We start from the raw sequence: 56,950 nt of genomic DNA, 5'->3' as shown, positions 1-56,950 counted from the left end.
ATTACTATTCCTCGTCAATGGTTCATTTTGCCGTTTTTAATTAGTTGCTTATAACTATACGAAATGAAAGCACGCTCGTCAATAGCTAATTTCTCATCAGAGCTTTCTTCATAAAAATAATTTCATTTGGGGTTACGCCACATTCTAACCTAGCATAAGCAGTATTGGCTTCATGCTGTTGGATTTGATCCATTGAGTCCTGAATGGCTTTTCGCACTTCTTGCTTTCCATGGACACGCATTGACAACCGCTCCTAATCATGACTTCTCTATAGGATAGCCATTGCCTGACGTTTTAAAACCCCTAATTCGAAAAAAAGAACTATTTTTTACTCGCCTCATAAATTTGTTCAATAATTGATGTTACTTGCTGTGCCTCGTTCGGCTTAACAAGTGACTCTTCACGACCAAGACAAGCATTGACAAAGTTACGAGCTTGAGCGATTCCCTCATTGCTCTCTCCAGCAATCCAGTCAGCGTTCATCGTCGACATCATGCCTGAAGACGCTTTATTCATTGCTAACGGAAACACATTCAAACCGCCTGTAGTGCCAGAAATACTGATGGTTTCCTTATCACTAGGAACATTGGCTGCCCATGAGGTTTCGAAAAGCATGGTAGCACCATTTTTAAATGTAATGTATGCTGTAGCATGATCTTCTACATCAATTTTTGTTGCATCATAAGCGCCCCACTCATTTACCTGATCTTCATGACGGCTAACAAGTTCATACGTTTGCCCGTGTACACTTTCAATTTCCGGGTAGTCTACGAGCCATAGCGCCAAGTCTAAAAGGTGACAACCATAGTCCATTAAACAACCGCCGCCTTGAAGGTCTTTATTAATAAACACACCCCAGCCAGGTACTTTTCTACGCCTCATCCCCTCTACTCGAATAACAAGTGGATCACCGATTTCTCCGGTTTGAATGAGTTTCTTTGCAGCAAGTGCTTCTTTTTTAAAACGATAGTGGTACCCAATTTGTAAAACGTTCTTACCTTCACTTGCTGCTTTCTCCATTTCAACGGCTTCGGCATTTGTAATAGCCATTGGTTTCTCACAAAATACGTGCTTACCGGCTTGAAGCGCTTGAAGAACAGATTGATGATGAAATTTATTTGGTGTACAAATGACTACCGCATCGACTTGGGCAAAAAGCTCTCTTTCAGAATTAGCAATGAATGGAATAGCAAATGATGCAGCTACTTCTGTTGCTCTCACTTGATTAACATCATAAACACCATATACTTCAACGTCTTCTATTGTCTGTAAAGCTGGAATGTGACGATTTGTCGCAATCCCACCTACACCTATAATTCCAACTTTCATCTGATCACTCCGACTGCCCTGGTACAGGTTCTAATGGCTGGGCATTTCCATAAGTAGGATAGGCTCTTTTTGTTGGTGTCGCCCATTTAACTGCGTTTTTAATCACTGTTTGCACGTTTTGATCTTTGTAAGTTGGAAACGTTTCGTGTCCCGGTCGGAAATAGAAAATTTTCCCATTACCCCGATGGAATGTGCATCCACTTCTAAAAACTTCTCCTCCTTGAAACCAGCTCATAAAGACAATTTCATCAGGATTAGGAATATCAAAGTGTTCGCCGTACATTTCTTCTTTTTCCAATTCAAAGTACTCATCAATGCCATCAGCAATCGGGTGGCTTGGGCTCACAACCCACAGCCGCTCTTTCTCATCTGCTTCACGCCATTTTAGATCGCAGCTCGTTCCCATTAATGTTTTAAAAATCTTTGAAAAGTGACCAGAATGGAGAATAATTAACCCCATACCTTCTAAAACTCGTTTTTGAACCCGGGCCACAATCTCATCTTTTACTTCATGGTGCGCAATATGTCCCCACCAAATTAAGACATCTGTCTTATTCAGAACCGCTTCTGTTAGTCCATGCTCTTCTTCATCTAAGGTAGCTGTCTTAACAGTATGTTCTTCATTTAAAAACGATGCAATCGCTCCATGGATGCCTTCAGGATATACGCTTGCTACCTTCTCGCTTCGTTGTTCATGACGATATTCATTCCAAATTGTGACGTTTGTCATCGATTTAACCCCTTTTCGTTATGTTGAATGTCGAATTTGTATTGGTGCTTCTAAAAAAGTCACAGACTCGTATTGTTCATTTTGGTTTGCTAGTAAGGTTAACAGCATCTCCATTGCTTGCTTGCCCATCTCAAAAGTAGGCTGATGAATGGTTGTGAGTTGCGGTTCTAACAATGTCGCAGTGGGCTGGTTATCAAAGCCTACAACCGCTAAATCTTCTGGAATACGCACCTTTTTAACTTTAGCTTCCGCAATAATGCCAGCTGCAATTTCATCACTGCCGGTAATAATGGCATTTGGTCGATTCGATAAACCCAATATTGTGCGAAGAATGTCTCGACCGTCATCAACAGAGTGACCGGAAAAACGCCAGCTCGATTGAATGACTTTTCCTTCGCTCTTCATTGTTTGAACAAATCCCTCATACCGATCCTCTGCTAGTGGAGAGCGCACTCCTTCTGGTAAGTGATTCACGTCATAGACATTGCAGTATGCAATTGAATCGTAGCCTTTGTGTAGCAAATGTTTCGTAATAGTGGTCATCGCCTTTTTCTGATCAATGGTTATAACCGGCGCCCCATGTAAATCTCTTGGGTATTCATTACACAAAACAATGGGACCATATTGTAAATACGGATAAATTGTCTCCCAATCATTTACAATCGAAGCTAAAATAACACCGTCCACTTGCTTTGTCCGAAGGAGCTCAAGGAAATGAAGCTCTTGGTCTGCTCTTCCTCGCGTGTTACAAAGAATCATCCGATACGAGTGCATGGTGGCTACTTCATCCATCGCATCTACTACTGCACTAAAAAACGGGTTGACAATTCGGGAAACAAGAACGGCAATTGTTTTGGTCTCCGTACCTCTTAATCGTTGAGCAGAAGAGTTAGGTGTATAACCTAATTCTTTAATCGCTTCTTGAACTGCTTTACGTTTTTTTTCGTCAACGTAAGGGTGATGATTCAATACTCTTGATACGGTTGACCTGGATACACCTGCTTTTGTCGCCACGTCTTTAATAGTTGACATAATAAAAACGCCCTTTTTATGAAATCGATTTCATATTGTACACTTTCATTTTACCGAAAATCACTTGAAAGTCAACCAAAAAATAAACCGGTTTCATTTAAGGGAATACACAAGTAAAAACCTCATCACTAGAATGAGGTTTTGTACACTTATGACGTCTCTTTGCTGTCCAAAATAATCGTTACCGGTCCATCATTGAGTAAGCTAACGTCCATGTGCTCACCAAAACGGCCTGTTTCTACTCGTAATCCTATATCACGTAATTGATCATTAAATGCCTCATACATCGCTAGAGCATGCTCCGGCTTTGCAGCTGCCATAAAATTAGGGCGCCGGCCTTTTTTTGTTTCCCCGTATAAGGTAAATTGGGATATTGACAAAATTGAACCCTCTATATCACGAACAGACAAATTCATTTTCCCTTCGCTATCACTAAAAATCCTTAAATTAGCGATTTTATCAACAAGATAACGACTATCCTTTTGTTCATCTTCATGAGTCACACCTACAAGCAAAAGAAGACCATGGTCAATGGAGCCCACCACGTCTTCTTCTACCTTTACGGAGGCATGTTTGACGCGCTGTAAAACAATTCGCATGTCTCATTCACCTCTGATTTTATTAATGCGTTACTCTTCGTACCGAATAAATATCCTTTAATTGTTTTATTCGATCAACAATTTTCTGTAAATGTTGCTTATCTGTAATAGAAATACTCATTTCAACTGTGGCAATCTTATGCTTGTGATCAGACCTTCCAGAAACTGAATTAATTTGTGTACGCGTTTCTGTCATCGTGTGTAAAACTTCATTTAAGAAACCATTTCGGTCAAAAGCCGTGATCTCAATATCAACATTGTACGATTTAGAAGAATGACGATTCCCTTCCCATTCAACATCTAGTAATCGCGAACTTGATTGTTCTTCACTCACTACGTTTGGACAATCTGTTCGATGAATGGACACACCACGACCTTTTGTAATATAGCCGACTATATCATCACCAGGTACGGGCGTACAGCATCTAGCAAGGCGAATCAGCAAATTATCGACACCTTTTACATAAACGCCAATTGAATTTGATTTTTTCTTAGTCGTAAATGATTGAATATCATTTAAAGCTTCATCTAATGATTGGTTGTCTTGTTCTTGTTCTTTTGCTTTACGCTGCTTTTCCGTCATCCGGTTCACAATTTGCTTTGGACTAATGCCCCCATAGCCAATTGCTGCATACATATCTTCATCGCCTGCAAAACTGAACTTTGTCGTGGCTTCAAGTAAATTTTCTTGAGTAAGAATTTCTTTCGGATCAAAATCAAGAGCCTTAATTTCTTTCTCGATTAATTCTTTTCCTTTTGCCACATTTTCTTCTCGTTTTTCTTTCTTAAACCACTGCTTAATTTTATTTTTCGCATGAGACGATTTTGTGAGCTTTAACCAATCTTGACTAGGTCCATATGAGTGTTTAGACGTCATCACTTCAACGATATCGCCTGTTTTTAACTCATGATCAAGGGGTACCATTTTGCTATTTACTTTTGCCCCAATACACCGGTTGCCGATTTCACTATGAATGCGGTACGCAAAATCAAGTGGCACTGAACCTCTTGGAAGCTCAATAACATCCCCTTTTGGTGTAAAGACAAACACCATGTCTGAAAAAAGGTCCATTTTCATGGATTCCATGAATTCCTGTGCATCGTTTGTATCCGTTTGTGATTCAATGACATCTCTCAGCCAGCTAAGCTTGTCTTCGAACGAATAGCGCTTGCTTGATAACGTTTTTCCTTCCTTATAAGCCCAATGCGCGGCAACACCATATTCTGCAACACGATGCATATCTTCTGTCCGAATTTGGACTTCAAGAGGATCACCGTTCGGTCCTACAACAGTTGTATGGAGCGATTGATACATATTCGCTTTCGGCATCGCAATATAATCTTTAAACCGACCTGGCATTGGACGCCAGCACGTATGAATAACCCCTAATACTGCATAACAGTCTTTTATATTTTTAACAATAATTCGAACTGCCAACAAATCGTATATTTCGTTAAATTGTTTCTTCTGTATGACCATTTTCCGATAAATACTGTAAATATGCTTTGGTCGCCCAGAGAGTTCTGCTGTAACATGCACATCTTCTAGCTGTTCATTAATTGTATCAATTACGTCAGAAAGGTAATCCTCTCGCTCTGCACGCTTACGCTTCATCAGATTTACAATTCGATAATATTGCTGCGGATCTAAATAACGCAAAGCCGTATCTTCTAGCTCCCACTTAATAGTAGAAATCCCTAGGCGATGCGCTAATGGAGCAAAAATTTCCAATGTCTCGTTAGACGTAACTCGTTGTTTATGTGGCGGCATAAATTTAAGTGTACGCATATTGTGTAAACGATCGGCAAGCTTAATAAGCAACACACGAATATCTTTTGCCATAGCCATTAGCATTTTTCGGTGATTCTCAGCTTGCTGCTCTTCTTTCGATTTGTACTTAAACTTCTTTAGCTTCGTCACGCCATCAACAAGCATAGCTACTTCTTTATTAAAATGTTGTTGCAAATCTTCCACTGTTGCATCTGTATCTTCAACAACGTCATGTAAAAACGCCGCTGCAATCGTATTCGGATCAAGCTCTAGACCTACAATAATACCTGCTACTTGCACAGGATGGAGGATATAGGGCTCACCAGACTTGCGATACTGTCCGCTATGAGCTTCTTCAGCAAACGTATAAGCTTTTGTTAAGAATTCAATATCATCTGGCTGCAAATAGGCGCTTGCTTTTTCGAGCACCTGATCAATCGTCATGGAATCACCTTACTCATTCGACAAGTTTTCTTTCTATTATCCTTTACTCGTTCATTCTTGTAAAGAGGGTACGCTTTTTCGTTTAAAAAAACGACTGTTTCGAGAACAGTCGTTTTTCCTCTTTTTTTATTCGTACGTTGTAAGTGAGAAGATATCATATTGCTCAAGCTTCTTACGCCCGTCAATATAAGCTAGTTCAATAAGGAATGCCAGGCCGACCACTTCTCCACCGAGCTGCTCAACAAGTTTAGTCGTTGCTTCAATCGTACCACCTGTTGCAAGAAGATCATCGGTAATGACCACACGCTGCCCTGGTTGAATGCTATCCTTATGAATGGTTAAGCAATCTTTTCCGTATTCAAGACCATAATCGCACTCAATAACCTCTCTTGGTAGTTTTCCTTTTTTTCTTACTGGAACAAAACCAAGCTCTAGCTCTGTTGCAATGGGACAACCAACAACGAATCCTCTTGCTTCTGGTCCAACAATAACGTCAGCTTGTTGTTTTTTTGCATACGCAGTAAGCTCCATTATTGCCTTCTTATAAGCTGGTCCGTTTTGCATTAACGTTGTGATATCCTTAAATCGAATGCCCTCTTGTGGCCAATCCTCTACAATTGTAATATGTTTTTTATAATCCATGTGTGATCGTCTCCTTCTTCTGTGAATCCTTGCTTCCAATTCGTTCTGAAAATAACTCTCTAAGTTGCCCATAAGAAGCATAAACGAGTTCATTTTCAAGCCATGTTTGTTCTTGTTTCGCTTGATACGTTTTTGAATCACTTAAGTCTTTTTTGGCTGGTGCCTCGACGATAGTCAAATACTGATCATCCATTTGAATAAAACCTAAATCATTAAATACTTCGTTCATAAATGAAGTGGTTTCAGAGGACCATCCTTTATATGCTTCCAGCTTTTTAAGGTCAGCTACCTTAAATGACTGTCGTTTCTTTAAAAATGCGTAATACCATTTAAACTGGTCCCGATTTGGATTCGTTTTAAAAAACGATTCTTCTTCTTCGGAAAAAACAACATAGATTCGACTAGGTGGACTCCCCTCTTCAAATAAACGATAAAGTTCTTCCCGATGTGATGGAACATCTAGTAGGATAATATAGTTATTCGCAAAAGACGGCAGTGGATCACTTGAGCGATAGACGACAATGCCACGTTCTTGACATGCTTCAAAGGTTTTTTCCTGAAAAGCAATGACAATGGACTTCTCAGAAGGTAGATCTACTAAACGTGTGCCTACTCGATTCAATTGTAAACTCCGCCAATCAAATAGCTGCCATTGCTTTACAGCAAGATCATCTACTATTAACTGCGGCTTGATCCGACCGTTCCACTCATTAATGGAGAGCGTCCCAACTGCAGACACGCTTGCTTGCGGCGTAATATGTTCAAATAAATCACCTTTACGAAACGCGATCCCATCCAGCGTCTTCGCTTCACCAGCAAACTGAAATTTCAAATGACTTGAATCACTGCCAATTCGTTTTATATCAGCAAGCTTTACATCATCAATTAATACTCTTGGCTTTGCATTCTCTACACCGAACGGAGATAACTCTTCTATTTCTTTTAACACTTCAATGGTGACATCATCAACTGCTACCGTTAAATCAATTGTCGTTATTGGCGTAAACGCTTCTGGCGCAAGGCCGTTCTTCGCTTGCTCAATCAGTCGTTCACGCAACATACCAACGTGTTCGCTTTGTAACGTCATGCCTGCCGCCATTGGATGCCCACCAAAGTGAGGAAGAATGTCTCGACTTTTCGATAGTTCTGCAAACATATCAAACCCTTCAATGCTTCGAGCAGATCCTTTAGCTAAACCTGTTTCTGGGTCAATCGTTAGTACAATGGTTGGGCGGTAAAATTTCTCCACTAATCGAGATGCCACAATTCCGATAACACCTGCATTCCAACCTTCTTTTGCCACAACAAGTGCTTCTGGAATTCCGTCCATTTCCTGAACAACAGCTATTGCATCTTTCGATATATCGTTAACAACTTTTTGGCGTTCTTTATTTAAACGATCAATTTCCGAGGCTAACTCATTCGCTTCTTCTCGATTTTCAGCAAGTAGCAGTTCAACTGCTGGAATGGCTGAATCCAATCGACCAGCGGCATTTAACCTTGGTCCAATCGCAAAGCCAATATGATCGGCTTCCACTTCTCCAGCAGTCATTCCACATACATCTTTTAACGCTTGAATGCCTATTTTATCTGAAGTTTGAAATGCAAGAAGGCCCTTTTTCGCAAGCAAACGATTTTCTCCGACCAAAGGTACAAGGTCGGCAATCGTTCCAATAACGGCATAGTCAAGCAACTCGTTTGGAACACGCCCTAATAGTCCATGCGCCACTTTAAATGCGACACCCACACCTGCTAATTCCTTAAAAGGATACGAGCAGCCAGGTTGTTTCGGATTAATCGTTGTATAACTATTTGGAAGTGTTGGCGGTGGCTCGTGATGATCAGTAACAATAAAATCTAATCCAATTTCTTTGGCATAATCGGCTTGTGTTACAGCAGAAATTCCTGTATCCACTGTAATGACAAGAGAGTAGCCTTCATCTTTTGCCCACTGAAGGGCTGGATTATTCGGTCCGTATCCTTCAGTAAAGCGGTTTGGAATATAATAGTCACAATCCGCTCCAATCATTTTTAAAGCGGTAACGAGAACAGCAGTTGAACTTACACCATCCGCATCATAATCTCCGAATACTAGAATTTGTTCATTTTTCTCAACGGCAGATTGAATTCGATCAACAGCTTCCGCCATTCCCTTTAATAGAAATGGATCAAGAAACGCTGGTTCATCTTTCATTAGAAATTCACTTGCCGTTTCAGGATCAGTAAAGCCTCTATTAACCAATAGCCTCGCGGCGACTTGGGAGAGATTTAATTCATTTACTAAGTTCGTTACTTTCGTTGTTTCTTGCTCTAAAATGCGCCACCTTGCGTTTGGTTGCAACATACGTAAAACACCCCTCGACCCTCCTATTATACAGGAGTTAACGAGGGGTATCAATGATCGAAAATTAGTCTTTTGTATGATCTTTTTCCTTACGCAAACGACTTTTTGTCTCAGTAGATTCATTCTCTAAAGGTGCTGTCGTCTGTTCTTTTAATCGTTTAATCTCTAATTTCTGCTGATGTAGCTTAAGACCGGAAAGGGCAAAGGCAACAATAGCACCGAGTAAAACGGAAAAAAGAATAATAAGAATGAGCGGCCAATCTGTTTGCACAAAAAGCAAATTAACCGGTACACTTTCCACATTTAATACCGAAAAGACGGCAATTAAGATGGCTGCAATGACGCCAATGATAAAATACGTTTGCCCTTTCATTCCGTTCACCGACCTATTCTTTTATACATAATCTTCTTCTACTTTTTTTGGTTTGTTTTTTAGTTTGACCAATCGCTTCCATTCCCATACAAGCCACATTTGTGCACATAGGAACATGGAAGAGTACGTACCTGCTGCTAATCCAATCACAAGGGCTAACGCGAATGAACGAATGGCTTCTCCACCAAAAAGAAAAAGTGCAACCGCCGCAAACATAACAGTAAGTACCGTGTTAATAGAGCGTGTCACAACCTGCAGCAAACTCTTGTTCACGATTTGCGCTAGCTGTTGAAAACTCTCAATGTCTTTTTCTTTCTTCACATTTTCCCTCATTCGATCAAATGTTACAATAGTGTCATTTATGGAATACCCGACAACCGTTAAAATGGCAGCAATAAAGGGTACATTAATTTCCACTTGTAACAAGCTGAACAACGCAATAACGATAAACGCATCATGTAAAAGCCCGATAATAGCAGAAACCCCATAAAGGAATTGAAATCGAACTGCTATATAAAGAACAATACCGACTGAAGCGATGAGAACAGAAATGATGGCATTGCGCGCTAACTCTTCTCCAACTAGTGGTGAGACAGTGCTTATATTAGGCGAACTACCATATGTCTCATTGAAATAAGACTGAATAACAGCAATCTCCTGTTGTGAAAATTCATCAACGAACCGTGCCGTTGCATTTTGGCTTTGGTCTCCACCAAGAGTGATGTTCGGCACATATGAATTATCAATTTCAATGGCTTCGAAATCAGCCAAAATTTGTTCTTCTGTCAGTGTTTCATTTGTCTGAATCTCAACATTTGAACCACTTTCAAAATCAACGCCTAAATTAAGGCCCATTGTGAGTAAAAGAATAATACCTATGACAATGGTCAATCCTGAACCAATAAAAAATTTATTTCGATGTCTTGTTAAATCAACGTTCCAGTTTTCCGGACTAAACCTCATCAATCTCACCTCGCTTAACTCCAAACCAACCTGGGCGTTTGTTTAAAAATTTACTATTGACCCACAAACCTAGCAATAAACGAGAGCCCCATACGGCAGTCAAGAAACTAACGAGGATGCTAATTATAAGCATAACGGCAAAACCTTGAACCGAACTTGTACCAAAATAGAACATAACACCTGCAGCAATGAGGGTTGTAATATTCGCATCAAAAATAGTTGCAAATGAACGCCTTCCACCAACCCTAAAGGCAGACATAATCGATTTTCCTGTCTTAATTTCTTCTCGAACCCGTTCATACGTAATAATATTTGCATCAACAGCCATCCCAATCCCTAAGATTAAAGCTGCAATACCAGGTAAGGTTAACACTGCATTTAGCGCATTAAACACAACTAATACGAGGAACGTATAGACACTTAATGTAATAATCGCAATAATACCTGGAAAGCGATAATACAATGCCATATAAATAAAAATAAGCGCTACACCAATTAAGCCTGCATTAATGGTTTGTTTCATTGCCTGTTCACCAAGAGATGCACCAACAGACGTTGAATAAATTTCATTCAATTCAACAGGAAGCGCTCCTGCATTCAATATTTCAGCTAAAAAACGCGTCTCTTCTGTTGTGAATTGACCTTCTATCTGTACGTTACGAGTTTGGAGCGTTTGTCTAACAGAAGCTGCAGAAAGGAATTTCGGATCTGCCTTCATCGCTTCTTCCTCGTAACTATCACCTTCTTCAAAGTCAAGCCACATAACGAGTAGGTTCTCACCCTGTGGTTGTTGAGACAGTTCTCTTGTAATGGCTCCAAATTTGTCGGCATCTTCCAACGTAAGTGTTACAATTGGTTGATTTGTATCCCCATTAAGAGTAGCATTCGCACCATTTTGCGTTAAATCACTACCGTCTAAAAGAATGTTATCGTCCACATCACGAATGGTTAACTCGCCACCAGTTGATAGAATGTCACGAGCAGACTCTTGATCCTCTACCCCTGCTAGCTGAACCCGTATACGATTATCTCCTTCAATTTGAATCGTTGGTTCTGACACACCAATGGTATTAACGCGCTCATTTAAGGCCGTTGTAGTCGCCAATAAAGCCTGCTCGTCAATGACATCCCCTTCATGCATTGCCTCTACTTCATAGAGAACTTCAAACCCACCTTGTAAATCAAGACCTAAATTCACATCTTGAAGAACAGGTCGCGCCAAATAGCTGACACCTGCGGCCAGTATCGCCACAATGACAAAAAAGAGCGCAATTTGGCCTTTTTTAATTTTCATTCAATGAATCCTCCATTCTAGCTGTCTATCCCTTTTGTTTCAGTCGCTGCTTCAAACTCTTTAAACCAATCAATCGGTTCTTTATATGTATTTACAGTAAGCCAAGTCATATAATCTTGGGGTTTAATAGACAACAATTCATCGACAAACGCATAGAAAGGCATAAATGTTTTTCGCTTTTTCTGCTTATCAACGATATACAACCATAGATCAGCTGTTGATACACGATCATAGCCTAGCTCGTGGAATTCGTCTTTCTTAATTGACAGGATAGGCGCAACGTCTTCCTGCCATACTTCAAACTGCTGCTTTTCACCCATGCTTCACCCTCATCTCCTGAAAAAAAACTGTCATCATACATATACTAACAAAATTACTCAAATCCTGCTATCACTTTAAACGATATAAGAATCTGTTTTATAAGCTTGTCATGTCCTGTCCCTAACCGCATAAGCATAGTAATAGGAGACGTATAGAAAAGGCAGGATTCCAATGAGTAAACAATCATTCCTTAAAGGTACATTAATCTTAATAATTGCTGGCTTTTTTACCAAACTACTTGGATTCATTAATCGTATGGTCATGGCGCGTATTCTCGGTCCTGAAGGTGTTGGGCTCTATATGATGGCCATTCCGACGATGTTACTTCTTTTAACGTTAACACAAATGGGACTGCCTGTCGCAATTGCTAAACTTGTTGCAGAGGCTGAAGCACGAAATGAATCGTTCAGAATCAAAAAAATACTCGTTGTATCTCTTGGGATAACAGGCGTGCTCTCAATTGTCTTTACGGTTTCACTTTTGTTACTCGCTCCTATTATCGCCACAACCTTGCTAACGGATACTCGAGCCATTTATCCACTATATGCGATTATACCAATTGTTCCTATTATCGCCCTCTCCTCTGTTCTAAGAGGATATTTTCAAGGCTTACAGAATATGAAGCCAACTGCATACGGGCAAGTCATTGAACAAATTGTTCGAATTACATTAGTTGCTGTATTAAGCCTTGCTTTCTTACCTCTAGGTATTGAATACGCAGCCGCCGGAGCAATGCTTTCAGCCATATGCGGTGAACTAGCCTCTCTACTCTATATGGTTTATTTATTTAAAGCTAAAAAGCCCTTTCGGTTTCGTAAACAGTTCTTTTCGAGCATGAAAGGGGAAAAGAAAACATTCTCTGATTTAATCACAATCGCACTACCAACAACTGGTAGTCGTTTAATTGGTACAACTGCTTTATTTTTTGAACCAATTGTTGTTGCCCAAAGTTTAGCGCTGGCAGGAACGGCTACAATTATCGCGACCCAGCAATACGGTTTACTAGTTGGTTATGTAGTCCCTTTACTTACTTTGCCAACGTTTATTACGTACTCACTGTCTGTGTCTTTACTCCCGAACTTAAGTGAAGCCGTAGCTCAGCAAAAGCATATGCTTGTTCATCATCGGCTTGAACAAGCTATAAGGATTAGCCTGCTGTCAGGTGGCATTTGTGTTGTTATTTTATATGTGTTTGCTAGTGAGCTAATGACGATTATGTATCATGCTCCCGAAGCTGCTAGCCTACTAAAAATTATGGCTCCTTTTGCGCTATTTTTATATTTGCAAGGACCTTTGCAAGCAGCCCTTCAAGCATTAAACTATGCGAAAGTTTCTATGATGAACAGTTTAATTGGTGCCATTATTAAAACAAGTGCCATTTTTGCACTCGCCTCTAATCCAAGTTTTGGGATCATGGGTGCCGCATTAGCCATTGTTGTTGGCTTTGTTCTCGTGACATTGTTACACTTTGCTTCAATTGCCAAAACAACGGGTTTTTTCTTCCATATTATCCCTATTATAAAATTGACGTTACTCATTGTTGCAACCGGTCTTTTAGCTAACTTACTAAACGACACACTTTTTCTAACCCTCTCTTACACTGTACGTGCGATTCTCAACATTGGCCTAACAACAACCTTTTATCTTCTAGGTATGTTTAGTTTGCAGCTCATTACAAAAGCAGAACTTCAACTATTCACACGTAAAAGATAGTCCACAGTAAAAAAGCACTAAGAGGAGCCTTCCTTTCAGGCTCCTCTTAGTACTTTTTATCCTACCAGAAAAACAATCCAGCTAATGCAATTCCAGCAATGGCACCTAAGGCAATTGGATACCCGATACCATATCCCCATCCATAGCCATACCCGTAACCAAACCCTCGGTTTCCTAGAGGCTGTATATAGACGTTATTACGATCGACTTTTGTAATACGCCCATAATGTCGCTTCCCACAACGCTCCGTAATATACACGCATTTACCCATATGATCTTGACACATTCTAAAGTTATCGCTCAACAGTAACCCTCCTCCCATAGTTATACAACCTATACTATGTAAGGAAAGAAGCGATTGTATCGTCACTTAACCACCGTTTTACACCCAATCTTTAATAAGGATCAATAAAAAAGCGGTCTTTTGCTCGAATGGAGCAGTACGAAATTTGTTTAATGTCATTGAACCCAAATGCCTTTATACGTTGTCGGAGCCATAATTCAGTACGTTCCAGCTCTGCTAATCCGGTTCGATACACTTTCCCATCCACTATTACCGGAATGGCGCGTTGGCCCTTTCCCTTATTATCTGTCAGCAGTTCTGATCTACGCACCGGATGGATTAGCCTATTGCCTATCTTTCGTATCGTTCTCATCACTAAGAGCGTTCCGTACAGGAGAGAACCCTTTATCACTTTTATGATCACAACCACGATTTGCGTAGCTTGCACACTCAAACTTAATAAACGACTTACCATTCCTATCCCCCCTATCTTGATGCTACTATGCCCTCTAAAGAAAGTTTTATGCTAGACAGCATGTTCTTGTTGTCCACACATATGTATGTATAGAGAAGAGAAGAAAATAAGAAAGCAGGTGATAGTGTGGTTCATCGGTTTTTTCCGGCTATCTTCATCGGACTAAGCTTTGCCCTTGGCATTGCCATCGTTTCGGCAGCGATTATTGCAACATTGTTATCACTCACATCATTAACTGAACAATCAATTGGTTGGCTTATGATTGCAATTGCCTTTCTCGCTCTATTTGTCGGAGGTTTTATTGCAGGCGGGAAAGCGAGAACAAAGGGATGGCTCGCTGGCTGTTTATGCGCTGTATTCTTTTGCTTACTGGCTACCGCTATTAGTTACTTAGGATACAATGAGGCGCTAACAGCCAAGCAAATGATTTTATTTGCTGCATATTGCGGGGTTGCTGCATTAGGAGGCGTTATTGGCGTTAATCTATCCCCTGACGAATCGTAAAAAAGCAAGGTGAGCGGATACGCTACACCTTGCTTTTTGTTATTAGTCGGATTGTACGACTTCACGGATCGCTGAACGATCATACGTTAACTTACGATTGTCATTGACTAAAAGAACAACAACCGTTTCGTCAATTGAGTCAATTACCCCATGTAAACCACCAATTGTGATGATTTTATCTCCACGCTGTAAAGCTGCATGCATTTCACGAACTTTCTTTTGCTGCTTTTGCTGTGGACGAATTAACAAGAAGTAAAACAAAACGATAATTCCGATAAACGGTAGCATCGTTAGTAATAAACTAGCGCCCTCATTCATTGAAAAACTCCTCCTTCCTTGACTAAAGAGTGATACCGTTTAAAAGTTTTTGGCATTCTCTTTATTAAATCCATAGCTCTCAAAAAATTCGTCACGAAAATCTTGAAGTCGATCTTCCATAATGGCTTGTCTGACTTTTTTCATCAGCTGCAATAAGAAGTACAAATTGTGATACGTTGTTAAACGGAAACCGAATGTTTCCTCGCATTTAATTAAGTGCCTAATATAAGCGCGACTATAAGTACGGCAAACGTGGCAATCACAATTCTCATCAAGCGGACGAAAATCTCGGGCAAACTTCGCATTACGGACAACTAATCTTCCTTCACTTGTCATGCAAGTACCATTTCGTGCAATGCGGGTAGGTAAGACACAATCAAACATGTCAATTCCTCTTATCACCCCGTCAATAAGTGAATCAGGCGAACCAACACCCATTAAATAACGCGGTTTATCCGCTGGCATTAAAGGCGTTGTAAATTCAAGCACACGATTCATGACGTCTTTTGGTTCTCCCACAGACAGTCCACCTACAGCATAACCGGGAAAATCAAGTGATGTCAAATCTTTCGCGCTCTGTTTACGAAGTTCTTCATATTCGCCGCCTTGAATAATTCCGAATAACCCTTGAATGGATGATTTACCGGACTGATGATGCTCCGTTAAGCATCGTTCTGCCCATCTACTCGTACGCTCGACTGATTGTCGCATATAGCTATAGTCGGCAGGATAGGGTGGGCATTCATCAAACGCCATCATAATATCCGAACCCAGAGAATGCTGAATTTGCATTGCTTTTTCTGGAGATAAGAAGAGCTTTTCACCACTTAAATGGTTGCGGAAATGAACGCCTTCTTCTTCAATTTTACGCAAATCACTTAAACTAAATACTTGAAAACCACCAGAATCTGTTAAGATCGGCTTATCCCAGTTCATAAATGTATGCAGGCCGCCTGCTTCTTCAATAATATCTTGTCCTGGTCGTAGCCAAAGATGGTACGTATTGCTTAAAATAATTTGTGCATCCATCGCCTTTAAGTCTTCTGGGCTCATCGTTTTTACCGTTGCCATTGTTCCAACTGGCATGAACATCGGTGTTTCAAATGTACCATGCGGTGTGTGCACTCTTCCTAGTCTAGCCCCTGTTTGTTTACATGTTTTTATGTGTTCGTACGTAATTGGTACAGTCAATTTCTAATTTCTCCTTTAACATGAGGACGAATAAACATTGCATCCCCAAAACTAAAAAACCGATAGTTATTTTTCACAGCGTGAGCATACGCACCTAATAAAAAGTCTTTTCCTGCCATCGCGCTTACTAGCATCACCAAAGTAGATTTTGGGAGATGAAAGTTTGTTACTAGACCATCTATTCCTTTAAACGTGTAGCCAGGATAAATAAAAATAGACGTCCAACCAGTTTCAGCTACAAATTTTCCATGCTTACTGGCAATGGTTTCGAGGGTTCTTGCAGAAGTGGTGCCTACTGCGATAATATGATTCCCTCTTTCTTTTGTCTCTTGCAATGTCTTCGCTGCCTCTTCTGTTAGCTCATAATATTCTTCATGCATCTTGTGATCAAGCACATCATCCGCACTTACTGGACGAAAGGTTCCTAACCCTACATGTAGCGTTAAATAAACGATTGAAACACCTTTTTGTTTAAGTGCATGGAGTAGATCCGTTGTAAAATGAAGGCCTGCCGTTGGTGCCGCAGCAGAACCTAACTGCTTCGCATAAACGGTTTGATAACGGTCCTGATCATCTAAACGTTCTTTAATATAAGGTGGAAGAGGCATTGTTCCTAGCTCGTCAAGCAGTTCATAGAACAGTCCATCATAAGAAAACTCGACTATTCTTCCCCCATCTTCTCTTTCTTCTACACAAGTTGCTATGAGCTTGCCATCACCAAACGTAATAACGGTACCTACTTTAACACGTTTAGCTGGCTTCACCAATGTCTCCCAACAATCACCCGTCGTCTGTTTTAACAGTAAAAATTCAATTACTGCGCCTGTCTCTTTTTTTTCACCAATTAACCGAGCAGGCAATACTTTTGTATCATTTAATACTAAACAATCACCAGTAGAAACTTCGTTTACAAGCTGAGTAAACGAAGAATCATACAGTTGTGAGCGATCCCGATCAAGTACAAGAAGCCTTGATTGACTTCTCGCTTCAAGAGGCGTTTGTGCAATGAGTTCTTCAGGTAAATAAAAATCAAAATCGTTTACATTCAAGCCAATCACCTTTTTACTTATTCTCTAGTCAAAACTTCTACTAGCATACCGTTGAATGCGCAAAACCGCAAGCCTGTCATCTCCTGATAAAAGATAGTATAAGCGAGAGGACTATGCTAATAATGATACACGTAACAATTGGGAAGTAAATGGTTGTGTTTCCGCTTTTAAAAAGGAAGTCTCCTGGTAATTTACCTAGGGGGATAAATCGACCTGCCAATTCCCAAATGAGTCCTATTGCCAGTATAATGGCACCAACTATCATAAGAGTTCTACCCATCTTTACGGTACTCCAATCCAAAATGAGTATAGCTACTTTGGGTCGCCACTCGACCACGAGGGGTACGTTGGATAAACCCAATTTGAAGAAGATATGGTTCATAAACTTCTTCAATCGTATCGGACTCCTCGCCAATGGAAGCTGCAATCGTTTCAATTCCAACTGGCCCTCCATTAAAACGATGGATAATGCCTTTGATTAGCTTCTCATCAATATGATCAAGTCCTAGAGGATCAACTTGAAGTCGCTCAAGGGCGTGTTTTGCCAAATCTAAAGAAATCGAATCGTGCCCATCGACTTCTGCAAAATCTCTGACACGCTTTAATAATCGATTTGCAATTCGCGGTGTTCCTCTTGACCTTCTTGCAATCTCCACCTCTGCATCCTTTGTTAACTCCACGTCAAACACTTGAGCAGAGCGATGAATAATTTTTGCTAAATCATCCGGTTTGTAATAATCAAGTCTCGACAATACCCCAAAACGATCTCGCAACGGTGCTGAGATCATTCCCGCCTTTGTTGTCGCACCTACTAAAGTAAACGGCGGTAAGTCAAGACGGACAGACCTAGCTGTTGGACCTTTGCCAATGACAATATCAATACAAAAGTCTTCCATTGCTGGATAAAGTATTTCTTCTATTACACGGTTCAAACGATGGATTTCATCAATAAATAAGACGTCGCCAGGCTCAAGGGATGTGAGGATAGCGGCTAAATCACCTGCACGCTCAATAGCAGGACCTGCAGTTGTTTTTATTTGACCGCCCATTTCTTGAGCAATAATGGCAGCAAGAGTCGTTTTACCAAGACCTGGGGGTCCATATAGGAGTACATGGTCCAACGCTTCTTGTCTTAGCTTCGCAGCCTTCATAAAAATAGATAAATTGTCTTTTACTTCGTGTTGACCGATGTACTCCTTTAGTAAAGCCGGGCGAAGCTGTTGTTCCGTAATTTCTTCCGTTTCCGTTGATTCAGCCGAAACGACTCGCTCATCCATGCCTGTTTACCCCCTTCTATGTACGAAGCATAAGCGCAAGTGCACGCTTAATGTACTCATCGGTTTCAAGATCTTCCCCAAGTAGCTTTTTCTTCACTCTATTAAGTTCTTTATCAACATATCCCAGTGCTTTTAACGCTTCAAGAGCGTCAGCTAGCTGATCATTCTCTTGTTTAGAAGTCGCTAAAGGTGTCTCTTGTAACAATGATGCGGTTGTAAAATCCTCTAGCTTCCCCTTTAAATCTAAAATGATTTGCCTTGCTGTTTTCTTTCCAATTCCCGGGAATCTCGTGAGCAACGCTTCATCCTCTCGCTCAATCGCTTCCACGATTTGATCTGTTTGACCAGCTGCTAAAACCGCCAAAGCTCCTTTTGGTCCAATACCTGATACACTTAATAATTTTTCAAATAAGCTACGTTCTTGTTTATGTTTAAACCCATATAAACGCTGAAAATCTTCACGCACATAGTGATAAGTCACGACCGTTAAAGCCTTATTTTTTTGCCCGGTAAACCTGTACGGATTCGCACATATAATTTGATAGCCGATACCATTTGTTGTTTCAATGACAAGATGAGAAGGTTCAACTTCTACTAACACACCTTTTATATAGTCAATCATCTTTTCTCCTCCAAAAAACCGAACATTTATTTCTATAGTAGCACACTCTTCGTTTCTTTTTAAGCCATAATAGTGGGTCAAGACGAAAGTGCCCACAGCTCAAAAAAGCTTATCGGTTTTCGACAAGCTCTTTATAAAAAATGGTTGTATCTTAGTTCTATTTACTAGCCCTTCTTGTCAACAATCGCATTTAATTCTTCAACAGAAGATACTTTCATTCCTTTTGTAAGCGCGAGCTTTACGGAGGAAGCCAATGAATACTCGCTCAAATGGTCATAGGTTTGAATAATGTGCTTCGCTTCAGGTTGACCCGTATATAAAATTAAATGTTGATCATCAGACAAACCCAAATAGCCCTCTTGCTTAACCTCAGGTGATAGGTCAAGGAGTTCTTGCTTAAAATGAACAAACCCTTTTTTTTGATCCACCACTTGCCAATTACTATACTCATACCAAAAATCCTGTAATGAATTAATCGCTTCTTTTCTCGTTTCTTCTTGACTTATACCATCGGCAAAAACGGTTTCAAACAAGAGCTCTACTTCATTGTCAGCCTGTTCTTTCACTGCCTCAGGACGACTTATTTCCGTTGGTTCACCCTCATTCCAAATAATAAATGTACTATAAAAAAGAATAACAGAAAACGCCCCAAGTACGAAGGGTAGCCAATGCTTATGAATGATTTTTTTGTACATACGTATACGCGCTCCTTCTATGTGCAGATGCTACCCATTCTTTCCATGTTCACTTTCTTCTATTCTTTAAAAAGACACAGGATTTTCATATCTCCACCTTTAGTAAAAAGAAAACCATGCCATAATAGAATGTAGAAAAAGGAGTGATCGCATGAAAAGAATTGTTTTACAAATACTGGGTTTGTTTTTTGTTGTGGTGCTAGCAGCATGTGGCGGTAATGAGTCAGATGATGCGCAGAGTGAACAAGTGGAAACGGATGAAACCGTAACCATTAAAGCGCTTAACTGGCATTTTGATGAGGAAGAGTATATTGTTCCATCTGGTGAAACCACAATTGAACTGATTAACGAAAGTGGTAACCATGGAATTATTATTCGTGAAGCTAACAGCGGCGAAGATGTCGTTCTTAACAAGCAAGGCTCTACAGTCGCTACTTTAGCACCTGGAGAATATGAGATCATTTGTTCAATTCCTTGTGGGAGCGGTCATACAGATATGACGGCAACCTTAGTGGTTACATAAAAAAAGAAGGCAGATGCCTTCTTTTTTTAACGACTTTTTTCAAATGGACGTTTTGCTGCACGACCTAAGTCTTTCATCATGTCTTGGAACGTATTTTCTACTTCTTTAAAAGCAGCGCCTGTCCGTAAACGGTCATCCATTTTACTCATTGAAGAGTAAGCATCCCTATCAGTAGTGACGGTGACATGCTTGCCTTCTCCCATAATACGTTGAACGTGTTTATGCATATCACGATCTACATGATGCTGGTTGCCTTTACTTTTATAACCAATGACAACATCATTGTCATGAACCATTACACGTGGATCTTGAACGCCATCCATTTTTTTCAGTTCACTTGTTAAGCTGCTGATATGCTTTCCATCATACTCTTTATGATAGTGTGCTTCCGTTGTTTTTTTGTGCATGGAAGAACGTTTGAACTGCATACCTCTACCGCTTATTGTGTCATGTTTGCGATTAAGAACCCCATTTTCGTCAACCATACCAGGTCGATCATTTCCAGTTATTCCGCGTCCATGAGCCATTTTGCGATTTTGGTTGTAGTAGGCTTTCGGATTATTTAAACGGTCATTCTTTTGTGAGAAACGATTGTTTTGATAATACTCTTTCCCACCAACACCATTTCCATAATACGGGTAATTCGCATTATAGTCATTTCCACCGTAATCATACCCCATTTGTGCTTCACTACCACGATACATATTCCCTTGTGTTTGATTTCCACCGTTACAAGCTGTAAGACCAGTCGTAATAACTGCTGCACATAAGAAAGAAGCTACTGTTTTTTTCATATTTGAAATCCCCCTTTCAGTGATATTGTCCACCAAAAGAGGGATTTTAATCTGTTAGTTGTTGGGTTTTAATTAATCTTCATGCGTGTCTTTTTCATCATAATTATTCACTTGTTCTTTCGGTTCATAAGGAGCGTACGATGCTTGCATTCCATGCATTGTCTCCCATTGGGGCGCCTGATTATGTGCAGACGCTTCTCGATATCCATACTCATTTTGTGTGTGCCCGTATTGCTCTATTTGAGGAGCATATGAGTCCATTTGTGGATAGAACCAACTTTGATTTGCACTGTTCCACTGACCATCTTTTTTTACAAACGTAGGAGGTGGTTGTTGATTTCCCATCCCTTGTTGCATGGGCGCATGGTGGTTTCCTCCCATCCCTTGTTGCATTGGGGCATGGTGGTTTCCTCCCATCCCTTGTTGCATTGGGGCTTGATGGTTTCCTCCCATTCCTTGTTGCATTGGGGCGTGGTGGTTTCCTCCCATCCCTTGTTGCATGGGCGCATGGTGGTTTCCTCCCATTCCTTGTTGCATTGGGGCATGGTAGTTTCCTCCCATTCCTTGTTGCATTGGGGCGTGGTGGTTTCCTCCCATCCCTTGTTGCATGGGCGCATGGTGGTTTCCTCCCATCCCTTGTTGCATGGGCGCATGGTGGTTTCCTCCCATTCCTTGTTGCATGGGCGCATGGTGGTTTCCTCCCATCCCTTGTTGCATTGGCGCATGGTGGTTTCCTCCCATCCCTTGTTGCATGGGCGCATGGTGGTTTCCTCCCATCCCTTGTTGCATGGGCGCATGGTGGTTTCCTCCCATCCCTTGTTGCATTGGGGCGTGGTGGTTTCCTCCCATCCCTTGTTGCATTGGGGCGTGGTGGTTTCCTCCCATTCCTTGTTGCATTGGGGCGTGGTGGTTTCCTCCCATCCCTTGTTGCATTGGGGCGTGGTGGTTTCCATTGGTCGAATTCATCATTGATTCAACAGATGAAGATTCATTTGTTGTAGACCACTGATTCATTAAAGACGGAGAATTTCCAGCCATTTCTTGCATGTAATGAGTTTCATTCATCGATTGCGGACTGATTGACTGATTTGTTGCACTCACTTGCTGATTTGGGACATGTGGAGGTGTCTTAGGGTACGTTCCACATGACGAACAAGCTTGCTTTGGTGGCAAAGGCTTCGGTTCAGAGCTATATGATGCACTCTTTGGTGGCTGCGCCAATGTTTTCAAAGCACTCATAGAATCTAATTCGGTCGTGTTTGTAGCTGGTTTTTTTAATGGTTCAAGTTTTTCTTTTTTATTTAATAACGGTTTTTTTGGTTCTTTATTTGGTTCTTTAACAGATGTTTCTTTTCGAACAGCAACTGTTGGAGAAGGGATTTTCACCTTCATTCCTGGCATTAATACATCTGGATTCGTTATCGTCGAATTTGCTTGTTTAATTTGATTTAAAGATAAATCATACTTATCCGCCAGTTTTCCTACAGTGTCCCCTTTTTGTACAATATGAATTCTCATTGGGTCGTCCCCCCTGTTATAGGCATTCGTACACACTATGCGCACTGATTCCATAATGTTCCTCTTTAAAAATGATTATGAGAATAGTTTCAAGCATATGACGAGGACAACTTAATTTATTTTACTGATAAAAGCATGCGATCTAAAGCCATTTTGGCATAATCGGTAATGGTTTTTGGTACGTTAATTTCAAATTGATAAACACCCTCACGTAATAAATCAAGCGTCCAACACAAATGCTCAAGGTCAATTCGATTCATAGTTAAGCAAGGGCACATAAAAGGGTTCAAAGACTCAATCTGTTTGTCAGGATGTTGTTTCGCTAACCGATTAACCAAATTCATTTCTGTACCAACTGCCCATTTTGTTCCTGATTCAGCTTCTTGGATCACCTGAATAATGTGACTGGTACTACCTGCATCATCAGCGGCTTGAACAACTTCATAGCTACATTCTGGATGCACAATAATGTTCGTATCAGGAAATTGCGCTCGTTTTTCATTTATTTGGGAAACAGTAAATTTTTCATGAACCGAGCAATGACCTTTCCATAAAATGATTCTAATTTCGTCTAAGTTGATACCATCCGCTCGTTCTAACTCATTTTTATGCGGACACCAAACAGCCATTTGTTCAAGTGGAATCCCAAGTTCAGCAGCTGTATTCCGACCAAGATGTTGATCGGGCAAAAACAAGAGTCGTTCTTTTTGATGCAACGCCCAGCTAACCATTTCTTTCGCATTAGACGAAGTCAAACATGCTCCACCATGTTCGCCACAAAAAGCCTTGATAGCTGCAGTTGAATTGACATAGGTTAAGGGAACAAGGGTATTTCCGTACATCTCTGTTAAGCTTTTCCAAGCTCTTTTCGTTTGTGCATGCGTTGCCATATCTGCCATAGAACAGCCAGCTGCAAGGTCAGGTAAAAGAACAGTTTGACTTGGACTCGTTAACATGTCTGCGGTTTCCGCCATGAAATGAACACCACAGAACACAATAAAGGCGGCATCACTTTTTGCACATAATTGAGCAAGCTGTAAGGAATCACCTGTCACATCAGCAAACTGAATAACGTCTTCTCGTTGATAGTGATGCCCCGGTATGAGTAATTCGTTACCAAAAAAGGCTTTAGCTTGATGGATCCGGCTTACTTTCTCTTCTGTTGACATCGTACGGTAATGCTCTGGAAGAATCGTTGGTTTTACTAGTTCCACTTTCCGTCATCCTCTCTTAAGTAACATGCTTAAATCAAGTGCTTTAACTGAATGGGTAATAAACCCTAAAGATAGAAAGTCTACTCCTGTGCCTGCATAAAGGTGTATCGTAGACAGATCAATCCCTCCAGAAGCTTCAGTTCGGATTGAAGGTGGCACAAGTTTTTGGTACGTGCGTATCTCGTCCGGTGAAGCATTATCAAACATAATAACATCTGCAGCCGCCGCCACAGCCTCTTTTACTTCCTCGGCATTTGTTGTTTCTACTTCAATTTTCATCATCGGTCCCGCTATCGCTTTTACACGACGAACAGCCTTTGAAATGGAACCACATGCTGCAATATGATTTTCCTTTAACATAACAGCATCATGTAAGCCATTACGGTGATTGTAACCACCACCAGCGCGACAGGCTGCTTTATCAAACATTCTAAGACCTGGTGCCGTTTTTCTTGTATCACACAAGCGGATTGAAGGGTCATTTAAACGCTCTTTTGCTAAATGAACCGTTGAAGCAATGCCACACATACGTTGCAATACATTTAATAAAACACGCTCCCCTTGAAGGAGTGTATACACATTTCCTTCTAACGTTGCAAGAACATCCCCTTTTTCAATAAACTGTCCTTCTGTTTTAGAACTAGTGATATTAATCTCATGATCAAAAAGCGTAAAATACGTATGCAGCACTTGTTCTCCTGAAAATACACCTGCATCTTTAGCCACTATTTCAGCAGTTACGCTCCCCGCGGATTTAGAAAAAATACTTTCAGATGTTTCGTCCCTATCGCCAATATCTTCTAAAATGAACTGCTTTAGCGCTTCTCTTACTTTAATGGTGTTCACAGAAACCTCCTTGGTTTACTACTGACATTTTCCCACTGCAAAAACGAATGGTTCGCTCTTTCCAAAAAGAGGATGTAGCGAAAAAGTCACTTCGTTGGTGAGTTCCTCTTGATTCTTCCCTCGTTAGCGCCGCCCGGGTAATGAAGGTCGCTACTTCAAACATACCCTTATCTTCAATAGACTGCTTACAGGAGGCAGGCTGCCTTCGATAGACATCAAACCACTCTAGCATCTCGTGCAATTCTTGTTGAGAGCGCTTTATTCCTACTTGATGCATCATCCGCTGTTGCAGTTCCTCCCGCTTAGGTAATAAATGTTCTTGAGGGTCTATACGCACTAAGGAAGAGGTATCATCTAATTGAACGATAGGTGCTTTTTTAGATTCTGATACTAGATGATCTGCACATGCTGTTGCAAAATAAATGGCTTCCAGTAAAGAATTGCTTGCAAGTCGGTTTGCACCATGAGCACCAGAACAAGCAACTTCCCCAATCGCATATAATTGTTCAACTGCCGTCCTTCCGACTTGATCGACTTCCACTCCTCCACAAATAAAATGGGCTCCTGGTGCAACAGGAATTGGTTTCTTTGCCGGATCAATTCCCTCTCGTATACATGCTTGATAAAGAAATGGGAACCGAGTTGAAAAATAATCGAGATGCCTCACATCTAAATAAATGGCTTCACCTTGCAACATTGCTTCATGCAGCACAGCTGAAACAAGATCTCTTCCTTCTAAATCGCCTTGTGGGTATCGACCTAACAGACGCTCTTGTTTACCATTTACTAAATAGCCTCCTTCGCCGCGAACAGCTTCACTCATTAAGATTGAATGCTTTCCCTTTAATATCGTTGGATGAAATTGTATGTACTCTAAATCTTTTAATACTGCACCTGCTTGATAAGCGAGAAACATTCCTTCTCCTGTAGCCGTTGGTGAATTTGAATTTACTTCGAACAGTTGGCCAACTCCGCCTGTCGCCATTACAACAAAATCAGCTTGCCACTCTCCTTCTAACGTGCAGATTCCCGTAACGACACTCCCTTTTTTAATTAATCCCGTTACCTCTGCATGTTCATATACCGTTACGCGAGGAGCGACACGTTCCCATAACGTTTCTACAATGGTTTTACCTGTTTGATCTTTCACATGAACGATTCGACTTTTTTGATGTGCTCCCTCACGTCCAAGGGCATAATAGCCATCCTGCTTATCAAACGAAACACCCATCTCTTCAAGCTCATGAATGAGGTAACTTGCCTTTTCCGTAATCGATTTGACTAGCCATTCGTCGTTTACTCCTTTCCCGGCATGTAACGTGTCTTGAAAATGATAAATGGGATGGTCCTCCTTATCTAGGGCTGCTGCTATACCTCCTTGGGCAGAGGCTGAGTTGCTTTCTATATAAGCAGACTTTGTGAAAATAATCACATTCAAATGGTCAGCAAGTTTATGAGCTGCAACCAAACTAGCTATTCCAGATCCTATAATAATGACTGTTTTCAAATGAACCTCCTGTCTGTGTAAATATACACTTGTCTTGTCACCTATATTTACATAGAATAAAAGAAAACACAACTACAATTTTTAAGGAGCGATTATGCATTATTTTGACTATAGTTCTACAACACCAATGTCGGAAAGGGCGCTTAAAGCTTACCAAGAATGTGCAATAAAGCAGTTTGCTAACCCCATGAGCCCTCATACACTTGGCGTTCACGCTGAATGGCATTTGCTTCATTATCGAGAACGAATTGCAAAACAATTAAACGTGGAGCACAATGCCATTTACTTTACAGGATCTGGGTCTGAAGCGAATTTTTTAGCCATTGTTTCATTAGTTCGTTCATTGGATCATAAAGGAAAGCACATACTTACAACAAAGACAGAGCATCCATCCATATTATCGACTTTTTTGTACTTACAAACACAAGGATATGACGTTGATTATGTGGACGTTCTGCCGACTGGTGAGGTGTCTATCCCATCCTTACTAGCAACTATTCGCGAAGACACTGTGTTTTGTTCAGTTGCAATTGCCGCAAGTGAAATAGGCACCATACAGAATGTACACATCCTTAGTGAGATTTTACGAAGTCATGATATACTATTTCATAGTGATTGTGTTCAAGGTTTAGGAAAGATCAACATCGACCTTTCATTAGTCGATGCAGCCAGTTTTTCTGCTCATAAGTTGTACGCTCCAAAAGGTTTAGGTATCATTTATTTAGCACCTGAACATTATTTCAAACCTTTTCTACATGCTGTTACTCATGAGTATGGAATGAGACCAGGTACTGTGGATTTGCCGGCTATTGCTGCTTTTACAGTTGAACTTGAACACGCATTTTCTATTAGGAAGACACTCTCAGATCGGCACATTCGTTGGCAGCGTTTCATTCTTTCACAACTAGCTCAAGACGTTTCAATTGTTGGCACTACGGTTCCTAAGCGTTTACCTTTTCATCTAGGATTGATGGTACACGGATGGAGCGGCCAACAATTTATGCTTGAATGTAGTCGTGCTGGATTATGTATTGGAATTGGTTCAGCTTGTCAAGTTGGACAAACAAAGCCCTCTAAAGCTTTACTCGCCCTTGGATACACAGCTGAGTATGTTCAACAATACATTCGTGTTACGTTCGGAGAGCCAACAACATCAGAAGATATCTCTTTCTTAATTCAGACGTTTAAGACAATATTAACAAGGTGATTACAATGAAAAACCAACCAAAAAAATTAGTATCCTCAGAAAGACGTTCTGCCATTCTTCAGTGGTTGCTTGAAGAAGGACAGCCGATAACAGGAAGTGATTTAGCTAGACGTTCAGGCGTTAGTCGTCAAGTTATTGTCCAAGACATGTCGCTGTTAAAAGCAAAAGGTGAGCCCATTTTCTCTACAGCTCAAGGCTATTTGTATTTACAACAGCAAAAAGAACAGCGAATTCAGCGCCTTATCGCTGTTCAACACGCTCCAGAAGACACAATGGACGAGCTGTATACATTTGTCGATAGTGGTTTAACCGTAATAGACGTTATCATTGAACATCCTATTTATGGTGAAATTACAGGAACATTACGCTTATCCAATCGTCAAGATGTGAATGCCTTCTGCGATCGTTTGCAGCAAGAAGGTGCTTATTTATTATCTCAACTAACGAACGGCATTCACCTGCATTCTGTTGAAGCAGATACTGAGCAACAAATCGAGCGAGCACTTCAACATCTTAGGCAGAAAGGCTATTTAGTAGAAGAATAAGACGTTAGGCTAACTTCACTGGACAAAAATAAACGCCGAGCCTCGATTAGATTTCTTCTCATCTAATCGAGGTTCAGCGTTTTTTATTTTTCTACCCTAGTGAGTTGATCACTATACGTGTAATAACTCCCAAGTACATCAACTTTACAGCCTAATGCGTTTAATTCAGCAATTGCTCCAGGTAATAGCACATCGTCCATTAACTGTTGAACATCAATAATAAAGAAATAATTACCTAATCCTGTTTTCGTTGGACGGGATTCAATTTTAGATAAATTAAGTTTCCGCCACGCAAAAGCAGATAACACTTGATGAAGCGCTCCTGTGAAATCAGATGGAAGTGTGATCATTAGTGTCGTTACTTCACCTACATGGGGTTCTTTCGTTACGAATTGTTCCTGTTGATGACCAGATGATACAACTAAAAATCGCGTTTGATTTTCACGGTAATCATGAATGTCTTCTGCAACAATAGAAAGACCATATAAGTTAGCTGCTTCACGGTTTGCTATCACACAGACGTCATCGTCCTGGTGCTTCGCAAGCCAAGCGGCTGCCTGTGCTGTAGAATCAGCATGCTCCACTTTGACATCCGGAAAGTGCTCCTGTATAAAACGATGACATTGAGCCAATGCTTGCGGGTGAGAAATAATTTTTTTTGGAGCAACAGAGGCGAACTCTTTTCTAGATGCAGATAATAAGTGATGTGCAATACCAATTGAAACCGCCCCAACAATAGGCATTGGTTTTTGATGAATTAAGTAATCAAGAGTGACGTTAACCGTGCCCTCGATCGCGTTTTCAATTGGTACAACTGCGTAATCTGTTCCCTTATTAAAAGCTAAATCAATTGTTCTCGGTATGGTTTTCAACGGGATTCTTTCATCTTGAGGAAAAAGAAACTTCGCTGCCATTTCTGTAAATGTTCCTCTTGGTCCAAGAAAGCCGATTTTCTTCATTTACTCTCCACTCCCTCTTTATCTATGAGCCAGAGCCAACCATTTCTACTCGCTCGACTGCTTCAAGTGATTTCATTTTTGCAAATAAATCATGGAGCCCAATTTGAATTGGGGCGGTATCCACGGATAAGGTAATGCTCGCTCGACCTTGAAGTGGAATCGTTTGATTGATTGTTAATATATTCGCTCCGGTACTGGCAACAATTTGAAGTAATTCTGATAACGTCCCGGATCGATCTTCTAAATTAATCATTAACGTAATAATACGTTCTTTATTCACAGAATGAAAAGGGAAGATACCATCCTTATATTTATAGAATGCACTTCGACTGATGCCCACAAGCTGAACGGCTTCATTAATTTTCGCTGCTTTTCCAGTTGCAAGTAATGCCTTTGCTTCTAATGTTCGTTGCATTGCATCGGTTAACATATCTTCTCTTACTAGAAAAAACTGATTTTCACTCACCCTTCGTATCCCCCCAATCGTATTCATTCGTCTAGCCTATTCAATAAACTCAAATTCAAATTTCATAATTCGAACCATGTCACCGTCTTTAGCGCCTTTTTCACGTAAAGCCGCATCAACACCCATTCGTCTTAGCTTTCGAGCAAATCGTCGGACTGATTCGTCCCTTGCGAAATCCGTCATCTTAAATACACGCTCAAGTTCAGCACCACTCACTTCATAGACACCGTCATCTGCACGTGTAATGATGAATGGATCAACCGGTGTTTCATGACGATATACTACTCGTGCTTCTTCATCTGTCTCTTTATCATGTAACGGAAACTCTGGCGCATGCTCTAATTCATCCGCTATCGCCAAAAGAAGCTCTCTTACACCCTCTCGCGTAATCGCAGACATCGGATGAATATGAACTTCTTCATCCATTTCTTGTTTAAATCTCTCTAAATTCTCAGCTGCATCTGGCATGTCCATTTTGTTGGCTACAATGATTTGCGGCCGCTCTGTTAAACGATAATTATACTGTTCAAGTTCTGCTGTAATCTTTTTATAGTCGTCAACGGGATCGCGTCCTTCCATCGCCGACATATCAATTAAGTGAACGATAACACGTGTACGTTCAATATGACGCAAGAATTGGTGTCCAAGACCTACCCCCTCATGGGCGCCTTCAATTAATCCAGGTAAATCAGCCATAACAAAACTACGATTATCCTGTGTGTCAACAACACCTAAATTCGGTGTAATCGTTGTAAAATGGTAATCAGCAATTTTCGGCTTCGCTGCTGAGACAATTGAAAGCAACGTTGACTTCCCAACAGATGGAAAACCAACTAGTCCAACATCAGCTAATACTTTAAGTTCAAGAACTAAATTTCGTTCAATTCCTGGCTCCCCATTTTCAGCATGGTCTGGGGCTGGGTTTGCTGGTGTAGCAAATCGAACGTTTCCACGTCCACCTCGACCACCCTTTGCCACAATAGCTGATTGGCCATGTTCTGTTAAATCAGCAATAAGTGCTCCGGTCGTTTCATCGGTTACTGTGGTTCCAGGTGGGACTGAAACCACTAAATCTTTGGCGTTTTTCCCATGCATGTTTTTTGACATCCCATGTTCTCCACGTTTTGCTTTAAAATGACGGTTGTAACGAAAATCCATCAAGGTACGCAATCCCTCATCTACTTGTAACACGACATTGGCGCCACGGCCACCATCTCCACCAGCTGGACCACCATCAGGGACATATTTTTCACGACGATAAGCAACCATACCGTTTCCTCCGTCGCCACCTTTTGCATATACCTTAACTTTATCTATAAACATTTAGATTCCACCTCTATATAACCCACGGTGCTTTCATAAGCTACTCGTAGCGTTGTAATTGCGTTCATTTGTTCCTTAATTACTGTATCTCATCTAATGATACTGGGCTATTATCCATTGTCTCCCTATAACATTTGATCAAAACTGATTAATCAAACTAGAAGAATTAAAAAAGTGAAGAAAATATGCAATTGCCTCGTATCATTTTCTATGATCGTGACATAAGCTAAAAAGAATGCCTTAGCGAACAAATCAAATGCTTGTTCCGTTTGCTAAACAGAATGGTTTTCCATTTCTTTCAGCGTTCGTAAGGGATTCGTATATTACTTTTGCATTTAAATGGTTATAAAGGCTTGTGGTAAGTCCAAGCTACTCAACCGTCACTTGCAGTTTGACAGACCGTATGATTGATAATCGTTCTAACCTGTTCGAGGTTCCTCAATGCACGATTTCCCTAAATCCGCTGCATCACGTTCACCCAATCGTTACAGATTAAAGGAGAAAACTTGATTATCTCTTTACTGTGTCTTTCGTCGTCAACACTCCTTTTAATAAGGAAATCCAGCACATCTTTCCTATTATAGCACAAACAAATTCAGACAAACAGGGATGAAATCTACACACGTCACCAAAAAAAATTCACTTTTTTTCCAAAAAAATATTTACAAATTTGTGAACATCCGTTATGATTTACAATAGTTAATGAAAAGGAGATGAGCAAAATGTTAATGACAATGAAAAAAATACATTCAATTTCATATGTTTCGTTTTGTTCACACACCATTCGTTAATGCACATTCTTTTAAATATGGCTTAGCATACAGTGAACAGGTAAACGAAGGGCTTTTATTGCCTTTTAAGAGAACCTGTATTTTTTATGCCTATTTACTGGAAAATTTTAGAAAAGGAGTGTCTATGATGACAATTATGCAATGCCAACTGCAAGCACATTTATTAATGATGATCGATGAGGTGCCAGGCTTTACCTAAAGTAGCACCTCCTACGAAAGGAGGTCAGTAACACAATGACTTTTTCAATTTTGTTCTTTTCTATTCATATTAAAAAACGAACGTATTCAAAAAAAGAGCTAGAGACCATTGTCTATAATAATAAAGCAATGGAACGATTAGATGAAATACGCACAACGTATTACATGCATTAAAAAAAGTGACGTGATATTGCCATCACGTCACTTTTACTGTATCAGCTATTTTTTTCGCTATTTCATTTCCTTGTTTCACACAGTCAGGAACCCCTACACCTTCAAATGCAGCACCGGCAACATGTAAGCCAGAATGTGTTGCAGTTAAATCATGTACAAGTCGTTGTACCCGTTCAACATGACCAACCTTATATTGTGGCATCGCTTCATACCACCTTGTGATTTGTACGTGCTCAGGGTCAGCGTCACAATTCATAATACCTTTTAAATCTGCTAAAACAGCATTTGTTATCGATTCGTCATTTTCATAAACAATCTCAGGCTGATTAGGTTTCCCTACATAGGCACGCATTAGCGTTTTACCTGGCTTTCCTGTATGTGGCCATTTTACATCTGTCCACGTGCAAGCTGTTATTGTCTCATCCCCGTCTCGAGCAACCACAAAACCGGTTCCTTCATAAGGATTATGAATGGCATAGTCTGGAAAGGTTAAAGCAACGGTCGCACAACTTGTAGCTGTCAGAGCTTGCAATTGTTGTTCGATCTTTTTATCTGGTATTAATTGACTCGCTTTTTGTGGTGGCGTCGTGATCAGTACTGAGTGATATGGTCCTTTTCGCTCACCGTTTGTTAAACAGACTAAATAACGATTGTCGCCTTCCTTCACAATTTCTTCCACTTGTGTGTTGAAGAAAACACGATCTTCTTTAAGGTTTTTAACAACTGCCTCAAAGACCGACTGTAGACCCGTTTTAACGGTTAAAAACATACCTTGTTTTTTTACGTTTTCTTCAGGCTGTTGCTTTTTTTCAAGTGCTTTGAGCAGACTACCTTCTTCCTCCATCTTTAAGAAATGAGGGAAAGTCGCTTTCATACTTAACTCGTAAATATTACCACCATAAATTCCACCTAACAAAGGTTCAATTAATGAAGAAACCATTTCTTTTCCTAATCGATGTTCAAAGAAATCGCCTAACGAGATATCCCCATTCACTCTAGGAGCCATTGGCTTATCATATTCCTTTAAAAGTTCTTTCTTGCCGTCATTAGAAAGTAAATCCGTTTTCATGAATTCATCTAAATCAGTAGGAATACCTAAAACCGTTCGCTTTGGATTCGGATATAGCACACCATTTTTTAAAATGTATGCTTGTCCTACTTCGTTACGAACAAGCTCATCATACAAACCCACTCTCTTAATTAAGTCAGTCATGGCTACTTTACGCTCTAAATAAGAATCTGCACCACCTTCAATGATAAACCCATCATCCATCATTGTTACAACCTTGCCACCAGCACGATCTTGTTGCTCAAACACATGGTACTCTAAGGATGTATGATCTTCTAACCATAGTGCAGCAGCTAATCCAGTAGCTCCTGCACCGATTATTGCTACTTGGTTATCACTCATACGTATCTACAGCAGCGAACTGCTTTTCAATGGCATCTGCCATCGCTTCTAAAAATAGCGGATGATCATTTGGCATTGGTGGTCTTAAATAGGTAGCACCAATTTCATCGGTTACAACTTTACATTCGTAATCATTGTCATATAAAACTTCTAGGTGTTCTGCTACAAAACCAACTGGACAATACATAAAAGCTTTATAGCCTTTGTCAGCGTATAATGCTCTTGTCATGTCTTGCACATCAGGACCAAGCCAAGGATCAGGTGTATTCCCTTCGCTCTGCCAACCGATTTCATAATGCATGACATCAGCCTTCTCAGCTAGCAACTGTGCCGTCTCTTTTAATTGCGCTGGATACGGATCACCTGCCGCAATAATCTTCTCAGGTAAGCTGTGTGCAGAAAAAATTACGCAAAGATCGTCTTTTGAGGAAACCTTCTTCATTTCCTTTTGAATCATTTGCGACCAATAGGCTAAAAATTTTGGCTCAGTGTACCAGCTTTCTACTGATTTAATCGTAAGCCCGCCTAATCGATCGGCTTCTGTTTTTGCACGTCCATTATACGACTTTACGCTAAACGTGGAAAAATGTGGTGCAAGTACAATGGATACAGCCTCATCCAAGCCATCTGCATGCATTTGCTGAACCGCATCTTCTATAAATGGTGAGATATGCTTTAACCCTAGATAGGGAATAAATTCATATTGCTCAAACCGTTTATTAAGCACTTCGGCAAGTCCATCTGCTTGTTGTTCGGTAATACGAGCTAACGGACTAATTCCACCAATTGCCTCATACCGATCTGTTAAGTCTTGTAACGCTTCTTGGGAAGGCGGGCGTCCATACCGAATATGCGTGTAGTAGGGTTCAATCTCTTCTTTTTTTCGAGGGGTACCATACGCCATCACAAGTAACCCAATTTTTTTCTTCATTTCCTTACCCCTTTCGCTTCACTTCAGCTGAGTATTCATGAATAAAGGTCGTTAACCGTCTTAACGTATCTGGTGATACTTCTGGGAAAACACCTTGGCCCAAGTTAAAAATAAAGTGATTACTCTTTAGTCCCTGGTCTAAAATGGCCTTTGTCTCTTGCTCAATAACATCCCACGGTGCAAGTAAAATGGACGGATCTAAATTCCCTTGAACCGTTTTTTGAATACCTATCGCCCTCGCTTCATCAACTGTTGTTCTCCAGTCAAGCCCAATAACATCAGCCGGCATATCTTTCCACGTCTTCATTAAATGAGGCGTGCCCACTCCATGTAAAATGAGTGGAATCCCTTCCGAACGAACTTCTGTCAAGATTCGATCCATTACTGGTTGAATAAACCGTTTATAATCACTCACACTCAATGCTCCGACCCACGAATCAAACAACTGTATAGCTTGGGAGCCAGCCGTGACTTGTGCACGAACATACGCAATCGTCATCGTCCCAAGCTTATCCATTAACATGTGCCATGCTTTAGGGTTAGAGTGCATGAACGCTTTTGTTTTATGATAATTTTTTGACGGACCGCCTTCAATCATGTAACTCGCCAATGTGAATGGAGCTCCAGCAAAACTAATGAGTGGTACATGGAGCTGACCACGTAGAATCTTAATCGTTTCCAATACATGAGCAACATCTTTTTCAGGTTCCAGCTCGCCTAATTGCTCAACATCTTTTTCTGACGTAATAGGGTTATAAATGACCGGACCAATTCCTGACTTAATTTCTACATCAACACCAATAAAAGGGAGCGGTGTCATTATATCTTTATATAAAATAGCAGCGTCATTGTTATATTGATCAACCGGTAGCTTCGTTACATATGCACAAAGTTCAGGATCGTGTGTAATGTCAAACAAGCTACGTGTTTCCTTAATTTTACGATATTCAGGTTGAGAACGTCCTGCTTGTCTCATGTACCACACAGGTACATGGTCATGAGCCTCTCCCCTACATGCTTTCAAAAATGTGTCGTTAAACGCCATACTCACTATTATCCACCTCTCCAAACGAACAAATCTCACAAAGTCTATCTTACTTCAAACAAAACAGAAAATCGACGTTTCTGCTTATTTATCGTTCTTTTTATCTCTTTAACTATAATAACCTACTGAACCGTTGTACACACACTATGATAAATTGTCATGATTTTGATGGATTTTGTCAAAAATTTTGATGTAAGCGCGTTCTAGTTTAACCACACGTCTTAGTATCTCCAAGTTAAGAAATATTCAAAAGTGATTTTCCTTCTTTTGAACCTACGCGATACCTCTATTTTATCCACTTTTACGTCTCTATTTTAAAAAAAGAACCTAAAAAAACGTAGCGTCAACGCACTACGTTTCAAAACAATTAAGGATTAAGAGAAAAGGAAAACTCAAAACTCGGTTTTACAATCTCACTCTCAGAACCTTCCACTTCTGTTACAGGATCATACGCAACGATTTGATAACTTGGAATAGAAAATGGATTGTAACGTCCTTCTGAGTAACGAGGTTCTGTTAAGTTCGTAGCTACTCTTTTTCGTTCATCGTCGTGAACTTCATAAACATTAAATTCCATTCGATCATCTTCAAATGCCTCCCACTCTAATTGGACACTTAGAAAGCCATTTCCTCCAAGAGAATAACTCGCTTCAAAATTAGTTATCTCTTCCATCGCAATAGGTGGCTCTAGATCTTTTACTCCTTCTGGCTTTACAAACGCTGTCCCTTGATTTGATGCAGGCAGTTTATTAACCATCGCTTGGAATAAACGTGTCGGGTGTTGACTCCCACCTGTAAAATATTGTTCATCGGTTGTTGTATCATATCCCATCCACACACTTCCAACGACTTCAGGCGTGTAACCGACGAACCAAGCATCTCGAACAGCTCCATCTACATTAGGATAGCCCTGAGTTCCGGTTTTTCCAGCGATAGGCGACGTTGTTTGCACATCAGTGGCGCCAGTACCTTCTTTCATTACTTGCTCCAGCATTCGCGTCATCGACCAGGCCGTTTGCTCAGACATAACCTCTGTTTCAACTAAATTAGCTCCTCCAACTCGCTTGCCGTTAGAATCATAAATATCTTTTATAAAGTGAGGTTCAATCAACTGACCTTCATGAGCAAAAGAGCGATAAGATTTGGTCATTTCGTATGGAGTTACGCCTTCATACAGACCACCTAACGCCAGTGATAATTGTCGATCTGGCACCTGTAAACCAAATTTCTTTAATTGACGAACCGAATCACTGAGCCCCATCTCGTTTAATAACCAAACGGCTGGTGCGTTAGCCGATTGAACGAGAGAATCATATAAAGTCATTTCCCCACTATATACTCCTGAGGCATTTCGAGGCGTATAACCATCTTCTGTTTCATCCTCATAAAGGAGCAATTCATCCTTTAACGTTGAATAAGGGTGATACATGCCGCTTTCTAAAGCCGGTGCGTATACAGCAAGGGGTTTAAATGTTGATGCCGGGGATCGGTTAACATTCAGTCGATTTAACCCTCTTCGAACATAATCTTTTCCACCTTGTGCCGCTAGCACTCCGCCGGTGTTCACATCCATGAACATCATGGTTCCTTGAGCATCTTTACTTCCTTCAGGGTAAAAACGTTCATCATGTAATGCTTGATATGTTTCATGCTGAAATGCCAAATTAATTGGACTGACAATTCGATACCCACCTGTAAGTAATTCATTATTACTCATGTTGTAGCGTTCGCTAGCTTCATCCATCACCATATCAATGTACGTAAACAAAGCTTCATCTAACACATATTCTTGATGATCCGTTTCTACCGGGGCATCCTGATAAGAGGAAGCTTCTTCGCTTGATAAGTACCCCTGTTGCGCCATAACTGTTAGCACTAGGTCACGGCGTTCTTTATTTCGATCAGCTTCATTTAATGGCGAGAACGTACTAGGCGCATTAACTACAGCCACTAAGGAAGCACCTTCATAAACGGTTAATTCTTTTGCAGGTTTATTAAAGTATAATTGGGAGGCCGCTTCAATCCCGTAAGCACCGTGACCAAAATAGATTTGATTTAAGTACATCTCTAAAATTTCTTCTTTACTGTACCGTCTCTCCAAATTCATTGCTATTAGTACTTCATTCGTCTTACGGAGCCATGCTTTTTCATTGGATAAAAACAAGTTTTTTGCAAGTTGCTGAGTAATCGTACTACCCCCTTCAACTTTTGCTCCTGCTAAAATATCTCGATAAAGCGCCCGACCAATCGCTCTAAAATCGATGCCTTGGTGCTCATAAAAGCGTGAATCTTCCATTGCAACAAATCCCTGTTGTACGTACTCAGGGATTTCTGTAATGCTAACAAACTCTCGATTTTCCATATATAAATTCGTAATTACATTGCCTTCTGTATCAACGAGCACGCTGGACCGATTCATCATTAATTTCTCTTCATCTAGCTGATATGAACCAGCTAACATGAAGATTACGAATATAATGAAAGACAGTGCTATCATACCAACGACCGCACTCGCAACCAAACTCCATTTTTTTAGCAGATCAATGACCCCCCTATAGGTCTTATAACACAATGAAAACAAACTACCATCCAGTCTATCGTACTTATCATATAAAAAAAAGACAGGATTCGGTGGGATTTTCGCTTAATTTACAAGGTATTTAGGGGTTCTTTGACATTTATCACGTAATGTTCAAAATTGCACACGAAACGTATTCGCTTTCATTTGTTTAAACATGTTACACTTGGAAAGGTCATAGACTAGTACAACATGAACTATTTTTTGTTTTAAGGGGCTGAGCTAAATGGAAGTAACCTTTAGCATTGCGTTTTTCGCAGGCTTAGTTTCTTTCTTTTCACCGTGCATCTTTCCTTTAATGCCTGCTTATTTATCTCAACTAACAGGCACTACTGTCACAAATGGAGCGATTGCTGCACCTAGAAGAATAATCTTGTCCAGAAGTTTTGGTTTTATCGCTGGTTTCACACTTGTCTTTATGCTGTTCGGTTTAGCTAGCACGATGCTTGGGCAGCTTTTTGTTAGCAATCAAGCATTACTAGAGCGTCTTGGCGGAATTGTTATTATTTTATTCGGTCTACAAATGACTGGACTGATTTCTATTCGTGCTCTGTTTTCAGACAAGAGATTAGAGCCGTCCTCTAATACTGCGGCAAGTTTTTCAAAATCGCTATTGTTCGGCTTTCTATTTGCAGCAGGTTGGACTCCTTGTATTGGGCTTGTATTAGCAAGTATTCTCACTTTAGCAAGTACATCTACTACTATATGGAACGGAGTCTTTTTACTCTTTATTTATTCTGTTGGACTCGGTATTCCGTTTTTACTTATTGCCATGCTCTGGGCGCGTTCATTGCACAAAATGAGACGTTTAAATCGTTACTTGCCAATTATTCAAAAAATAAGTGGCGTTATGATGATTATATTAGGCGTTCTTCTATTCACTGGCTATTTTTCAACACTTGCAGCAATGATGGCCCAATATACGCCTAGCTGGATGAAATAACCAAGTTCCCCTTTCAGTATGAGTAGCGCGGCTTCGCTGTGCTGCTCCTGTTGGCGTTACGTAACCGTATCCACTAAGCAACTACTTTTTACATCTAATCTGGATCTCATTGACCATTAAACAACTTCATCCTCTCTAAACAGACTATTACGACCGGAATGCAAACAGGTTATTTAAACGAAAAAAGGATCGAAACCATCTGCGGAACGACCCTTTGCACTCATTCTTCTACTCATTTTCCAGCGTTACCCGTTTAAATTCTGCAAGCCAACGCATTCGACAGAGCTGAATGGTGTTCTCTTCAAGTTTTGTGAATAAATAGTAGTTTGCTGTTCCTCCAAATACCGCGCCCACAACTGGAAGGAGTTGCAAGGTCTTCGGAATATCAATAGTATCTCGATATTGAAGTTGCAATTGTTCCCAATTTGTTTCATTAATTGTCCCATGCTCAATATAGGCCTCAACCTCTTTTAATACATCTAATCGATGTGTTCGATTCCCATAGCTAAACTGAAACAATAGCAAAATAAAAAAACGATCTTGCAGTGTTTCGGTTGAAAACCCATAAAGATGAGCAACCTCAAACAAAGCCTTTAACTTTAGGGATAAAAAAAGAGGGAAATCCATTGCTCCTGCAACAAATCCCCCTGCTCCCGTTCCAATCCCCTCCGCTAACGCCATACGACGATACCGTCGAAACAGATCCACCGCTTTTTGATCAGCTTCTTCAAGGGAAAAAGAACGTATTTCTTTCACAATCAATTGATTAGACTTGTCAATGCCGTACATAATTGTTTCCGCTGTTCTCTTCACACATTGTGTAGCAACAGTATGATAGAGTTTAGGCATCTTATCTTGAATCGTTTCTTGCAAATATCCAACCTTTTTCTTCAAATGTGACTCTGGTCTTTGTTGCTGCCGTTTCCAAATTGCAAGCTCTTCCTCTATACCCTTCACATTCATTACGAGAGCCCCCTTCGCTACATCTTATTAGCGGACTCTGCGATACTTTCCTTTTTTTCGATGAACGAGTGTTTGACTTCCATATAAACCGAGTAACGCACTGGCAACTAAAACAAGCACGCCATATAAAAGATCACTCGTCACTACTGCAACGACTCCGTATACAATGGCAAGCAAGAAGAGCAACCGGGCAGTTATATACGTTAATGCTTGCTTCTTTTCTTCAGGCTTTATTGGATATAGGTCAATCCAAATACTAGCAGAGTGGTGGAATGAGAGAGTTGATAACTGCATCATTGTAATATGAGTAAACAACAATGCCATTGCTAATTTCATCCAGCCTAATGGGAGCACATAAATGAAGAGTCCCCCCACAATAGTTAGTCGAAGATACGTACCTAGATAGTCATTCGCTCGAACAAAAGTCCGCGCATATAAGTAGTGGTACACCGCATCTTTTTTTCCACCTAACAATTGAACAGCCCATTGTAAGTAAGTACGCTCACGCACTTTATTACGCAGCTGTGGTACATCCGTAAAAGCATTTGCAATTCGGTAAAAGAACATAACCATCTGATTTTCCACTTCAATTAATCGTTCCCATTTTAAGCTATGCTTTTTTTCAAGCGGTTGCCAATACCCTTTGTACAGGATCGCCATAAGCACAACAATTGCTACGATTAACCACACAGGTGCTTGTGCAAATAGTAAATAGGCAGCCACAGCATTAATCAGCATGCGAAGAGCCATATTTGAATATCGCTCTCCTTTTGCCACGAGACGTTGCTCCTGCCAAACACATAAGAGATTCCATATTTTTATTAACAAAAGAAACAGTAGCGCTAGCCAAAACGTAGCCCCCGTACCAATACGCTCTGTGAACATTGGACCAACCGCCATAAATAATAAGACGATGTAGCTGGCTTGCCACATACTTGAGTATCTTAATGCTTGATTGAAATAAACCGACATTTTTGTTTCGTAAGGTAATAAGAAAACAACATCAGCTGGTTTAACAAAAGTCCGAATAGAACCCGCAGTTAAGCGCCACGTAAACAGAACAGTTAATAACGGTACTAGCGGGAAGTCCACAGGCATTTGCTCTACGAATTGCTGATAATATACGGTAAGAAAGATAAACAAGAAATAAACCGAAATAACAAAACCACTGTTTAAGATTAATTTCAGATATCCTCTCGCCTCAGACCAGTATTGATGACGTCTAGATTCCCAAAGCTCTTGTGCCTGTCTCATTCCTGAACGTCCTTCGTCATTTCTATATAAATATCGTCTAGAGTCGCATCGCTTTTCCCGATGGCTAGCCTCATCTCATCAAGGGTCCCTGTTAGCACCACTTTTCCCTGATGTAAAATAACAAAGCGATCACAGTAACGCTCGGCTGTTGCCAAAATATGGGTGGACATTAATATGCCTGCACCTTTTTTCTTCATTTCCGAAATCCAGTTTAAAAAAGACTGTATTCCTACTGGGTCTAGTCCAACAATGGGTTCGTCTACTACGTATAGCTCTGGTTCCGCCAGAAAAGCACTCATAATCATTACTTTTTGACGCATTCCTTTTGAAAAATGATTAGGGTACCACTTTTTCATCTTTGTCATATTAAATTCTTTTAAGAGTGTTTCTGCACGCTGTTCAAAGTCTGATTTATCAATTCCATAGGCAACACTTGTTAACTCTAAATGCTCCCATAATGTCAATTCATCATACAAAAGTGGTGTTTCTGGAATATAGGCGAATGATCTTCGATACTGATCTGCATTATCAGCAAAACGCAATCCGTTAATTTTCACTTCACCAGATTGTGGGTCCATTAACCCTAATACATGCTTAATGGTAGTACTCTTCCCAGCACCATTTAACCCAATTAAACCGACGATTTCTTGCTTCTGAACACCAAATGAAACGTTATGTAAAACAGGCTTTTTTGGTGTATATCCACCTGATAATTCATTAATCTCTAACATATTAGCCATTTATGTCATCACTCCCCCTTGTAGTTTAGCAAAAAAAAAGTAGAAAAGCACTTTCAGACCTCTTTCACTCTATTCACCATCATGCTTTTAAAATCCTTTCACCATCTTGATTGCTTCTTTTCATAAATATGCGTACAATTTTAGCTAAGATTGATTCAAAGGAGGATTCTCTATGTCAGACTGCATTTTCTGTGCTATAAGAGATGGACAGCTACCAGCCACAAAATTGTACGAGGATGAGCATGTTTTAGCATTTTATAACATCCAACAAATAACAAAAGGGCACACACTAGTCATTCCGAAACAGCATCATGAAGCAATTTTCGACCTTCCCCCGGAAACAGCTTCACACCTATTTTCAGTTGTTCCGAAACTCGCTACAGCTTTAAAAGAGAGTTATTCGTGTAAAGGGTTGAATATCGTTAACAATAACGGACGAATTGCAGGTCAAACTGTGTTTCACTACCACCTTCACCTTGTGCCTCGATATGGAGAAGAAGGGATTTACAGCAATATTTGGAATAAAGAAGCTAGCCCCGATCATTTAAACGGGTTAGAACCTTATACAGAACGTTTCAAAGCCACACTAAACAGTTCTATTTAAGAAAAAGTCACTTTGCAGTGACTTTTTTTGCATTATTATTCTCAAATAAAAATAATTTGCGATTTTATCGCCCAAAAAGTCAAAATTATGATATCATTTCTAAAAACACACGTTAAAGGGATAAAGGGAGTCAAAAAAATGAAAAATGTTCATAACTTTAGCGCTGGTCCTGCTGCTTTACCTCGCCAAGCACTCGAAAAAGCACAATCAAGTTTACTTAATTATGAAGAATCGCAAGTCTCTATCATGGAGATGAGTCACCGATCTAAAACCTATGAAAACGTTCACTTTCAAGCAATTTCTCGACTAAAATCGTTAATGAAATTAGATGAAGATACTCATATTCTTTTTTTTCAAGGTGGAGCAAACCTTCAATTTTCGATGGTTCCAATGAATTTTCTAAATAATCAATCCAGTTATGTGTTGACAGGTGTTTGGTCAGAAAAAGCTGCCAATGAAGCGAAACGATTTGGGACTATTGACGTACAAACACATGCGAAAGAAAATGGGTATTCAACCATCCCATCGCCGGATAACCTTTCTTATGATGACCGAAATTCCTATTTACATATAACATCAAACAACACAATTTATGGAACTCAATGGAAAAAATTCCCTTATTCAAAACTACCGTTAGTTTGTGACATGTCCAGTGATATTTTATCAAGAGACATTGATTATAATGCATTTGATCTTATTTACGCGGGTGCTCAAAAGAATCTTGGTCCTGCTGGTGTGACCATCGTTGCAGTTAAAGATTCATTTCTTAAAAACGCTCATTCCGACGTAGCACCAATGCTTTCCTATCAAACCTTTTCTAAAAGTCAGTCTATGTATAACACACCACCTGTCTTTTCGATCTACATGTTGAACTTAGTATTGGAATGGATTGAAAGCGAAGGTGGTGTTTCATCAATTGAAGCTCGAAATGGAAAGAAAGCTTCTCTACTCTACGATGCCATTGATCGCAGTGAAGGCTTTTATCGAGGTCACGCCGAAAAAGAAGCTCGCTCTACAATGAACGTGACCTTTAATTTACAACATGACGATTTGGAGAAACTGTTTTTACAAGAAGCTGAAGAAGCTGGACTTATCGGATTACCTGGACATCGTTTAGTTGGTGGTATCCGGGCAAGTATTTACAACGCAGTTCCACTAGAATCTTGCGAGGTACTTGCTGCTTTCATGGATTCCTTTAAAAGAAAACATACGTAACATACAAAAGTCATCCTATACAAATAGAATATAGATGGAGGAATGGTTATGGAGCCAATGGCAAAGCACTCAATGTTATATAGTTACAAGCTAGCTGTATTAAGTAAAGCGATGTGGAAATCCGTCGAGAAAGATTGGCAAAACTGGATTAAGCCGTTTAACTTAAACTTGAATGAGCATCATATTTTGTGGATTGCTGATCAGTTCAATGGCGCTTCCATTTCTGACATTGCCTCATACGGTGCCATGCATGTGTCAACTGCCTTTAACTTTTCCAAAAAGCTAGAAAAGCGAGGGTTATTAACATTCTCGAAAAAACAAGAAGATAAGAGAAATACGTACGTTTGCCTAACAGAAGAAGGAAAGATCCTGTTACACGAGACGTTACGTGTCTTTAACGAACAAACCTTCAATGTCTACCAAGGCTCATTGCCAATTAAAGAGATTTACGGAAGGTTCCCGGAATTCTCAGAATTAGTGTCGATTGTACGCCACTTATATGATGATGATTTTATTCGACAGTTTAATGATGATTCCTTTATCTCTTCTAAGCCATCATCAAAGCAAAGAAGTTATTTATAATATCGTTACTTACTAAAGGTAAGGGCATGTAAAAAGGGCGCACATTCGTTTGTGCCTTTTTTTTATTTTACCGTTCTATCCACCTATTCCGTTCACATAATCACTCGCCTTTTTCATGGTGGTAAAGAGTGGTATTTCAAAAATAAAATGTTTGACAACATTTACACGCCAATTTGGAAAATAAGGTCTGTTATAAACAAACGAAAGAGGCTGGGACATAACTAAAAATAGTATTTGAAAAGACGAATAGTCTAAACTATGCTGAGTAGCACCGCTACAGGAGAATCCTTCGCTTTCCGGGGACACGGCCTCAGCCTCCTCCGTGGAAAACCGCCACTCCAGAGTCTTCAGACACGTGCTGATCCCCCAGGAGTCTTCGGATTCCCCTTCCGCTCATTTTCATATAAAAGAAACGACGAACGTTCCTATTTTCAGGAATGTTCGTCGTTTTGGTCTGTCTATCTACTTTTGTCCCAGCCTCTTTAAAAACATTATTGTATAAGAGATATGTCTAAGACATCTTCACTTAAATTGACGTCATTAAAGCGTAAGCCAAAAGGCTCTAACTCTTCAATCATTCGTAAATCAATTACTACATGTTCTTCACTTGGATAGAGATAAATCCATTCTGGCAATTCAGCTATTTGATTAAACATGCGAAGCGCTGTTTCTGGTGAGATCGATAAAAATCCTGCTGACAAATTGTCTGCTTCTAGTAATAAGCTGCCATCTTCTTGTACGGTCGGCTCGAAACGCATGGCTACATCAATTGAAGACAGAACAGCATCTACTTCACCTTCTAAATAAACACCATCCTCAGCCAAGTAGAAGTAGAATGGTATATCTTCTTCTAATAAATTGTCCAATAAAAGATTTGACTGATCTAGCGTCATTTGAAAGCTCAATAATTCTTCGTTCTCACTATTTGTAGTTGGACGCTCCCTTAGATCAGAATCAACGTTCCCGAAGAGCCGTATTGCTCCAATTAGCAATATAGAAAGAATGATCATTAAAATTGTAAGAACAATAAAAAAGCCTGTTTTATAAAAACGGTTGGTTTGTTGTCTCCTATTCATTCTCGCCACTCCTATGTATAAATGTTTTCTACTGCCTTTATACCCTTTTCTACACTCTTTCAACAATAGTTCCACCTATTTTTTGATAATTTTTGTTCTAACTAGAGAAAGCGCTCATGAATCTATCCATGAGCGCTAGACGTTACTAGCAAATCCAAGAAGCCCCGATAATCACTAATAAAATGAATAAAACTACGATTAATGCAAACCCACTGTTGTATCCTCCGCCTGCGTAACTCATGTACATTTCCTCCTTTGAAAATTTCACATTTTTTTTGATAGAAAGCACATTAAGCATGTTGATGTGAAGCATGAAAAGCTCTTCAAAACACGCTTAACCCTTGCCACCCGAAGGTTTTAGAGCTTTCTTTGTGCTTTGTTACCTTATCCTATGCAAAAAGTAAATATGGGTACTAGGCGAATGACCTAATTTCCCAATAATACAGCAATTGTTGTAGGTTTTTATTTATGATATAGTAGGTTTTGTGCAAGAAAAAACTGGGTAATTTATCTGGTTGACCTTGTGTACGAGTTATGCTGATGATAATAGATCTCTTCAAGGAGTGTTACAAATGAAAAAGTACTTACTCGCTGGGTTCGGTGCTGTTGCGCTTACAACTTTAGCAGCATGTAATAATGATGAAGGAAACGGATCTACCATTGCTACAATCGAGGGTGGAGAAACCATTACACAAGAAGCGCTATTTGAAGATTTAAAAAACAATCAACAAGCAGCAGGCGCTTTGCAAAACGCCTTTTTTACAGATTTAACTGAACAGCTATTGGCGCTTGCTGGTGAAGATATGGATTTTTCTGAAGAGCAAATTAACGCAATGGTTGCAACACTTCAAGATGAATTTGGTGTTAACTCAGAAGAAGAGCTCGTTGACATCGTAGTTGAAAGACTTGGATTAGAAGACCGTGACGATATGATTGATAATTTAATCATTCCAGAACTAACTTTAATTGAGCTTCAAGCCCAAGACTTAGACTACACGGATGAAGACATTGCTGCTTATTTTGAAGACAATCGTGAGCAATATGAGCAAGTGGAAGCTCGTCATATTCTCGTTGAGGAAGAAGACGTTGCAAATGACATTATCGAACAATTAAATGATGGCAGTGATTTCGCTGATCTTGCTGAAGAATACGGCACAGATGGCACAGCAACTAACGGCGGCGATCTCGGATTCTTTACACGCGCTGAGATGGACGAAGCTTTTGCAGAAGCTGCCTTTGATTTAGAAGTTGGAGAGGTAACGAGTGAACCTGTTGAATCTGCATTCGGATTCCATGTAATTGAAAAGACAGACGAGGCACTAGAATATGACACAATGCCTGACTCAGCTCAAATGGCTGTTAAACGCGCTTATATTGAAGAAAACGGCCGTGACTTCTTTGCGGTAGTTGTGGACTTGCTTGAGCAATATGACGTAACTGTAGAAGACGAGTTCTTCCAAGGTGTTATTGATCAAGTCCAAGCGAGCACAAACCAACCTGAGACAGAGGAAGAACAGCCAGCTGAAGATGATGCAACAGATTCTGATGAAGATACAACTGATGAAGACACAACCGATGAAGACACAACCGATGAAGACACAACTGATGAAGAGAACGAATAAATAAAACAAGTGGAGTCTGTTGAACGTATCCCAGTCGGATACGATTAGCAGACTTTTTTAGTGTAACGCATAACTAAATAAAAGACCTCCAGATTTGTTTAATATAATGCCCTACCTCTTTAGGTCTTACATCTATTGAGGGTAATTGATTTAAAGGTATCCACATTGGTTCGTACGTGCCTCGTTTTCTCTCTTTATCTCTATACTCGTTCCCCTTCCCTATAGCAATATCACCTTCGAGAATAGAAGCAAGAAAAAAATACTGTGTACCATGATAAAAAATAGTTATGAGCAATCGTTCTATACGAATGTCGACATTGAGTTCCTCTAGTGCTTCTCGAATGGTTGCTTCCTCTAACGTTTCACCCTTTTCTACTCCTCCACCAGGAAAGACATAGTAGGTATGGTTGCTATAAACTCTTTTAACTAACGCGACACTTTGATTTTTAATAAGTACAGCCGACCCTCTACTTCTCATACAACACTCCTTTAAAAATGGTTGCAAAAAACAGTATAGTAAGTCCTATCCTTCTGAAACGCTTTATTGGATTCGTGATATCATCCCCTTGGCTAGCCCCCTTCACCTACCCTTCATGAATAGATTATTGCGCTACAATAACTGCCAGTTGTCCCTTTGTTTTTGGCTTGGCATTCAACATCAATCTGGCAAACCATTACGCAAACAGTAATCGAGGTACAGTATCCCCTTCCTTTTTTTCTTTAAACGATGGCTGATCGTTAAAGCAGTGGTTGCTCTCTTCTTTCTTACGTTTTCAGTACAAACAAAATGCCTTCAGGATGAGATCGTTCTATCCTGAAGGCCATTCTTTTATAATCAAAATATAAGAGTTAAAGCTCTTGCTGTTCTTTCAATTTCTTCGCTTCTTGAATACGTTCCATATAGACATTTCCTTCTTGCTCAATAAAATCCTCATCGATTTCTTTTTCTTCTTTCAGTGCTCGAATCCACTGATAGCCACTAAAGAGAATACCGAGGATTAGTAAATACGTCCACCAAGGACTGGCAAGAACGAATTGACCAACAGATGTTTGTGTTAACAGAAAGGCTACAACTAATACAACTACAGCTCCAAGTGCAAGAAATTGGCTTGTCTCTTTTGATTTCATTAGAATTATTCACCCTTTCTACTTTCTAGTAAGCGTTCCTATCTAATGATATGGTTGAACAAGCCTAAGTAGAACTTCTTTTATAAATCGAGTGGTTTTTTATGAAAGCTCGGTTTATAAAAGCTTCGATTTTCTAATGCCATAATTCGTTCAGAAAATTCTCCTGGTTCTACTCGCTCTAGCGCACGATCCATCATATTAATTTTTGCATCAACGTTATCAATCATATGTAACACCTCTGCCTCACGAATATATGGTGGTTTAGGGCTTCCCCATTCCCCTTTTCCATGATGACTGAGCATAAGATGCTGAAGTATCAATAGCTCTTCACCCTCAATTTTCAATTCTTGTGCCGCTTCGTGAATTTCCATTGCACCAATGGAAATATGTCCAAGCAGCTTTCCTTCAAGGGTGTAGGTTGTATCAATGGCACCAGAGAGTTCTTTCACTTTACCAATATCATGGAGAATGACGCCTGCATAAAGTAGATCTGTATCTAAATTTTCATACTGTGCGGCGATATTTTTGGCAAGACGGAGCATAGAAACAACGTGAAAAGCTAAACCACCCATAAATTCATGATGATTTTTTGTCGCTGCTGGGGATTCTACAAACGCGGTTTGATGCTTCTTCACAATATAACGAGTTATACGCTGGATATTTGGGTTTTGGATATCAAAAATAAATTGGTTAACTTCATCAAGCATGTCTTCAGCTGACAATGGAGCTGATCGCACAAAATCGTTAATCTCAACACCGTCCATTGGACTAGTAGGACGAATGCTAGCAATTTTCAATTGAGTCCGTCCTCTATAATCAATGACATCTCCTTGTATATGTACAATTGTTCTATTTACAAATGTGCCTTCATCTTCTGGCGAGACACCCCATAATTTCGCTTCAATTTCACCTGTATGATCCCCTAAAATTAAGGTTAAGAACGGCTTAGAATTACTCGCTATTTGTTTCGTTGCCGTTTTTATTAACAAGTACCGATTAACCGCTTCCCCTACTTGATGGTGTTTTATTCCTTTTTCCATAACGGTCACCTCTTTTACATTATAATCTTCCATTAGTATAGCATACACCACTCTCTTCGTAGGAACGCTTCTACTTAAAGAATAAAAAAAAGCTTGATCCTGCCACACAGTGACGATGACAAGATCAACCCTTTACGAACGTTTCTTTTCTTTTTTCTTCTGTTTCACATCTTGTGCTTGATAAGGTTTTGGCAATCCAATCGTAAATCGAACGCCTTCCTCCATATTGTCTACCTTCGCAAATCCGTGATGCAATTCGGCAATTTGTTTAACAATAGCTAAACCCAAACCGAATTTCCCTTTATTTCCTTTGTAAAAAGGACTAAACAATTTGCTTAGATCTGCATCAATAGGGTCTCCCTCATTTTCAACAATTACGTAAGAATAGCGCTCATCTTCTTCCGCACGAATCGTTAATTGACGTTTAGCATAGCGCAATCCATTCTCGACTAGATTTTCTAGGAGCACTTCACATTGTTCAATATCCGCCTTTAGTATTTTATCTGCACCTTGTACATCAATGGTTACATCATCTCTTTGATAACGGAATCGCTCTTCAATCTGATACGCCAGTTTTCCAAACGGAAATTCTTCTACTTTAAGTTGATCTTTTTGCATTTGGTCAAGCTTTGTATAATAAAGCATGTCAATGACACGACGCTCCATCCGGTTCGCTTCTTCTGTAATGACATCCATTGTCTTTCCAAGATCTTCCTTTGGTAGAATGCCATCTTTTACTGATTGGGCATAGCTTTTAATGACCATAATCGGTGTTTTCAATTCATGTGAAGCATGCTGAATAAACGTTTTTTGCGCACGATCATAGCTATTTAAATTTTGCCGCATTCGTTCAAATTGATACGAAAGACGCTCAAAATCTTCGTCCCCTTGCCACTTTAACGGCTCTTGCCAGTTTCGATTGGCAATTTGTTCAAGATGATTTTCTAAAATGGCTAACGGTTGTCGCAAATAATGCTTTAACCAAATAGCAGGAAGTAAGCTTAGTGCACTTGTGAGCAATAATAAATAAAGCAGTCGCTCCCAAAGGTTCTGAACCATTTCATCACGATACGTGTCCCACATATAGGTGATAAGATATAAATCAGACCCTTCAATTGGACTAACTAAATCGTTCACCGTATAGAAAAGAGTTTGTCCACCAAACGTCGTTTCATATCGACCTGTTTGGGTATTTTGCTCAACTGCATTTTGGCGCATCTCTTCATGAACCGGTGGGTCAGGCACAACATCAATTGGTGTATTATAGATGGCATACGTCGATCCGGTAATTTCAATTAAAAACGAAACCGTCGCTCGTTGCTCCTGCCTAGATTGGTAAAACCCTGGCTGCTGGCTCAGGAACGTCTCCCAGTTTGCATCTTCCTGCATTAATTGGTCCCTTACACTATTATCAATAATTTGGTAGGTTTCTTCTGTCAGCGCCCCACGGATTGAAATGGGGTAAACAATAATGATGGAGAGTGCAACAAGCACAATTAACGAAACGAATGCAAGCCATATTCGTCTCGTTAAGTTAATTTTTATCATGAGGATAAGATCCGGTATCCGTATCCATAAAGCGTTTCTAAATGAATACGCGGCATTTTCTTACGAACTCGACGGACAACATCGTCAACAGCTCTCTCTGATCCAAAGTAATTATCGCCCCAAACATGCTCGATAATTTTTTCTCTTGAGAAGGCTTTACCAATTTCAGCTGATAACAATAACATTAGATCCATTTCTTTTGTTGTTAAATCAACCGCTTCGTTATTCTCTTCGGTATCAATGATCGTACGTCCGATAGGATCAATGGTATATGCGTTTAGTTCGACTTTTTGTACATCTGATGTACTTGACCCATAGACCCGATTTAAAATTTTCTTTACACGAATAATGAGCTCTTGTGGCAAGAATGGTTTTGACAAATAATCATCACTCCCCATCTCAAGACCTAACACACGATCTAAGTCTTGATCTCTTGCAGAAATAAAGATAACTGGCGTATCTTCTTCATTTTTTATTGCTTTTAACACTTGATACCCATCTGTGCCAGGAAGCATAATATCTAACACCCACAAGTGAGGCTTGTCCGACACTGCATCAACTGCAGCATCGCCATTATCAAAAACCGTAACGTTCCAACCTTCTTTTTGCATATATGCTTTTAAAACTTCTGATAAGTTCTCTTCATCTTCAACTAAGTAAATATCATACTTCTCCATTTTCAGCATCCTCTCTATGTTTCACTTGTAATTCATTTTACATAATTTTAACGGTAAACGCCATTTAAGTATGTAAATTACGTAATCTCACGTATTTATTTGACTATTACTCCGCGATTATGTAATAAAAGGACAACTCGTGTGAGTTGCCCTATAGTAAAGAAATCGCTGCTAGCGCTGTTAAAGGCAGTACCCATCTTCTCCACCCGTATGGACGAAATCCTCCATAGGCATACGGAGGTGGATAGCCATAGCCGTACCCATAGCGATGAGGCTCGTTGGCAGAATGAAAGCCTTCAAGTTGAGTGATTTGCATTGGATATTCATTCTGATCAACTGGATAAAGTACATAGACATTTTCTTGATCCACATATTCGATAACCGATTCAAACTCCTCACCATTCGCTAAAGAAACTTTAACAGGATAGTTTGTATAGCGTTGACATAGCGACATCATTTCTTCGTTCCTCATGTTGTATTCCCCCTTTTTCTTTACTCTATTCATTAAGCTGAAAATAGGTGAATACACACTTTATTCATGATACACTTAATGAAAACGCTATCAGGAGGTTGCTATGACGTATTTTTTAACGGCCTACAACAAAGACAGTACTGTAGTTTTAAATGAGCGTATTGAAGCAGAATCTGAAGAATCCGCAATTCAAGAAGCAAAAGCAAAGCTACAAGAAGCAAACGCACAAACCTTAACCCATCGTTTGACTCACAACGGCAAGATGATCTTGTTTTCACGTTAATAGAAGCCCTAGCGAATGAGACGCTAGGGCTTTAGGTTTATTCTTTTAATTGCATATTTAACTGCTTACGGAACACTTCATGTACCATGTATGCTAGCCCACCTTGATTCATCGTGCGTGTCACCCAATTCGCTTTTTCTTTTACCGAGTCTGTTGCGTCGCCCATCGCTACACCTAGACCTGCCATTGAAATCATCTCTATGTCTTCCTCACCAACTCCTACAACAATAACCTGATCCAAAGAGAGCTGATTTCGCTTCACAAGCCATTGTAGCGCTCGCTCCTTTTCAGCACCAGCTCCAACCAAAAAGCATTCGCCTCTATTCGTTTTCACAAGGTTTAATTCAGGAATCTCTTTTTTAACAATCTCACAAATATAGTCTAAGTCTTTTTGTTCATCACATTTTAAGCTCACGTTTAACGGTCCTTTTCCTTCTTTCAAAACATGTTCATACAAGGAGTCCACATAGGTTAACGGGTATAAAATTTGCTCGCCAGGAGCATTGAATGACATTCTTGCTAAAAGCGTTTGTTTATGTTGTGGACGAATAGACGCGCAATAATCTCCATATTGGAGCTTTACCTCACAATCAAATCGTTCCATCACGTGACATAAGTCTAGTGTCGTTTCAAGACTCAACGGTCGATTATACCATTCATTTTGATCTGTATCAGATATAAAGGACCCTCCGTGAGCAATAATGGTTGCGTCGCATTTTAAATTTCGGGCAATTTTTTTTGCATACGAAAAGGAGTGATTCGTTACCAGGACAACAGAAACCTGCTTTTTTTCTAAGTATGCCATCGCCATTTTTGTCTTTTTCGTTGCCTTCGCATCCCCTTCTAAAAACAGTTTATCAATGTTCATGACTAACAAATTATAGGTTTTCAAACGTGTTCCTCCTTCATGAAGTTCATGTTGTAAAGCTGGACCTATCCTTGTTTAAGTTTTATGCATTTTTAGATGAAGTAGAACACGGATCCATTAAAAAAAGCTTGCCACTTTTAACAAGTGGCAAGCTTTTGTTTATTACTGTTCTTGAGAAGGATCGCCGTAGATTTTCTCCAATGGCTCAGTAATGATCTTGTTTAATTCTGTAATAATCACACTAAGTTGTTGTTCTGCTTCCATTAGCTTTGAAATCAACTCATGCTGCTGAACAAGTTCAAATTGCTGCTGCGCTTGTTGCGCTTCTTCTTCAGAAATTTGGATCCCTTGCATTTGCTTTTGTTGAAGGTCTAACTGAAGCTTACGAAAGTTTTCAAGCATTTTTTTTGCAATTTCATCTGCTTCGATTTGTGCATGTAGCTCATGAAGCGTCTTGAACTCCTCACTTTGTTCAAGTGCGTCTTTTAATTCATGTGCCTTATCATATGTTATACTCATGTTTATCACTCCCTACCCACCGACTATAACATGTCAGTCGACAGAATTCACGTCATACGACCATTCCTAATAAAAAAAATGAACAATTAAAGCTTGAATAAGACCAACGGTTCCTCCAATTACGCCTCCTAATAGGGTAATGAGCCGCAGTTCCTTTTTTGTAATCTTCATAATAAGCTCTTCTAAATTCGCCATAGAAAACGATGCTACTTGCTGTTCGATCACTTCATTTAAGCGCAGGCTCTTCATAATAGATGTTAAATGCACCTCAATATAGCCTGTTGTTACACGGACAAGTTGCGGAGCCCATTTATCGACAATATGATCAATATAGGGGGTTGTCCATGTTTGAAGCGGTGCATCGTACCAATTTAATAGCGGGATAGTCTTTTCTAAGCCGACCGTTGCTTTATCAATGACAATGTCAATGTACTTCTCTGCTTCAAAAGAGGATACTGGTTTATCAAGTAATTGCTCCCATTCACGAGCAAGTAAACCGTGAAGCATTTCTGTTGTTTTTTCATCATCTAAAAATTTAACAATTTCGGGATAGACCATCTCCACAACTTTTTCACTGGAAAGAAACATAGAAACCATTCCACCAAACTTGCCTTTAGAAGACAAAAAGTTAGCTGCCATAGCAGCCATTTTCTCTTGCCCTTCTGCACTCTCTACGTATGCTCTCGCTTTTGACACCATCGTTTCTGAAAGCCCTGGCAAATAGCTAACGATGGAAGTCTGAATTTCCTGTGGAACCAATTGTTTAGCCGCTGTATCTTTGTGCTCGTGCACATATCGCATCAGCCGTTCTTTTAACCATGTTTGTGATTTAATAACAAGCTGCTCTTTACCATTGTCAATAGATAGAATCGGTTTAAGCATTGACTCAATTGTATTGTCACTTGTTAACCACTGTTTGACTCGTCCACTTACCCAATCCGTAAGTTCTTTTGAAAATAACTCACTCGATAACTTCTTGCTTAACCCTTCGGCTGTTAACAAATGATTAGCTACTAAATTTCCCATCTGCGTTGCAAGCTCTCGCTGTCTTCTCGGTAATAGTCCCGGTGTTAACGGCAGTTGCCACTTCCCTATATAGTACGCTCGATGTGGTCGAAACAACATTCTAATCGCTAGTGCGTTCGTCGCAGCACCGACAATTGCACCTACTACAGCGAGAAGAAAAACTAACAAAATCCATTGCACATTAAACGCTTACTGCTTTTTAGCAGCAAACTGCCTCCTTCAGAAAAGAATTTAAATACGTTGTTCTTAGTATAGCTTATTTTTGTTCCCACAGAAAACGAACACTATGATAGACTAAAAATGTAACCCTTTACAACTTGATAAAGGAGTGATTTTCATGCTTGTTCATTTTCAATTTAAACCTTTATATCAACGCGCTCAAAAGCAAAGTTGGGCTTTTTCTTTTTACTTTAAAGGGCAGTTCGTGTCTGGTACTTATCATTTTGACGGCTCCATTACATGGACGGATTCGCAAGTTGACGAGCAAGTAAGGAACGAGCAATTAAAACAAGCTGTCCATGATTTAATGCTTTATCACGTCTATGAAGAAGAACATCAACCGAAGCATAAAATTTAATCCATTTGCCATTCTATTAAGAGGAGGGATGGTCAAATGAAGGAACGAAAAGATTTGGATAGTCGTAAAGAGTACGAACTAGATATTGACCGCTACGTTAACGAAGGTTTACATGGCGGGCGTGTTGATCCACATTCTGGCGGAAAGATTGAAGAAGACATGCCGATTACAAAGGAAAAACAGGATTAAAAAGCTCAATCTTGAGCTTTTTTTTTGTTATACTACACACAAGCGACCAACAGAAAGGTATGTACTCGAATGAATGACATTATAAACCAAACATTTTCACATGCATTTTGGCAGCCTACTGATCACGTAATAGACCGTATTGCTTTTCAAAATAAACAACATATTTTTTATTTTCACCGGTTAAAGATTACAGAACGTGAACGAACGCTCTTATCCTTACTACTAACGGAATTAGATGACACACCGCGTCCAGCTACAATGGAGGAACAAGAATGGTCAAATTATTTATACGCTGTTGGTAAAGAACCACAACATGCTGAATCGTTCATCGCTTTACACTTTTTTATTGAACGACCTATCGATGATCCTGACTCGTTTCGAGAAGCGCTTTTATCATTTTTTCCAATTTCTACACTCATGATTTGGGAAAGCCATACAAACGGCTTGCTCTTATTTCCAGCCAATTATCGTGAATATGATTTAGATGCTTTAACGGAATTAATTGAATCCGATTTCTATACAGTACTTTATACGTTTTTAGGCACTCCTATTCAATTGACCCCATCTAAATCAAGGCTGTTATTTGAGAAAAAGCTGTTTTTAAAACAAATGGATACAAAACGTTCAACTCATATTTTCAGTGCCGCTGAATCCAGTTTAGCTGAATTGAAGCAACAATTACATAACGATGAATTTGAACAATTGCGAAGTCACTTCCTTTCAGATGAGCTACTTCGTGATGAAGAACTGTTACATACAATACATGTCTTCTTCCAAAATAATTTAAATACATCACAAACAGCTAAAGCACTTCATTTACATCGAAATAGTCTTCAATACCGTCTTGATAAATTCAATGCTCAAACGGGTCTTGATTTGCGGGTATTTTCTCATGCAGCGCTAACGTATTTGTTTATACACCAGCCAATTTAGTCCATGTACAGTTTGCACAAAGTCATATTGTCATTCTTTGTGCAAGCTGTACATAGCTTTCATCTTATGAAAGGGTTTACAATAAAGATAGTTAAAAACGAGGGGGAAGAAAAATGGCTTCAATTCAATTAAATAACGTCTACAAAGTATACGATGGTGATGTAACGGCTGTTTCTGATTTTAATCTTGACATCGAAGACAAAGAGTTTATCGTATTCGTCGGTCCATCAGGTTGTGGTAAATCAACTACACTTCGAATGATCGCTGGACTTGAAGAAATATCAAAAGGCGATTTGATTATTGGTGATAAGCGCATGAATGACGTAGCGCCAAAAGATCGCGATATTGCCATGGTATTCCAAAACTATGCATTGTATCCACACATGAATGTTTACGACAACATGGCATTCGGTTTGAAATTAAGAAAGTTTAAAAAAGAAGAAATCAAAAAACGGGTAGATAACGCAGCAAAAATTTTAGGATTAGAAGAAATGCTAGATCGTAAGCCAAAAGCAATGTCAGGTGGTCAGCGTCAACGTGTTGCACTAGGTCGTGCCATTGTACGTGACCCACAAGTATTCTTGATGGATGAACCACTTTCAAACTTAGATGCAAAACTCCGTGTGCAAATGCGTGCAGAAATTACAAAACTTCATAAACGTTTACAAACAACAACGATTTATGTAACTCAC

63 protein-coding genes and 1 other annotated feature (2 of these 64 cut by a window edge) are annotated in these 56,950 nt (G+C 39.9%); of the genes, 16 read left to right on the top strand and 47 right to left on the bottom strand.

Annotated elements, in window-relative coordinates; all coding sequences use genetic code 11:
- Window positions 1-27, bottom strand: a binding site (T-box leader) (it extends 189 nt beyond the left edge of the window).
- A 58-nt stretch (window positions 28-85) separates the two neighbouring features.
- The 12 genes from E2L03_RS20460 to E2L03_RS12765 all read right to left on the bottom strand — a co-directional run bounded on the left by E2L03_RS20460 (window position 86) and on the right by E2L03_RS12765 (window position 11,841).
- On the bottom strand, window positions 86-241 hold the full coding sequence (locus E2L03_RS20460) for a hypothetical protein (protein WP_160319316.1): 156 nt from the start codon (window positions 239-241) through the stop codon (window positions 86-88).
- 80 nt (window positions 242-321) lie between these two features.
- A complete protein-coding gene (locus tag E2L03_RS12815) occupies window positions 322-1,329 on the bottom strand; it encodes a Gfo/Idh/MocA family protein (RefSeq protein WP_095149949.1) in 1,008 nt (335 codons plus the stop codon).
- Between the two features lie 4 nt (window positions 1,330-1,333).
- Window positions 1,334-2,059 carry a ThuA domain-containing protein gene (locus E2L03_RS12810; RefSeq protein ID WP_055737367.1) on the bottom strand — a complete coding sequence of 242 codons (726 nt, stop codon included), beginning with the start codon at window positions 2,057-2,059 and terminating at the stop codon, window positions 1,334-1,336.
- An 18-nt stretch (window positions 2,060-2,077) separates the two neighbouring features.
- Window positions 2,078-3,091 carry a LacI family DNA-binding transcriptional regulator gene (locus E2L03_RS12805; RefSeq protein ID WP_038478699.1) on the bottom strand — a complete coding sequence of 338 codons (1,014 nt, stop codon included), beginning with the start codon at window positions 3,089-3,091 and terminating at the stop codon, window positions 2,078-2,080.
- Window positions 3,092-3,240: 149 nt separating this feature from the next.
- The gene (gene dtd, locus E2L03_RS12800) at window positions 3,241-3,690 is read right to left on the bottom strand and encodes a D-aminoacyl-tRNA deacylase (RefSeq protein ID WP_038478696.1); all 450 of its coding nucleotides are present in this window, start codon (window positions 3,688-3,690) and stop codon (window positions 3,241-3,243) included.
- 22 nt (window positions 3,691-3,712) lie between these two features.
- Complete coding sequence (locus E2L03_RS12795; RefSeq protein WP_055737365.1) at window positions 3,713-5,905, bottom strand: RelA/SpoT family protein; 2,193 nt, start codon at window positions 5,903-5,905, stop codon at window positions 3,713-3,715.
- 126 nt (window positions 5,906-6,031) lie between these two features.
- Complete coding sequence (locus E2L03_RS12790) at window positions 6,032-6,547, bottom strand: adenine phosphoribosyltransferase (protein ID WP_038478690.1); 516 nt, start codon at window positions 6,545-6,547, stop codon at window positions 6,032-6,034.
- A complete protein-coding gene (recJ, locus tag E2L03_RS12785) occupies window positions 6,537-8,891 on the bottom strand; it encodes a single-stranded-DNA-specific exonuclease RecJ (protein ID WP_134259320.1) in 2,355 nt (784 codons plus the stop codon). Before recJ ends, E2L03_RS12790 begins: the two co-directional genes overlap by 11 nt.
- 64 nt (window positions 8,892-8,955) lie before the next feature.
- Entirely contained in the window at window positions 8,956-9,264 is a 309-nt protein-coding gene (locus tag E2L03_RS12780) for a LapA family protein (protein WP_038478685.1), read from the bottom strand.
- 21 nt (window positions 9,265-9,285) lie between these two features.
- On the bottom strand, window positions 9,286-10,227 hold the full coding sequence (secF, locus tag E2L03_RS20665; protein WP_084167407.1) for a protein translocase subunit SecF: 942 nt from the start codon (window positions 10,225-10,227) through the stop codon (window positions 9,286-9,288).
- Window positions 10,217-11,521: a protein translocase subunit SecD gene (secD, locus tag E2L03_RS20660; protein ID WP_078440186.1), complete on the bottom strand. Its 1,305-nt coding sequence runs from the start codon at window positions 11,519-11,521 to the stop codon at window positions 10,217-10,219. Before secD ends, secF begins: the two co-directional genes overlap by 11 nt.
- A gap of 17 nt (window positions 11,522-11,538) precedes the next feature.
- The gene (locus E2L03_RS12765) at window positions 11,539-11,841 is read right to left on the bottom strand and encodes a post-transcriptional regulator (protein ID WP_038478682.1); all 303 of its coding nucleotides are present in this window, start codon (window positions 11,839-11,841) and stop codon (window positions 11,539-11,541) included.
- 172 nt (window positions 11,842-12,013) lie between these two features.
- On the opposite strand from E2L03_RS12765, the gene spoVB reads away from it, so the two are divergent.
- The gene (spoVB, locus tag E2L03_RS12760) at window positions 12,014-13,555 is read left to right on the top strand and encodes a stage V sporulation protein B (protein ID WP_134259319.1); all 1,542 of its coding nucleotides are present in this window, start codon (window positions 12,014-12,016) and stop codon (window positions 13,553-13,555) included.
- Window positions 13,556-13,616: 61 nt separating this feature from the next.
- On the opposite strand, the gene E2L03_RS12755 is transcribed toward spoVB, so the two are convergent.
- Together E2L03_RS12755 and E2L03_RS12750 are read right to left on the bottom strand one after the other, a co-directional pair.
- Window positions 13,617-13,841: a hypothetical protein gene (locus tag E2L03_RS12755; RefSeq protein WP_371836664.1), complete on the bottom strand. Its 225-nt coding sequence runs from the start codon at window positions 13,839-13,841 to the stop codon at window positions 13,617-13,619.
- Between the two features lie 109 nt (window positions 13,842-13,950).
- Window positions 13,951-14,313, bottom strand: a complete 363-nt coding sequence (locus E2L03_RS12750; protein ID WP_095149945.1) for a YetF domain-containing protein — start codon at window positions 14,311-14,313, stop codon at window positions 13,951-13,953.
- A 126-nt stretch (window positions 14,314-14,439) separates the two neighbouring features.
- Here E2L03_RS12750 and E2L03_RS12745 point away from each other — a divergent pair, with 126 nt between their 5' ends.
- Window positions 14,440-14,817, top strand: a complete 378-nt coding sequence (locus tag E2L03_RS12745) for a TIGR04086 family membrane protein (RefSeq protein WP_055737361.1) — start codon at window positions 14,440-14,442, stop codon at window positions 14,815-14,817.
- Between the two features lie 42 nt (window positions 14,818-14,859).
- On the opposite strand, the gene yajC is transcribed toward E2L03_RS12745, so the two are convergent.
- The 7 genes from yajC to E2L03_RS12710 form a co-directional block, all read right to left on the bottom strand.
- The gene (yajC, locus tag E2L03_RS12740; RefSeq protein ID WP_035398832.1) at window positions 14,860-15,135 is read right to left on the bottom strand and encodes a preprotein translocase subunit YajC; all 276 of its coding nucleotides are present in this window, start codon (window positions 15,133-15,135) and stop codon (window positions 14,860-14,862) included.
- A gap of 39 nt (window positions 15,136-15,174) precedes the next feature.
- On the bottom strand, window positions 15,175-16,326 hold the full coding sequence (tgt, locus tag E2L03_RS12735; protein ID WP_055737360.1) for a tRNA guanosine(34) transglycosylase Tgt: 1,152 nt from the start codon (window positions 16,324-16,326) through the stop codon (window positions 15,175-15,177).
- Window positions 16,323-17,375: a tRNA preQ1(34) S-adenosylmethionine ribosyltransferase-isomerase QueA gene (gene queA, locus E2L03_RS12730; RefSeq protein WP_124741771.1), complete on the bottom strand. Its 1,053-nt coding sequence runs from the start codon at window positions 17,373-17,375 to the stop codon at window positions 16,323-16,325. The genes tgt and queA overlap by 4 nt, the downstream gene beginning before the upstream one ends.
- A gap of 76 nt (window positions 17,376-17,451) precedes the next feature.
- On the bottom strand, window positions 17,452-17,640 hold the full coding sequence (locus E2L03_RS12725; RefSeq protein WP_307188691.1) for a DUF2905 domain-containing protein: 189 nt from the start codon (window positions 17,638-17,640) through the stop codon (window positions 17,452-17,454).
- Window positions 17,641-17,647: 7 nt separating this feature from the next.
- Window positions 17,648-18,652 carry a Holliday junction branch migration DNA helicase RuvB gene (gene ruvB, locus E2L03_RS12720; protein WP_134259318.1) on the bottom strand — a complete coding sequence of 335 codons (1,005 nt, stop codon included), beginning with the start codon at window positions 18,650-18,652 and terminating at the stop codon, window positions 17,648-17,650.
- Between the two features lie 16 nt (window positions 18,653-18,668).
- Complete coding sequence (gene ruvA, locus E2L03_RS12715; RefSeq protein WP_038478657.1) at window positions 18,669-19,274, bottom strand: Holliday junction branch migration protein RuvA; 606 nt, start codon at window positions 19,272-19,274, stop codon at window positions 18,669-18,671.
- A gap of 164 nt (window positions 19,275-19,438) precedes the next feature.
- Window positions 19,439-19,969 (bottom strand): BofC C-terminal domain-containing protein, encoded by a 531-nt coding sequence (locus E2L03_RS12710; protein ID WP_134259317.1) that lies wholly within the window; start codon window positions 19,967-19,969, stop codon window positions 19,439-19,441.
- A gap of 151 nt (window positions 19,970-20,120) precedes the next feature.
- Between E2L03_RS12710 and E2L03_RS12705 the strand changes: the two genes are divergently transcribed.
- Window positions 20,121-20,492 (top strand): cupredoxin domain-containing protein, encoded by a 372-nt coding sequence (locus E2L03_RS12705; protein ID WP_124741768.1) that lies wholly within the window; start codon window positions 20,121-20,123, stop codon window positions 20,490-20,492.
- Window positions 20,493-20,518: 26 nt separating this feature from the next.
- On the opposite strand, the gene E2L03_RS12700 is transcribed toward E2L03_RS12705, so the two are convergent.
- The 5 genes from E2L03_RS12700 to nadB all read right to left on the bottom strand — a co-directional run bounded on the left by E2L03_RS12700 (window position 20,519) and on the right by nadB (window position 26,371).
- On the bottom strand, window positions 20,519-21,286 hold the full coding sequence (locus tag E2L03_RS12700; protein ID WP_055737356.1) for a YhcN/YlaJ family sporulation lipoprotein: 768 nt from the start codon (window positions 21,284-21,286) through the stop codon (window positions 20,519-20,521).
- 72 nt (window positions 21,287-21,358) lie between these two features.
- Window positions 21,359-22,804 carry a LysM peptidoglycan-binding domain-containing protein gene (locus tag E2L03_RS12695; RefSeq protein ID WP_166740301.1) on the bottom strand — a complete coding sequence of 482 codons (1,446 nt, stop codon included), beginning with the start codon at window positions 22,802-22,804 and terminating at the stop codon, window positions 21,359-21,361.
- Window positions 22,805-22,920: 116 nt separating this feature from the next.
- Window positions 22,921-23,973 carry a quinolinate synthase NadA gene (nadA, locus tag E2L03_RS12690; protein ID WP_134259591.1) on the bottom strand — a complete coding sequence of 351 codons (1,053 nt, stop codon included), beginning with the start codon at window positions 23,971-23,973 and terminating at the stop codon, window positions 22,921-22,923.
- Window positions 23,974-24,024: 51 nt separating this feature from the next.
- Window positions 24,025-24,864, bottom strand: coding sequence for a carboxylating nicotinate-nucleotide diphosphorylase (nadC, locus tag E2L03_RS12685; protein WP_055737354.1), 840 nt, complete (start codon window positions 24,862-24,864; stop codon window positions 24,025-24,027).
- Window positions 24,851-26,371, bottom strand: coding sequence for an L-aspartate oxidase (nadB, locus tag E2L03_RS12680; protein ID WP_166740300.1), 1,521 nt, complete (start codon window positions 26,369-26,371; stop codon window positions 24,851-24,853). Before nadB ends, nadC begins: the two co-directional genes overlap by 14 nt.
- Before the next feature lie 94 nt (window positions 26,372-26,465).
- Here nadB and E2L03_RS12675 point away from each other — a divergent pair, with 94 nt between their 5' ends.
- Both E2L03_RS12675 and E2L03_RS12670 read left to right on the top strand, forming a co-directional pair.
- On the top strand, window positions 26,466-27,578 hold the full coding sequence (locus E2L03_RS12675) for an IscS subfamily cysteine desulfurase (protein ID WP_134259314.1): 1,113 nt from the start codon (window positions 26,466-26,468) through the stop codon (window positions 27,576-27,578).
- A gap of 5 nt (window positions 27,579-27,583) precedes the next feature.
- Complete coding sequence (locus E2L03_RS12670; protein ID WP_124741764.1) at window positions 27,584-28,123, top strand: transcription repressor NadR; 540 nt, start codon at window positions 27,584-27,586, stop codon at window positions 28,121-28,123.
- A gap of 83 nt (window positions 28,124-28,206) precedes the next feature.
- Here the strand turns inward: E2L03_RS12670 and pheA are convergent, their stop codons facing one another.
- The 3 genes from pheA to obgE are packed head-to-tail and all read right to left on the bottom strand — an operon-like array spanning window position 28,207 to window position 30,871.
- On the bottom strand, window positions 28,207-29,082 hold the full coding sequence (gene pheA / locus E2L03_RS12665; RefSeq protein WP_038478627.1) for a prephenate dehydratase: 876 nt from the start codon (window positions 29,080-29,082) through the stop codon (window positions 28,207-28,209).
- A gap of 22 nt (window positions 29,083-29,104) precedes the next feature.
- Window positions 29,105-29,575 (bottom strand): transcriptional regulator ThrR, encoded by a 471-nt coding sequence (locus E2L03_RS12660; protein ID WP_206698965.1) that lies wholly within the window; start codon window positions 29,573-29,575, stop codon window positions 29,105-29,107.
- Between the two features lie 9 nt (window positions 29,576-29,584).
- Entirely contained in the window at window positions 29,585-30,871 is a 1,287-nt protein-coding gene (obgE, locus tag E2L03_RS12655) for a GTPase ObgE (RefSeq protein WP_038478621.1), read from the bottom strand.
- 1,025 nt (window positions 30,872-31,896) lie between these two features.
- Between obgE and E2L03_RS12650 the strand changes: the two genes are divergently transcribed.
- A complete protein-coding gene (locus E2L03_RS12650; protein ID WP_078440191.1) occupies window positions 31,897-32,034 on the top strand; it encodes a YrzI family small protein in 138 nt (45 codons plus the stop codon).
- A 22-nt stretch (window positions 32,035-32,056) separates the two neighbouring features.
- Here the strand turns inward: E2L03_RS12650 and hemG are convergent, their stop codons facing one another.
- The 4 genes from hemG to E2L03_RS12630 form a co-directional block, all read right to left on the bottom strand.
- Window positions 32,057-33,445, bottom strand: a complete 1,389-nt coding sequence (hemG, locus tag E2L03_RS12645; RefSeq protein WP_134259313.1) for a protoporphyrinogen oxidase — start codon at window positions 33,443-33,445, stop codon at window positions 32,057-32,059.
- Window positions 33,438-34,376: a ferrochelatase gene (gene hemH / locus E2L03_RS12640; RefSeq protein ID WP_134259312.1), complete on the bottom strand. Its 939-nt coding sequence runs from the start codon at window positions 34,374-34,376 to the stop codon at window positions 33,438-33,440. The genes hemG and hemH overlap by 8 nt, the downstream gene beginning before the upstream one ends.
- Before the next feature lie 4 nt (window positions 34,377-34,380).
- The gene (gene hemE, locus E2L03_RS12635; RefSeq protein WP_206698977.1) at window positions 34,381-35,421 is read right to left on the bottom strand and encodes a uroporphyrinogen decarboxylase; all 1,041 of its coding nucleotides are present in this window, start codon (window positions 35,419-35,421) and stop codon (window positions 34,381-34,383) included.
- 367 nt (window positions 35,422-35,788) lie between these two features.
- Entirely contained in the window at window positions 35,789-37,882 is a 2,094-nt protein-coding gene (locus E2L03_RS12630; RefSeq protein WP_243839527.1) for a transglycosylase domain-containing protein, read from the bottom strand.
- Window positions 37,883-38,225: 343 nt separating this feature from the next.
- On the opposite strand from E2L03_RS12630, the gene E2L03_RS12625 reads away from it, so the two are divergent.
- Window positions 38,226-38,942, top strand: coding sequence for a cytochrome c biogenesis CcdA family protein (locus E2L03_RS12625; protein WP_038478611.1), 717 nt, complete (start codon window positions 38,226-38,228; stop codon window positions 38,940-38,942).
- A 228-nt stretch (window positions 38,943-39,170) separates the two neighbouring features.
- Here E2L03_RS12625 and E2L03_RS12620 read toward each other — a convergent pair whose 3' ends face one another.
- Genes E2L03_RS12620 through E2L03_RS12610 form a run of 3 tightly spaced genes read right to left on the bottom strand, consistent with a single transcriptional unit; the run spans window position 39,171 to window position 41,899 of the window.
- Window positions 39,171-39,905 carry an EcsC family protein gene (locus E2L03_RS12620; protein ID WP_038478608.1) on the bottom strand — a complete coding sequence of 245 codons (735 nt, stop codon included), beginning with the start codon at window positions 39,903-39,905 and terminating at the stop codon, window positions 39,171-39,173.
- 27 nt (window positions 39,906-39,932) lie between these two features.
- Complete coding sequence (locus tag E2L03_RS12615; RefSeq protein ID WP_055737346.1) at window positions 39,933-41,159, bottom strand: ABC transporter permease; 1,227 nt, start codon at window positions 41,157-41,159, stop codon at window positions 39,933-39,935.
- Window positions 41,156-41,899 (bottom strand): ABC transporter ATP-binding protein, encoded by a 744-nt coding sequence (locus E2L03_RS12610; RefSeq protein ID WP_055737345.1) that lies wholly within the window; start codon window positions 41,897-41,899, stop codon window positions 41,156-41,158. Before E2L03_RS12610 ends, E2L03_RS12615 begins: the two co-directional genes overlap by 4 nt.
- 172 nt (window positions 41,900-42,071) lie before the next feature.
- On the opposite strand from E2L03_RS12610, the gene E2L03_RS12605 reads away from it, so the two are divergent.
- The 3 genes from E2L03_RS12605 (at window position 42,072) to E2L03_RS12595 (ending at window position 44,300) form a co-directional block, all read left to right on the top strand.
- A complete protein-coding gene (locus E2L03_RS12605; RefSeq protein WP_038478600.1) occupies window positions 42,072-42,503 on the top strand; it encodes an HIT family protein in 432 nt (143 codons plus the stop codon).
- A 138-nt stretch (window positions 42,504-42,641) separates the two neighbouring features.
- A complete protein-coding gene (serC, locus tag E2L03_RS12600; RefSeq protein WP_134259311.1) occupies window positions 42,642-43,718 on the top strand; it encodes a 3-phosphoserine/phosphohydroxythreonine transaminase in 1,077 nt (358 codons plus the stop codon).
- 48 nt (window positions 43,719-43,766) lie between these two features.
- Window positions 43,767-44,300: an HTH-type transcriptional regulator Hpr gene (locus E2L03_RS12595; protein WP_038478594.1), complete on the top strand. Its 534-nt coding sequence runs from the start codon at window positions 43,767-43,769 to the stop codon at window positions 44,298-44,300.
- A gap of 491 nt (window positions 44,301-44,791) precedes the next feature.
- On the opposite strand, the gene E2L03_RS12590 is transcribed toward E2L03_RS12595, so the two are convergent.
- Both E2L03_RS12590 and E2L03_RS12585 read right to left on the bottom strand, forming a co-directional pair.
- On the bottom strand, window positions 44,792-45,376 hold the full coding sequence (locus tag E2L03_RS12590; RefSeq protein WP_124741759.1) for a DUF2140 family protein: 585 nt from the start codon (window positions 45,374-45,376) through the stop codon (window positions 44,792-44,794).
- A gap of 145 nt (window positions 45,377-45,521) precedes the next feature.
- Window positions 45,522-45,617: a YjcZ family sporulation protein gene (locus E2L03_RS12585; RefSeq protein WP_078390824.1), complete on the bottom strand. Its 96-nt coding sequence runs from the start codon at window positions 45,615-45,617 to the stop codon at window positions 45,522-45,524.
- Between the two features lie 331 nt (window positions 45,618-45,948).
- Between E2L03_RS12585 and E2L03_RS12580 the strand changes: the two genes are divergently transcribed.
- Window positions 45,949-46,998, top strand: a complete 1,050-nt coding sequence (locus E2L03_RS12580) for a peptidylprolyl isomerase (RefSeq protein ID WP_124741758.1) — start codon at window positions 45,949-45,951, stop codon at window positions 46,996-46,998.
- A gap of 73 nt (window positions 46,999-47,071) precedes the next feature.
- Here E2L03_RS12580 and E2L03_RS12575 read toward each other — a convergent pair whose 3' ends face one another.
- From E2L03_RS12575 to E2L03_RS12550, 6 genes are all read right to left on the bottom strand, one after another.
- Complete coding sequence (locus E2L03_RS12575) at window positions 47,072-47,476, bottom strand: NUDIX hydrolase (RefSeq protein ID WP_095149933.1); 405 nt, start codon at window positions 47,474-47,476, stop codon at window positions 47,072-47,074.
- Between the two features lie 371 nt (window positions 47,477-47,847).
- Window positions 47,848-48,126: a sporulation YhaL family protein gene (locus E2L03_RS12570; RefSeq protein ID WP_078440192.1), complete on the bottom strand. Its 279-nt coding sequence runs from the start codon at window positions 48,124-48,126 to the stop codon at window positions 47,848-47,850.
- Between the two features lie 80 nt (window positions 48,127-48,206).
- Entirely contained in the window at window positions 48,207-49,166 is a 960-nt protein-coding gene (gene yhaM / locus E2L03_RS12565; protein ID WP_038478577.1) for a 3'-5' exoribonuclease YhaM, read from the bottom strand.
- A gap of 132 nt (window positions 49,167-49,298) precedes the next feature.
- Window positions 49,299-50,714, bottom strand: a complete 1,416-nt coding sequence (locus E2L03_RS12560; protein WP_055737339.1) for a sensor histidine kinase — start codon at window positions 50,712-50,714, stop codon at window positions 49,299-49,301.
- The gene (locus E2L03_RS12555; RefSeq protein ID WP_124741757.1) at window positions 50,711-51,391 is read right to left on the bottom strand and encodes a response regulator transcription factor; all 681 of its coding nucleotides are present in this window, start codon (window positions 51,389-51,391) and stop codon (window positions 50,711-50,713) included. The genes E2L03_RS12560 and E2L03_RS12555 overlap by 4 nt, the downstream gene beginning before the upstream one ends.
- 151 nt (window positions 51,392-51,542) lie before the next feature.
- A complete protein-coding gene (locus tag E2L03_RS12550; RefSeq protein ID WP_038478574.1) occupies window positions 51,543-51,863 on the bottom strand; it encodes a hypothetical protein in 321 nt (106 codons plus the stop codon).
- A gap of 103 nt (window positions 51,864-51,966) precedes the next feature.
- Here E2L03_RS12550 and E2L03_RS12545 point away from each other — a divergent pair, with 103 nt between their 5' ends.
- Window positions 51,967-52,146 (top strand): YhzD family protein, encoded by a 180-nt coding sequence (locus tag E2L03_RS12545; RefSeq protein WP_038478572.1) that lies wholly within the window; start codon window positions 51,967-51,969, stop codon window positions 52,144-52,146.
- Between the two features lie 37 nt (window positions 52,147-52,183).
- On the opposite strand, the gene E2L03_RS12540 is transcribed toward E2L03_RS12545, so the two are convergent.
- From E2L03_RS12540 to E2L03_RS12530, 3 genes are all read right to left on the bottom strand, one after another.
- Window positions 52,184-53,038 carry an HAD-IIB family hydrolase gene (locus E2L03_RS12540; RefSeq protein ID WP_134259310.1) on the bottom strand — a complete coding sequence of 285 codons (855 nt, stop codon included), beginning with the start codon at window positions 53,036-53,038 and terminating at the stop codon, window positions 52,184-52,186.
- A gap of 138 nt (window positions 53,039-53,176) precedes the next feature.
- The gene (locus E2L03_RS12535) at window positions 53,177-53,533 is read right to left on the bottom strand and encodes a YlbF/YmcA family competence regulator (RefSeq protein WP_134259309.1); all 357 of its coding nucleotides are present in this window, start codon (window positions 53,531-53,533) and stop codon (window positions 53,177-53,179) included.
- 66 nt (window positions 53,534-53,599) lie between these two features.
- Window positions 53,600-54,739, bottom strand: coding sequence for a DUF445 domain-containing protein (locus tag E2L03_RS12530; RefSeq protein ID WP_134259308.1), 1,140 nt, complete (start codon window positions 54,737-54,739; stop codon window positions 53,600-53,602).
- Window positions 54,740-54,896: 157 nt separating this feature from the next.
- Here E2L03_RS12530 and E2L03_RS12525 point away from each other — a divergent pair, with 157 nt between their 5' ends.
- From E2L03_RS12525 to E2L03_RS12515, 4 genes are all read left to right on the top strand, one after another.
- Window positions 54,897-55,136: a YheE family protein gene (locus E2L03_RS12525; RefSeq protein ID WP_038478558.1), complete on the top strand. Its 240-nt coding sequence runs from the start codon at window positions 54,897-54,899 to the stop codon at window positions 55,134-55,136.
- A gap of 36 nt (window positions 55,137-55,172) precedes the next feature.
- Complete coding sequence (locus E2L03_RS20450; RefSeq protein WP_166740298.1) at window positions 55,173-55,325, top strand: hypothetical protein; 153 nt, start codon at window positions 55,173-55,175, stop codon at window positions 55,323-55,325.
- 69 nt (window positions 55,326-55,394) lie between these two features.
- Window positions 55,395-56,258, top strand: coding sequence for a PucR family transcriptional regulator (locus tag E2L03_RS12520; protein ID WP_134259307.1), 864 nt, complete (start codon window positions 55,395-55,397; stop codon window positions 56,256-56,258).
- Window positions 56,259-56,371: 113 nt separating this feature from the next.
- A protein-coding gene (locus E2L03_RS12515) for an oligosaccharide ABC transporter ATP-binding protein MsmX (protein ID WP_055737335.1) crosses the window boundary here: on the top strand, window positions 56,372-56,950 show its 5' portion. The gene runs 519 nt beyond the window's last position; only the first 579 of its 1,098 coding nucleotides appear in the window; its start codon is at window positions 56,372-56,374; its stop codon lies beyond the right edge, outside the window.

The organism is Shouchella oshimensis, from assembly GCF_004375095.1.
Taxonomy (GTDB): Bacteria; Bacillota; Bacilli; order Bacillales; family Bacillaceae_D; genus Shouchella; species Shouchella oshimensis.
Note: the sequence above shows the minus strand (reverse complement) of the source record. Positions and strands in the feature narration are given on the sequence as shown.

Bases quoted from the DNA above. Each gene is read 5' to 3' on its own strand.
- E2L03_RS20460 (WP_160319316.1), bottom strand. From the start codon at position 241: ATGCGTGTCCATGGAAAGCAAGAAGTGCGAAAAGCCATTCAGGACTCA.
- E2L03_RS12815 (WP_095149949.1), bottom strand. From the start codon at position 1,329: ATGAAAGTTGGAATTATAGGTGTAGGTGGGATTGCGACAAATCGTCAC.
- E2L03_RS12810 (WP_055737367.1), bottom strand. From the start codon at position 2,059: ATGACAAACGTCACAATTTGGAATGAATATCGTCATGAACAACGAAGC.
- E2L03_RS12805 (WP_038478699.1), bottom strand. From the start codon at position 3,091: ATGTCAACTATTAAAGACGTGGCGACAAAAGCAGGTGTATCCAGGTCA.
- dtd (WP_038478696.1), bottom strand. From the start codon at position 3,690: ATGCGAATTGTTTTACAGCGCGTCAAACATGCCTCCGTAAAGGTAGAA.
- E2L03_RS12795 (WP_055737365.1), bottom strand. From the start codon at position 5,905: ATGACGATTGATCAGGTGCTCGAAAAAGCAAGCGCCTATTTGCAGCCA.
- E2L03_RS12790 (WP_038478690.1), bottom strand. From the start codon at position 6,547: ATGGATTATAAAAAACATATTACAATTGTAGAGGATTGGCCACAAGAG.
- recJ (WP_134259320.1), bottom strand. From the start codon at position 8,891: ATGTTGCAACCAAACGCAAGGTGGCGCATTTTAGAGCAAGAAACAACG.
- E2L03_RS12780 (WP_038478685.1), bottom strand. From the start codon at position 9,264: ATGAAAGGGCAAACGTATTTTATCATTGGCGTCATTGCAGCCATCTTA.
- secF (WP_084167407.1), bottom strand. From the start codon at position 10,227: ATGAGGTTTAGTCCGGAAAACTGGAACGTTGATTTAACAAGACATCGA.
- secD (WP_078440186.1), bottom strand. From the start codon at position 11,521: ATGAAAATTAAAAAAGGCCAAATTGCGCTCTTTTTTGTCATTGTGGCG.
- E2L03_RS12765 (WP_038478682.1), bottom strand. From the start codon at position 11,841: ATGGGTGAAAAGCAGCAGTTTGAAGTATGGCAGGAAGACGTTGCGCCT.
- spoVB (WP_134259319.1), top strand. From the start codon at position 12,014: ATGAGTAAACAATCATTCCTTAAAGGTACATTAATCTTAATAATTGCT.
- E2L03_RS12755 (WP_371836664.1), bottom strand. From the start codon at position 13,841: ATGTGTCAAGATCATATGGGTAAATGCGTGTATATTACGGAGCGTTGT.
- E2L03_RS12750 (WP_095149945.1), bottom strand. From the start codon at position 14,313: ATGGTAAGTCGTTTATTAAGTTTGAGTGTGCAAGCTACGCAAATCGTG.
- yajC (WP_035398832.1), bottom strand. From the start codon at position 15,135: ATGAATGAGGGCGCTAGTTTATTACTAACGATGCTACCGTTTATCGGA.
- E2L03_RS12725 (WP_307188691.1), bottom strand. From the start codon at position 17,640: ATGATAGTTGGTGCCATTATACTGGCAATAGGACTCATTTGGGAATTG.
- ruvB (WP_134259318.1), bottom strand. From the start codon at position 18,652: ATGGATGAGCGAGTCGTTTCGGCTGAATCAACGGAAACGGAAGAAATT.
- ruvA (WP_038478657.1), bottom strand. From the start codon at position 19,274: ATGATTGACTATATAAAAGGTGTGTTAGTAGAAGTTGAACCTTCTCAT.
- E2L03_RS12710 (WP_134259317.1), bottom strand. From the start codon at position 19,969: ATGTACAAAAAAATCATTCATAAGCATTGGCTACCCTTCGTACTTGGG.
- E2L03_RS12705 (WP_124741768.1), top strand. From the start codon at position 20,121: ATGAAAAGAATTGTTTTACAAATACTGGGTTTGTTTTTTGTTGTGGTG.
- E2L03_RS12700 (WP_055737356.1), bottom strand. From the start codon at position 21,286: ATGAAAAAAACAGTAGCTTCTTTCTTATGTGCAGCAGTTATTACGACT.
- E2L03_RS12695 (WP_166740301.1), bottom strand. From the start codon at position 22,804: ATGAGAATTCATATTGTACAAAAAGGGGACACTGTAGGAAAACTGGCG.
- nadA (WP_134259591.1), bottom strand. From the start codon at position 23,973: ATGTCAACAGAAGAGAAAGTAAGCCGGATCCATCAAGCTAAAGCCTTT.
- E2L03_RS12675 (WP_134259314.1), top strand. From the start codon at position 26,466: ATGCATTATTTTGACTATAGTTCTACAACACCAATGTCGGAAAGGGCG.
- E2L03_RS12670 (WP_124741764.1), top strand. From the start codon at position 27,584: ATGAAAAACCAACCAAAAAAATTAGTATCCTCAGAAAGACGTTCTGCC.
- pheA (WP_038478627.1), bottom strand. From the start codon at position 29,082: ATGAAGAAAATCGGCTTTCTTGGACCAAGAGGAACATTTACAGAAATG.
- E2L03_RS12660 (WP_206698965.1), bottom strand. From the start codon at position 29,575: ATGAATACGATTGGGGGGATACGAAGGGTGAGTGAAAATCAGTTTTTT.
- obgE (WP_038478621.1), bottom strand. From the start codon at position 30,871: ATGTTTATAGATAAAGTTAAGGTATATGCAAAAGGTGGCGACGGAGGA.
- E2L03_RS12650 (WP_078440191.1), top strand. From the start codon at position 31,897: ATGACTTTTTCAATTTTGTTCTTTTCTATTCATATTAAAAAACGAACG.
- hemG (WP_134259313.1), bottom strand. From the start codon at position 33,445: ATGAGTGATAACCAAGTAGCAATAATCGGTGCAGGAGCTACTGGATTA.
- hemH (WP_134259312.1), bottom strand. From the start codon at position 34,376: ATGAAGAAAAAAATTGGGTTACTTGTGATGGCGTATGGTACCCCTCGA.
- hemE (WP_206698977.1), bottom strand. From the start codon at position 35,421: ATGGCGTTTAACGACACATTTTTGAAAGCATGTAGGGGAGAGGCTCAT.
- E2L03_RS12630 (WP_243839527.1), bottom strand. From the start codon at position 37,882: ATGTTAGCTGGTTCATATCAGCTAGATGAAGAGAAATTAATGATGAAT.
- E2L03_RS12625 (WP_038478611.1), top strand. From the start codon at position 38,226: ATGGAAGTAACCTTTAGCATTGCGTTTTTCGCAGGCTTAGTTTCTTTC.
- E2L03_RS12620 (WP_038478608.1), bottom strand. From the start codon at position 39,905: ATGAATGTGAAGGGTATAGAGGAAGAGCTTGCAATTTGGAAACGGCAG.
- E2L03_RS12615 (WP_055737346.1), bottom strand. From the start codon at position 41,159: ATGAGACAGGCACAAGAGCTTTGGGAATCTAGACGTCATCAATACTGG.
- E2L03_RS12610 (WP_055737345.1), bottom strand. From the start codon at position 41,899: ATGGCTAATATGTTAGAGATTAATGAATTATCAGGTGGATATACACCA.
- E2L03_RS12605 (WP_038478600.1), top strand. From the start codon at position 42,072: ATGTCAGACTGCATTTTCTGTGCTATAAGAGATGGACAGCTACCAGCC.
- serC (WP_134259311.1), top strand. From the start codon at position 42,642: ATGAAAAATGTTCATAACTTTAGCGCTGGTCCTGCTGCTTTACCTCGC.
- E2L03_RS12595 (WP_038478594.1), top strand. From the start codon at position 43,767: ATGGAGCCAATGGCAAAGCACTCAATGTTATATAGTTACAAGCTAGCT.
- E2L03_RS12590 (WP_124741759.1), bottom strand. From the start codon at position 45,376: ATGAATAGGAGACAACAAACCAACCGTTTTTATAAAACAGGCTTTTTT.
- E2L03_RS12585 (WP_078390824.1), bottom strand. From the start codon at position 45,617: ATGAGTTACGCAGGCGGAGGATACAACAGTGGGTTTGCATTAATCGTA.
- E2L03_RS12580 (WP_124741758.1), top strand. From the start codon at position 45,949: ATGAAAAAGTACTTACTCGCTGGGTTCGGTGCTGTTGCGCTTACAACT.
- E2L03_RS12575 (WP_095149933.1), bottom strand. From the start codon at position 47,476: ATGAGAAGTAGAGGGTCGGCTGTACTTATTAAAAATCAAAGTGTCGCG.
- E2L03_RS12570 (WP_078440192.1), bottom strand. From the start codon at position 48,126: ATGAAATCAAAAGAGACAAGCCAATTTCTTGCACTTGGAGCTGTAGTT.
- yhaM (WP_038478577.1), bottom strand. From the start codon at position 49,166: ATGGAAAAAGGAATAAAACACCATCAAGTAGGGGAAGCGGTTAATCGG.
- E2L03_RS12560 (WP_055737339.1), bottom strand. From the start codon at position 50,714: ATGATAAAAATTAACTTAACGAGACGAATATGGCTTGCATTCGTTTCG.
- E2L03_RS12555 (WP_124741757.1), bottom strand. From the start codon at position 51,391: ATGGAGAAGTATGATATTTACTTAGTTGAAGATGAAGAGAACTTATCA.
- E2L03_RS12550 (WP_038478574.1), bottom strand. From the start codon at position 51,863: ATGAGGAACGAAGAAATGATGTCGCTATGTCAACGCTATACAAACTAT.
- E2L03_RS12545 (WP_038478572.1), top strand. From the start codon at position 51,967: ATGACGTATTTTTTAACGGCCTACAACAAAGACAGTACTGTAGTTTTA.
- E2L03_RS12535 (WP_134259309.1), bottom strand. From the start codon at position 53,533: ATGAGTATAACATATGATAAGGCACATGAATTAAAAGACGCACTTGAA.
- E2L03_RS12525 (WP_038478558.1), top strand. From the start codon at position 54,897: ATGCTTGTTCATTTTCAATTTAAACCTTTATATCAACGCGCTCAAAAG.
- E2L03_RS20450 (WP_166740298.1), top strand. From the start codon at position 55,173: ATGAAGGAACGAAAAGATTTGGATAGTCGTAAAGAGTACGAACTAGAT.
- E2L03_RS12520 (WP_134259307.1), top strand. From the start codon at position 55,395: ATGAATGACATTATAAACCAAACATTTTCACATGCATTTTGGCAGCCT.